Here is a 45439-nt window from a genome sequence, read left to right as displayed (position 1 = left end):
CGCTTGAAGTTGTTGGCTCGCTACTTGTTGTAGTTGAACTTGATTCCTCACTTGAAGTACTTGGTTTACTACTTGTGGTAGTTGAACTTGATTCCTCACTTGTAGTACTTGATTAACTACTTGTGGTAGTTGAACTTGATTCTTCACTTGAAGTACTTGGTTCGCTACTTGTGGTAGTTGAACTTGATTCCTCACTTGAAGTACTTGGTTTACTACTTGTGGTAGTTGAACTTGACTCTTCACTTGAAGTACTTGGTTCGCTACTTGTGGTAGTTGAACTTGACTCTTCATTTGTGGTACTTGATGAACTACTTGTTGTAGTTGAACTCGATGACTCGCTTGAAGTTGTTGGCTCGCTACTTGTGGTAGTTGAACTTGATTCCTCACTAGCACTACTTGGTTCAATACTTGTAGTAGTGGTAGGAGTTATAGGAGGAGTTGGATTGTGAGAGTTTGTTATTACCCAAACACCGTCACTAACTTCTTTTGCTGATGAAGTATATCCTTCTTTTACAGAAACTTCTTCAACTTCATATTTTATTTTAATTCCATTGTCATTTTCTGGCAAATCATTCCATTCAGTGGATTTACTTAATGTAACAGGTTTACCGACAGTTACTTTTTCACCATCAGCACCGATCTTATAAAGTTGAAATTGAACATTCTCTGGACGAATACCATCTTTATCATCTTCATCTTTCCAGACCTTCTCTGCTGTAACTCTTACAGTCGCTGTTTTATGTGTATTAGTAATAGTAGCGCCACTTATTTTACTCTCGTAGCCTTTTGGAACTATTTCCTCAAAACTATAATTGATTGCAGAACCACCACTATTCTTATCTAAGTTATCAAAACTTATTGACCAATTTCCAGCAACATCTGGAGTAATTGTTTTAATTATGCCGGTATCTTTCTCATCAGCCAAAAGTTTAACTTGAATTGATAGTGGACGAACATGATCCTGGTTATCACCGTCATCCCAGATTTTATTAACTGTAATTGAAGTTTTTTCAGGAATATGTGAATTAGTAACAATTATATTTGTTTTATCAGAATCATCAACTTCTTTTGTATATCCACTAGGAATATTTACCTCATCAACAGAGTATTTAACTTCGTTTCCATCTTTAAATTTAGGTAAATTTTCAAATTCATAAGTCCAAGTATCTGATTTACTATCACTCTCGGGCGCAGATAATTTCTGAGTAATTTGTTTTCCATCTTTATCAAGAGCTGGTTGACCATTGGCTAATAGATTGACAGTGATATTTTCTGGACGTTTACCATCTTTATTTGATTCATCATTCCATATTTTAGTTACTTTTAATGAGGTTAGTTTCTCTGTGTTAGTTATATTGTTTCCATTAACAGATGAAGAATATCCTTGAACATCATCTTCTGAGATACTATAATTTATATTTTCGCCAACAGGGAGATTTTCAAACTTATATTTCCAATCATCTTTTGCAGATACTTCTGTGGTAGCCACAACCTCATTACCATTTTTCACATTAACCTTTATAGTATTTGGACGATTGTTATTAATATTATTATTATCTATCCAAATCTTCTGCCCAGAAATTGTAATCGTATTTAAAGTATTTGTAAATCCAATTATTTTATCTCCATCTTTTATCGGTTCAGATACGTATCCATCAACTGGAACCTCTTTTATCGTATAAGAATATTGATAATTTTCTTTATCATAAGCAGGTAATTCAGAATCAATAAACTTCCATTTATTCGAATTTTCTTTATCAACATCTTTTGATGAAAGGGTCTCAGTTTTAAACAATTTCCCATTTTGATATATTTCAACTTGAATACTATCAGGTCTAGTTTTTAATTTATCGTTTGAATCATTCCAAACTTTCTCAATTGATATATTTGTAAGATTATCATCAATGTAAGTAGTTGTCTTATTAGATTCAAGCATAGTTCCATTTTGAACAATACCAAATGAATTTACTGCTTTTTGACCTACTTTCGCATCATTCTGAACATCTGTTTCATAATTTACTTGTAATTTCTCATTAGCACCTAAATTTATTCCAACAATTTTAAATGTTGTTACTTCACTATAGTCATTTACTGTTTCTGTCCAATTATTTTCATTATCTAAGAAGGCTTGTAAATCTTTTTGATTATTTGGAATTGGGTTTGTAGTATATAAAACTTTCGCATTTTTATTATTCGTTACTGGACCCTTTAACTCCATTCTATATTCAGAACCTCTAGATTTTAATACTCCATCTCCCGTATAATCAGTATCACCTATAAAAGGCAATGTATCAAATACGACTAAATCTTTTTGCTGTGCAGTTGTTGTATTAACAATTTGAAATTGATAAACCGAACCTTTTTCTTTACTTGTATACGAGGGTACAGGATCTAAAGTAAAACCTGTATCATATTCACCCTTTGTCTTCTTTTGACCAGCAATTAACTTTGGTATTAAATAATCTAATTTTTGTTTTTGATAGCTTATTTTATCAGTGGTAATACCATTATTATTTATATCATATTTATCATTTTGAGCAGAACTTATAGTATAGTTTGCCTTATCATCCAAATTTTTAGCTGAGAAAAACTGTTCAACATATGACACTTTTGGTGTAAAGATAGTTGGTTTTAATATATTTTCATTATTTATTTGAACAATAGTTGCATCATCTTTATTAAGCTTAATTTTATCAGCAGTATAAACAAATGCGGGTCTACCTGTACCTTTATAATTTAAATCTAGCTGAATGTCAGGATTAGTTACTATTGAATCGTTTGTAAAACCTTTGTTATCTAATTCTTTTGTCTTTTCATAATATGCATATATTTCATCCATTGATAAGTTTTCCGGTAATAGGACTGCATAATGAATATCACTATATTCTCCTCCTCTTACTCCATAAATTTTTGCCTGTGCATTTAATGGGCTATTTTTATTAAATTCAATGGTGCTATCTGAATACTTAATAACATTTTGTGAAGTATCTTTTCTTGAGATTGGATAACTATCTCTATCATTTCTAGTTATCTCACTTTTCCCAGTTTCTTTTGCATCTAACTGTGCCGAGTTATAAGCTAAGTCTATTTTTTCTTCCGTTATAAGAGGGTTTTCAGTATCTCGAGCTTTTGTCCTAACAGATAGTACAATGTAAGATCCAGCTGTTGTTCCTGCAAATCCGTCAGTAGCTTCAATCCAAATACTTTCAAGTTTAAGGCCTTGCTCCCTTCCAATATCATAGGTACTACTAGTTAAATTTTTTTTCAAAAGTACAACTGTTCCGTCAACGTTCTTCCCATAAACGTCAAAATTTCCTGTACCAGCCTTAGTTGTCAAACTAAGACCTGAGTAATAGAATCTATCGTCTAAATTAAAATCAGTGAGTTTGAATTTCTCCCAATTAGGAATATCAATACTAGAAGCAGTTATATTCCACCTCATTTCACTAGTTTCACGCGAAGACTCAGTATCATAATATTTTGTAGAATTTGCCTTTTTAGTAACTGAATACTTTCCTGAACCTGATGAACTGGCATCCAAAACCTGAGTTTTAATATCTTTAATACTTTCAGCAGTTAAATTTTTATTATCATCATAAGGATTATACGTCACACCTTTATCTGATGAGACAGTAAATTTTGTTCCTGGCTGATTTATGCTTATATCACTAGTATTAGATTTAACTACACCTTCCTTTGTGTTAGGAAACTCAACATATAAGGTATTTTTATTTACATAGTTTGTAGACGTACTTGAATATCTTGCATTGAAATCCACACTATTTTCATTTAAAAATCCAATTTTATCTTTTTTATTGCCAACATAGGTTGCAACTCTTGTTGTTTCATTGTATTCCCAATTAGGATTTAAATCTGCTCTAAAAACTGCCCCTTCTGGCAAAGTATCTTGTATTTTATAATCATTAAATACTGCTCCAGTGGATTTGCTATCATAATTTGTCGAATTAAAATATGGATAAAAATCATACATAACTACATTTGTAGTATTTTCATCTGTCGTTTTATTACCAGGCTGTGATTCGGTTCCAATAACATTTCCCGTTACTGTTGATCCAAAATCATATATTCTAGTACCGTCAGATTTTAATGCATTTACTCCTTTTCTTAATTTTAATTCTGGGGTAGTATAGGTAACTTGTTTTGATTTAGTTTCACCAACTACTTCATTAGTCAAAGGATTGATCACTTCTATTTTAAAATCCTTGGTATACTCTTGTGGCATAACTTTACCACTTTCCAATCCTGGCAGAGTTAGTGAATAAGGAATTTCAACTGAATCCACCTGACTGCTAACAGGTCTTAAATAATCAACATAGTAGTACATTCTGCCGTCAATTATCTTACTTCCTAATGTTTTACTAATCGAGCCTGGAATATCTGGAAACTTTGATACATCATTTGGTACTAGGTTACCTTCTGAAAAATCAGAAGACATATAATATCTAACTATTGCTGTTCCAGTAGTATTCCCACTAATACCTATTTTGAAGTTCAAACTTCCAGTTTGCCAATATTCAAGAGTATCAGGAGTATTAACGAAATCTAATGATTCAACTTTAATATTGCCATCAACAGCAGCTACAATTGCTGCTTTTTCACCATCACTATCATCTTTTACAGCTGATGCATCAGGTTTCTTCTCTTCACTCTTTTTAGGTGTTTCATCCACCGATGTTGAAGGAGTTGTATCTTCATCTTTTGAAGATTCACTTGCTGGAACTGATTCTTCTGTTTTCTCAGTAACTGCAAGTGCTTTTTGGATTAAAAGTGTTTTTGTACTTTCATTATCCTTGCTTGCTAATTTAAGTTGTAAGTCTGAATCTCCAGAGGTTTTTAACTTCACCTTTGAAGTATTACTTCCAACTTTTACCCATGAAAGATCATAGGTTGTTTGGTCAATTGGGGTGATTGTTAGGCCTGTATCAACTGTTGAGAGTTCGACTGGTTGGTTGCTCATTAGTCTCAAAGTGTCGCCATTGGTCACTCCAGCATAGAAGTCCACTACTCCATTTTTATCGGTAGTTACTTCCTTAGCCTCTTCCTTGTTCTCATCCAAGAGAACCACGTCATTCTTATTACTCTGATCTACTGTTAAGGCTACAACTTCTCCAATAGAAGCAAAAGGTAGCATTAAAAGTAACATCAAGAGAGTAATAGGTTTTTGGATTTTGTTAATCATCATCTTTCCCCTTGATATTTGTTATAGCAAGCAATCATCTCATGTATACAGTTCACCCACTATAAATAGCATTATATCATATAACAATACAAAAAAACGCATTCTTTTTTATAGAATACGTATTATATTTTAAAAAATATTTTATATTATGCTTTTCAAGCTTGAATATGCTCATATTTATAAAGAAGTGTCACTCTACTAAGAATTTTAATATCGTTATTAAAGTTTAATAACTAAAACTAGTACAGCTTAGTTAAAGTAAAATATTAAACCATTATAAATTTGTTATGCAATCAACAGTGGAAACTATTACCCACTTCTAATTTATTTATTCTAGATTTTTGAAAAACATTTTTCAAGGCTTTTAATTACTTAAACCTGCATCCAATATTTCTACTCTACAATCTGCATCATAACGAAGATCTAATTGGTTTGGATTTGAATTAATCATAAGTATTATTTGACTTATTTTCCCAACATAATCCACTGGTAATTCAAACTCTTTCATTCCTTTTTCATAGTCAGAATAACTTACTTGTCCTATTTCTTGTTCATTCCCATAAATATCTTTAACTTTTACTGTTAATGCTAAAATATTTCCTTCAATAAAGTTTAATTTCATACGATATTTTTTAGGATTTGTTACTTGATTACTTAACTTTCCAGTTAGATAAGCCCATTGATCTTTACGATTATGTCGATAAACTGTTGTTGCTGAATTATCTTTTTCTAAAAGATATTGATCCCAAGCGGCATCTGTCTCCCAATTAATATATCCACTTGTTTGTTGAGAAGTAGAGGCTGATTTTTTAAAACTCATATAGTCATATTGTGCTGTTATTGGGGTTTTACCATCAAAAGGTTTTAACCAATCATCAACACCCGTTCCAGGCCATACGTTTAGCATAATCTTACCAGCATGTGTTGGGATATCTTTTGTTGCTGTATAAACTGGATTACCATCTACATACCAAGTAATGTGGTCTTTTTGCCAATCAAAACCATATGTATGAGAGGTATTTGATGCATCAAAACCTAAATCATATACGTACTCATGGTCTCCTTCACCATTTGTAAAATAATTAAATTGAACTTTAGAGGTATCACGACCAAGAAATTCTATATCGATTTCATCCCACGGTGTACCGTCAGTTGGCCCTGTATAGGTAAAGAATGAGCTTACAACTCCATCATTTTTGATAGGTTTCATCTTAACCTCATACATTCCATATTGGAAATATTGTTGCGTACGAACTTCCGCTCCTGAATATCTAGTTAAACTTCCTGAAACATCGTTATTAATAAATAAGTTCATGCTCCCATTAGTAAATCTTACATTACTATTTCTCCATGTACAGTTAAACATACTTCCATTAGACCAACCATCTGCTATCTCCATTGTATCTGGATCATAATAATCAAATCTTTGAGAAAAGCTTTCACCTTCAAAAATATTTGTTGCTTCTACTCTGACTATGTTGACTTTCCCAGTGATAACGACAGTAATTACAAGCAATATGCATTTGACAATTTTTGATTTTGATTTTTCCATATATATTCTCCTTTTACTCCACAATACTATTTTAATTGAAAACCACTTATTATAAGTACAAAAAATACGTACTCAAAGTGCTAGAATACGTATCTTTGCCTAAAAATATAACTTATTTTACCTCTTCAAATTGGAAGTCTCCCCAAGGTTTGAGGTAATCTAGGAGGAATAGTTCATCATCAGAAATGCGACCAACAACATTAATACTTCCAGAGTTAGACATCTCTTGTAAAGCTATCTGAGTTTCACCCTTGTATTGTCCAAAATTCACATTACCAATTAGGATGTCTCCACGCTTGATATCATTTGTATCATGAGCTGGGAACTCTCTATCTTTATACCAAACACGAGTCATTGTGCTTCGTAGAATATAGTCACTTTTATCTCCACGATATGAGTGTTGACTTTCAAATAGACAAACTTTTTCATTATCTGTAATGTTTTCCCCAGTTACAACCTTAAGAGTTGGTTTAGTTGAGAAGAAAGCTTCAGACATTGCTTTTAATTCTGCTTCACTTGCATAAGCATTACCAATTGAAATATCATCAATACCACCTAATAGTTTCATATGTTTAACTTGAGTTGCAAGTTCTAAATCACGATGGATTTCAAGGCTAGCAAGTCCATCATTATGTGGCCATGGTCCAAATGTTGCATCATGAGAGTTAACGAAGGCCATAGTATTTAAATTATATTTGTTGAATTTCTTAGTACAGTATATAAAGTGGTCAAGTCCTAATCCTGAATAACGCATTGGATAGAAATTATGACTACCAAGTAAGTTGTCAGTATTTGGAGAAAATGACATGATATTATCAACATAGTTAGTACCTGTACTCATGTTGATTTCAATCTTGATACCATATGGATTACGAGTCATCTTAGCTTCCTCAGCACCTGTAAATCCAAGGTCAAGGCGAACACCATACGCTCCCATTTCATCAAAGAATGAAAGATCATCATAAGAAACTCCCAGTTGTTCAAAAAGAGCTGGATTAATATCAACCATAACTTCCATACCTAAACTATTTGCATAATCAATAGGTTTTCTGAAGTTAGCAAGTACACTATCTTTATCTCCTTCAATTTCAAGAAGAGATGTAAATACTCTTTTGAATCCGTACTTATGTGCTAAATCTAAATATGCTTTATCAGCTTCAAAGTTTGAACGTTCTGGATATATTGAAATACCTAATTTTCCCATTTTAAGACCTCTTTTTTTATTTAATTAATAAGTAAACTTCGACTTTTTGTAAGCCTTTACAGTCATTATATCAAAATAGATTGGTCTATGCCAATTTATTTTGATATTTTTTAAAATACAGTAAAAAAGAACATTAAAAAACATGACGTTTTAATAAACCTCATGTTCATAAAATAATTTAAATTACTTTCTTTTAGATACTTAAAATTTTCTCTTAATATATTTAACCAATAAAAGAATGATAGAAAGTAATAAAAATATAAAAGCTATTTTCATTAATATCGGAGTATCTGTCATAGAAAATATAAACAAAACAGCTAAAATAAATAATAATATTAGCAAGATAGCAAGCAAATAAAATGGTAATTCCAAAAGATACAAAGCTATAATAATAAATATTAAAGCACCTATCATTAAAGAAAGCCAGTTTTGTTCAAAAGGTTTCCCGACTTGAGTTGCAAAAATACCAGTTAATAAACCTATAACTAGTAATATATAAGCTGTAATTTTCATTTATTTGATAGCCTCTCTATTATTTCAAAATTAAACTCAGTAACGCAGTAAACATATTTTTTAACAATTTTTGATAATTGGATGTTTGTATTTCATTTTGATGTAGATCTAAAATTGAAATGGCACTAAACATTTCTATTGCTTCTTCTTTTCCTACATTTTCATTTAACAATCGTTTCTCATCCCAGTAATCAACTAATTCCTTAAAACTCTTAAATACAACCGATTCTTTAAAAATTAAATCAGATTCAGATTGTAACTTTTGCCTTAAGTATTTTGAAGTTGACCACTCATTTAATAATTTGTTTTTACTAGTTTCTTCAAAAATCTTTGAAATAATTGAAGAAATCAATTCTATTGGAGTCTCATCAAAATTTATGGTTGATAATATTTTTTCTTTTACTTTCTCATTTTCTTTTTTATAAGAGTCAAAGTATATTTCTTCTTTAGAGGAATAATACTTGTAAAATGACCCAGTTGCGATATCAGCATCTTTGCAAATTTGCTGTATGTTTGTTTGTTTATACTCATTAACCTTAAATTTCTCAATTGCACTATTCAGTATTTTTTCTTTTATGTTTTCCATGAATGAATAATATAATTATTCATTCATTTTGTCAAGAAAAAAGAGAGGAAAATTAAAATCCCCCTACACAAATCTTCTATTCTTTATCAATTGGATGAAATTCAAAATTTTCTCCTTTTTTGATTAAATTACCAATTGAAGGAACTGAAAAATGAGTCCCAGCAACAATATATTTTTCATTAGAGAACTTATCTGCAAATTCTCTCCTTGTCTTTACCCCTACTTCAGCATTATTATCAGCTTTCATAGACCAGTGTAAATTAGCAAATTGGCAAGGATGATGGATACAATCTCCAGTTATTATAAAATCTTCTGCTCCGGTTTCAAATATAATACTGTTGTGTCCTGGTGTATGACCTGGTGTTGAAATAACTTTTATACCATCTCCTAAATCAGCATTTTCATCTAAAAAATTTACAAGACCAGCATCTAAAATAGGAAGTACTGAGTCTTTCACTGCCTCCTCTTGGCCTTCGCCAATAGATCCTATCCCTTCCTCGCTAGTCCAAAATTCATACTCCTTATGTCCAAAATGATATTTTGCATTCGGAAAAGTAGGAAGCCAGCCTTCTGATGTCTTCATTGTATTCCAGCCAACATGATCTAAATGTAAATGAGTACATAAGACGTCAGTAACTTTATACCTATCAATACTATTTTCTTCAAGAGTACTTAAAAAATCTAGGTGTAATTCATTCCAATGTGGGAAGTCGATTCGTTTTTTATCATTTCCAATACAGGTATCTACTACTATTAGTCTATCATTTTTTTCAATGATAAATGCTTGGGATACACCATTTAAAGTTCCATCTTCATTGATATAAGGATAGTCCAACCATTTAATTTTTTTTATTTCTTCTGGCGTTGCTTGACTAATGAAATGTTGAATTGTTTCTCCAATCTCAAGTTCGATAATTTGGGTTATATTTATATCTCCAATTTTTGTTTTTACCACATCTAAAGTCATTTTAATCTCCTTTATCTTTTTTATTATATTAATTATAACAAAAAAAAGAAGAGATAAAACTCTTCTTGATGTAAGTCTATTAGAACAAACCAGAGATATTACCCTTTGAGTCCACATCCATATTCATTGCGGCTGGAACTTTGGGAAGCCCTGGCATTGTCATGATTGCTCCTGTCAAAGCTACAATAAATCCTGCTCCTAATTTTGGAATCAATTCACGGATTGTAATATCAAATCCAGTCGGTGCACCAATTAATGTTGGGTCATCACTCAATGAGTTTTGAGTTTTGGCCATACATACTGGAAGTTTATCCCAACCATTCTTTTCAAATTCTTTAATTTGATTAAGTGCTTTTTTATCAAAGTTAACTGAATCAGCACCATAAATATTTTTGGCGATAACTTCAATTTTTTCCTTAATTGGCAAATCTAAATCATATAAATATGTGAAATCTGATTCTTTTGAAGCTGCTTCTACTACTTTGTTTGCAAGTTCGATTCCACCTGCTCCACCATCAGCCCAGACACTTGTAAGTGCCACTGGGATATTGATTTCATTTAGTAGCTCAGTTAAGGCATCAATCTCAGCTTGCGTATCAGTTATGAATTCATTAATTGCAACTACAACTGGTAGTCCATAAGAAGACATATTATCGATATGCTTTTTAAGATTTTCAAAACCTTTAACAAGTGCTTCAACATTTTCACTAGTCAGCTCTGATTTTGGAACTCCTCCATGCATCTTAAGGGCACGGATAGTTGCCACAATTACCACTACATCAGGATGCTTAGGTAATTCGCGGCTTGTAATATCAAGGAATTTTTCTCCTCCAAGGTCTGCACCGAATCCTGCTTCTGTTACTACATAGTCAGCAGATTTTAAGGCAAGTTTAGTGGCTAAAACTGAGTTACATCCATGAGCGATATTTGCAAAAGGTCCACCGTGAATTAAGGCTGGATTTTTTTCAATCGTTTGAACTAAGTTTGGTTTGATGGCATCTTTTAGAAGGACAGTGATTGCCCCCTCAATTTGTAAGTCACCAACTGTTACCGGCTTTCTATCATAGGTATAGGCAACAACGATTCGAGATAAACGTTCCTTAAGATCATCAATAGAAACTGCAAGACAGAAAACTGCCATTATTTCACTAGCAACTGTGATGTCAAAACCATCTTCACGAGGTACACCATTGATTGGTCCCCCTAAGCCGTCTGTAATATGGCGGAGTTGACGGTCATTGAGATCAACCACGCGCTTCCAAATAATGCGACGTGGATCAATATTAAGGGCATTACCTTGATGAATATGATTATCAAGAAGGGCAGCAATAGCATTATTTGCAGTTGTAATTGCATGAATATCACCAGTGAAGTGAAGATTGATATCTTCCATTGGTAATACTTGGGCAAATCCCCCGCCTGCTGCTCCACCCTTTACTCCCATTACAGGGCCAAGTGAAGGTTCGCGCAAAGCTATCATAGTATTATAGCCCTCTTTATTTAAAGCATCACCTAAACCAATGGTAACGGTAGATTTACCTTCACCAGCTGGAGTTGGATTAATAGCTGTGACAAGGATTAACTTCCCATCTTCCTTATCTGCAAGTCTATCAAATGCATCTAAAGAAATTTTAGCCTTATATTTTCCATACTGCTCAATTTCATCATCCAAGAATCCTGCTTTTTCAGCAATATCAACAATCGGCGTGAGCGTTTGCTCTTGAGCAATCTCTATATCTGTTTTTACCATTAAAATCTCCTTAAGCTTTTTTCCTATTTTAGCAAAAAAATAAGTTTTTAGCCTCTTTTTTGAACTAAAAAGACTTAAATAATTCACAAACGTTCGTTAATTACGAACTATTTCTCCATAACCTTGTTTAATATCCATGATAAGGCAAACCAAATTGCTACACTAATTGCAATTGTTATTATCCAACCCATAGGATTATTCTCGAGAGGGAGAGGCATATTCATACCAAAAAAACCTGTAATGATAGTAGGAATGGTTAATAGAATTGAAAGTACTGTCAGTATCTTCATAGTATCATTTAGATTATTATTCAGTACATTATTATAAGTTGCAGAAAGTTGACTTAAAATTTCTGAGGTAATATTAGTCATTTCAACTAATTGCTTAGCTTCGATTGAAGCATCCTCAAGTTGCTCTCTTTCAACATCATCCAGTGCTCTAAAGATAGAATGTGCTTTTAGTTGCTCAAGTAATACTGCGTTTTGTTTTGAAGCTGAAAGCATATAGACAATACCTGTTTCAAGGTCAGAAAGTGCAAAAAGATTTTGTTTAGTTGTTTTATCTCTTATTCTATCATTTAATAATTTTCGTTCAGTGTCCATCTCTTCAATTAATGGAAAAAATGCATCTGAAACCATAAACAGTGATGCAAATAGAAACTTAAAAGCACTTACTTCTTCATGATCAAATATATAATCATTCATCCGTTCAGCAATATAATTATTTTTCCTATTTGTTAAAGTAACTAGGCTATTGTTTTTGGCAAGAAAAGCCATTGGCACTGTTTCGTAGTGATTATCAGTTTTATTTATATTAGCGACATTATAAATCAAAACAAGGGTATTACTTTTATCATTATATTCAATATGCGCTCTTTCATTTTTATCTAGTGAATACATAAGTATCTCATCATCGATGTCATACTCTTTGTATAATTTTGACATTGCTGCTGCATCTAAATCATCAGTTTGAATATTTATCCAGCTCGCTTTTCCATCATTAAACAATGTTTTTTTAATCATTTAACTATCTCCTTTGAACTTCTCTTAATCATTATACATATTTTTTGGATATTTTGTTTATTGAACAATAAAAAAACAGCTTTATAGCTGGTTTTTCTTATATCTACTGTAAAACTCATTAAAAATTTCAAATACTTCTTCATTTTCCATTGAATGAAAAATTCCATTTTCATTATATTGTCCAACTAAAGTTTGCTTTCTAAAATGAGGTAAGTCTACAACCCGAATCTTAACTCTTCCGTCCCTATCAGGAGGTAGAATAAGTTGAATTCCATCACCATACATCTCAAGTCCTTGAACAGATGACCAAGGAATTGGTTTTTTAATAAATGAAATAAAACTAGAAGATTCATAAACAGTTGTTTTTGTTACACGAGCAATGACCTCTCCACCATTGAATAAAGCCATTAATTTACGTACAATATTTGGAACAAAGATAACTATACAGAATAATGCGAATGCACCCCAAACTATCTTCCCAGTTCCTTCCGTGTTAAAGAAAGCTACTATTGGAATAATAGGTAGTACAACAGCTAAAATTATATCAAAAGTTGTACTTATTTTTTTCTTATATAAAATAAATTCTTTCATTTCAATCTTTCTCTTATATCAAAAAGTAAAAAGTAGGAAGTTAAATAAATAGCTCCCTACCAAACTTACCATCTATTCTGCAATTAGAGTTTCAAGTCCAACAGTCATCATATTAGTGAATGTAGTTTCTCTTTCTTCTGCAGTAGTGTCTGGTTCATCATTAACAAGACTATCAGAAATTGTCATGATTCCTAAAGTCTGTACACCAAATTTTGCGCCAAGATAATAAAGTGCGGCTGCTTCCATCTCAACTGCCTTAACTCCCATAGTACCAAGTTTAACGTTCTTTTCATAAAAATCACTGTAGAAAATATCAGTTGATAGAACAGATCCAACATGAGTAGTGATATCCAAGTCTTTTGCAATATGGTATGCCTTATCTAAAAGGTCGAAGTCAGCGATTTGTGGGAAATCATATTCAGGCCAATCATTTCTTACAAAACTAGACATTGTTGCAGCTGCTTGTGCTAAAACCATTTCACGAACGTGGACATCTTTAGCAAGAGCACCAGCTGTACCAACACGAATCAACTTCTTAACATCATATTCAGTAATAAGTTCATGTGCATAAATTGAGATACTTGGGATACCCATTCCAGTACCCATAACACTTACTCTGTGTCCTTTATATGTACCTGTGTAACCAAGCATTCCACGGACATTATTAAATAATTTAGCATCTTCTAAATAATTCTCAGCAATAAATTTTGCACGAAGGGGATCTCCTGGTAAAAGAATTTTATCAGCGATTTCACCTTTTTTTGCTTCAATATGTGTTGACATTTTTTTCCTCTTTAATAAATTATTTTTTATAATGCAGCAAGAATTGACTTAACAAGTTCTTGGAAGTCAGCTTTGATGCGTGTTGTTACTTCTACTACTTCAGCATGATTAAGTTCAGCTTGTTGCCCTGCTGCGTGATTAGTGATAGCAGAGATACCAAGAACCTTCATGCCAGAATGGTTGGCAACAATTACTTCTGGAACTGTAGACATACCTACAGCATCAGCACCGATTGTTTTTGCAAAACGGATTTCAGCTGGTGTTTCGTATGTAGGACCAGAGAACCCCATATAAACACCTTCTTCAGTTTTGATTCCATTATCAGCAGCTACTTTTTGAGCAATCTCACGATAGTTCTTGTTGTAAGCTTCAGACATATCAGGGAATCGTGGACCGAATTCATCCAAATTTTCTCCAATTAATGGATTATCAAAAGTATAGTTAATGTGGTCATTGATTAACATAAGAGTACCAGGGCCAAAATTAATTCCACCTGCTGCATTCGTTACGATTAAACTATCTGCACCAAAAGATTTCATTACACGAACTGGCAAAGTTACAGTTTGCATAGAATGACCTTCATAATAGTGGAAGCGTCCTTGCATAGCTATTACTTTCTTACCAGCTAAGTCACCATAAACTAATTTACCAGCATGACCAGCAACTTTTGATGACGGGAAGTTAGGGATATCAGCATAGTCAGCAACAACTGGGTTTTCAATTTCATTGGCTAAGTCACCAAGACCAGAACCAAGAATTAGCCCAAAGTCTGCCTGACCAAACCCAACTGATTTTAAATATTCAACTGTTTCTTTAATTTGATTTGATACGATATTCGTCACTTTCTCTTACCTTTCTTAAACTAATTCCTTAAGGAAACTCTTACCATTTTCAGTTTGTGGAACACCAAAGTTGTCAGCAACTGTAGCAGAAATATCAGCATAGTGTCCTACTGGAAGAACTCCACCATGTTTAAATGATTTACTATAAGCAAGTAAAGGTACATACTCACGAGTATGGTCAGTACCTACATATGATGGATCATTACCATGGTCGGCAGTGATAAGCAATAAATCATCTTCTTCCATAGCATCCATTATTTCAGGTAAACGAGCATCGAATTCATTGATAGCATTTCCGTAACCTTCGATATCGCGACGGTGACCAAAGAGAGCATCAAAATCTACAAGGTTAGTAAATGAGAAACCTTCCTTAAATTCTGGATCCTTAATTGTTTCCAAAAGTCTATCCACACCAGCCATATTATGAGCAGTATGTCCCATATCATGATTGATACCAGCCCCGTTGAAGATATCGTTAATCTTACCAACTGAATAAGTACCAACTTCATTCTTATCAAGAATATCAAGCACAGTTTCCCCAAAAGGACTAAGCGCATAGTCGTGACGACCAGCAGTACGTGTGAAGTTACCTGGAGTTCCTACATAAGGACGAGCAATAATACGTCCAATCATGTATGGATCGTCAAGAGTAATTGAGCGTACATATTCACAAATCTTATAAAGTTCATCCAAAGGAATGACATCTTCATGGGCTGCAATCTGAAGAACTGGGTCAGCACTTGTATAAATGATTAATTCACCAGTTTCCATTTGACGAGGTCCAAAATCTTCAATTACTTGAGTTCCTGAATATGGTAAATTTGCTTCGCGAATTACTTTTCTTCCAGAAAATTCTTCAATTTTTTCAAGTAAATCTTCAGGATATCCTTCTGGGAATACTCTAAACGGTGTTTGAATATTTAAGCCCATAATTTCCCAGTGACCTGTCATTGTATCTTTACCACGAGAGATTTCTTCTAATTTAGTGGCATAACCAATCGGATTTTCAACTTTTTCTACACCTTTAAGTGGTGTAGGACGTTCAATATTTCCAAGTCCAATTTTTTCCATATTTGGAACTTTAAGATCATAGTTATCTGCAATATGACCTAATGTATCACTTTCAGTATCATTTTTATCAACGTTAAAGAATTGATCTGAATCTGGTGCAGCACCGATTCCAACAGAGTCCATAACAACTAAATGAATACGATTAAATTTCATAATATTTTACCTCACTATTTATTTCATTCTCTTATATTTTACCACATTTGCACCTTAATTAATAATTGCTTGACGCAAGTTTGTTAATATTTTTCTATACAAAAAAATCGAAGTTCTAGACTTCGATTAAATTTCAAGAATTAGTTATTTTTTCAAGTTATAGCTGTATGTAGAAACGATGACGTTATCTTTAAAACCGAGATAATAACGAATACGAATACTCATTTGGTTGTGTAGGATATTTTGCCAACGTTTATTGGGAACGAATTGAGGAACGATGACTGTGACAGTCTTACCTTTCTTCTGTGCAGCTTTACTAACAAGATCAACGAATCTAACAACTGGTCTTACAACGTCCCGATAGCTTGATTCAACGATTGAAAAACGAATGTCAGGAAAGTACTCTTTAAACTCAGCTTCAACTTTAGCATTTTTATGCTTAGTTTCTTTTGTTGAAACATGCATTGCAACTACTTCATCTCCAATGCTCTCAGCATAAGAAATTGCTCCAACAGCAACTCTTGTAACGTTTCCTACTAAAACTATGACTGTATTACCAGTATATTCAGTAGCATGAACATCCTCAGTAAGTCTTAATTGCTCAGCAACTTGTACATAATGTTTCTTTATACGATAAAACATATAAATAAGTGCTGGCAAAATTAAGAAGAATGGCCAAACATCCTTAAATCTTAAAGCTATTAAAATCAAAACGATGGCATACGAGATAAAAGCTCCAATGATATTTGATATTGAATGTTTCAAAAAATTCTTACCATATTCTTTATGCCACTTAACTACCATTCCAGTTTGCGATAGAGCAAAAGGAACAAATACACCGATTGAATACAATGGTATCAATCTTTCAGTATTACCGTCAAAAACAAATAGAAGAACAATTGCGCCTAAAGCTAAACTAATAATACCATTTGAATACCCAAGACGGTCACCTTTTTCCATATACATGTGTGGCATATATTTATTCTTTGCTAAATTAAATGCCAGCATAGGGAAAGCTGAGAATCCTGTATTTGCAGCTACTGCTAAAATCATAGCTGTGGCAATTTGGAAAATATAATATAGTGCTCCCCCACCAGGGAAAGAAAATACATTGTGTGCTACTTGAGATAAGACTGTTGAACCAGCTTTTGGGATAATTCCTAACCAATAATTAAGAAAAGTAATTCCAGAGAAGAATACCCCCAAAATCAGAGCCATGATTGCCAGTGTTGCTGCCGCATTTTTAGCTTTTGGCTTTTTAAAGAACGGTACGGCATTACTAATCGCTTCAACACCTGTAAGAGAAGCAGAACCACTTGAGAATGCTTTAAGTAACAGAACCATAGAAACTCCTGGTACAAATGTTCCGATACTAGCCGTAGCATTAAAAGGAAGACTACCAGTCGCAATTCTAAATAGACCAACACCTATAAGAATAACAGTTGCAGTAATAAAAGTATAAACTGGCACTAGTAAAAATCCTGCTGATTCTCTAAGCCCTCTTAAATTCATGACCATTAGAAGTAGGACAAGTACCATGGATATTTCTAAATTATATGAATGTAGAAAAGGAATTGTTGCTGTAATTGCATCAGCACCAGCAGATACCGATACGGCTACTGTTAACATGTAGTCTACCAATAAGCTTCCACCAGCAATAAGACCTGCATTATCTCCTAAATTCTCTGATGAAACCACATATGCCCCACCTCCCTGGGGATATGCTTTAATAATCTGTCTATAAGATAAGGTTAAACTTGCTAATAGAATCAATACCAATATGGCGATTGGAATACTGTACCAAATTGCAGCTGTAGACAAAGTGAGTAAAACTAATACTATTTGCTCTGTACCATATGCAATTGATGAAAGGGCATCACTTGATAACATTGCCAAAGCTTGCAGTTTTGTAAGTAAGTGGCTATCATCATCTGTCGATTTTAGTGGCTGACCAACCAAAATTTTCTTTATATTTTTCATTATTTCCAAAAACTCTCCTGTGTTATTGATACCGCTATAATATACTCCTTTTATTAGCAAAATACTAGTATAAATTCATTACATTTTCAGTAAATTTCTAGAAAAAATACAAACATTATTGTTTATAACTTACCTATTAATATAGATAAAGAAAAATCCTATTATAAACAAACATATGTCGTAAATTGTATGGTGAAAATTTGATTATAATATTAAAAAAGCAACACGCATTTGCGTGTTGCTTTACTTATTAATCTAAATTAATTTATTTCTATTAAACGTGGATGAATCCAATAACTGATGAACGTGGAATATTTCTTGTAGTACGTGCACCAGTAGCCATACCGTCACCATTTGTTTCACTAATTGTAACAGTATCTCCACTAACTCCAATAACTACAGATACGTGTCCATATCCAGCATCCCAAGCAGGGTTACTAGTTACTGCAATTGTACTATTAGGAACTGGATTACCATCAACTAAATGACCGCGTGCTGCTGCACTACCAGTCCAGTTGATTGCATTACCCCAATAATTACCTACACGAGTACCAAAGAATTCTTTAACTCCCCAAGTACATTGTCCATAAGGATAAGTATTCGCTGCTTCATAAGAACCAAAGCTTGGTGCTGGTGTCGGAGTAGATGGTGTAGCTGGTTTTTCAGTTACAGTTGGTGTTGGAGCAGGTGTATTATTACCAGTATTATCAGTTACAGTTGGTGTATTAACAACTTCTTCTGCTTTCTTAGCTGCTGCAGCTTCTGCTTCTTTTTGAGCTTGTACTGCTGCTGCATCTGCTTCTTTTTGAGCTTGTGCTGCTGCTTCTTGAGCTGCTTGTTTAGCTGATGCATCTGCCGCGTCAGCTGCTGCTTGTGCTGCTTTATCAGCTTCTGCTTGTTTAGCTGCCGCTGCTGCTTGAGCCGCTTGTTCCGCTGCTGCTTGTTTAGCTGCTTTTTCTTCAGCTGCTTTAGCAATCGCTGCTTGTTTAGCCGCTTCTTCAAGACGAGCTTTCTCTGCTGCCGCTGCCGCTGCTGCCGCTCTTTCAGCTTCTGCTTTTTCTGCAACTAATTTATTTTTATCATCTTCTGCAGTAGCACGTTCAGCTGCTAAGTTGATTTGTGCAACTTTCAGTTGTGCAGTTTGAGTATCTAGAGCTTTCGCAGTATTTTCTAATTCAGCTTTATTTTCTTGAGCTTTTTTAGCTTTCGCAGTATTTTCAGCTAATTTTTCTTCAACTGCTTCTTTGTCAGCTTTTTGTTGTTTCATCATATCATCATTTGCATTCATAACTTGACGCATAGAAGTAATACGTGTTACTGCATCACCTAATGATTTAGAGCTTACAAGTGCTGAAATATAGTTAGTTGCACCACTATCAGTTTGAGCGCTACGTGCTTGCTCTTGTAAAGCTGTTTCACGTTCTGCAATATCTTTTTGTAGTTGTGCAATTTCTTTGTTTAATTTTTGAGATTGAGCTAATAAAGCATCATTTTCTTTTTGAAGAGCATCTCTTTTTTCATTAATTGCAGCAATTTTGTTTTCAATTGATGTAATTTCAGAAGAAGCTGCTGCCTCTTGAGATTTAATGTTTTCTATTTTTGAATTTTTATCATTAATTTTCGAGTCAATATCGTCCGCAGATACTTGAGCTTGTGCTGCTCCTAAAGTAATTGTACTTGCTAATACGATTGATAAGATTGTTTTTTTCATATGTTGATGGATATCCTCCCTTTATTAACCTACCAGTAAAGTATACAAAATTTAGTAAACAATTTCTATTACGGAATGGTTACATAAAGTTTCATTTTGTAATTTAAGTTACTTACTTTTATAAATCTTATATTTAAGTTACCAATTATCCACAGAAATAAAGGTTTTATCCACAGGTAAATATTTCATGAAATATTTTAACTTTTTTTTTATCCTATGAAGAAAAATCCCAGTTAAAATCATTTACAAATTAAAAAGAGAGAATCTCTATGATTTTCTCTCAATAAATATTTTCTCTAATGGAATTTGCAGCAATAGCCATAATACAATATTTAAGGCTAAGGTTGGTGCTAGAGTCTTACTGATAAATGGGACAAACTCAATACTACCAAGTCCCATTATTTGAACAATTGTAACTTTCATTACTTCAAATATAGTAATTATGATTACCAAAGTGTAAAAACGCGTCACCCTACTTGTATGAACAATTGTCCGAATATGATAAATGAAAAGAGCAATAAGCGGATAAATCAATGCTGCTATTCCAATTATACCTGTAAAATAACTATCATATATAAATCCTAATATCAAACTAATTAAAACATTATATAAATAACTATTTCTTAGGACAACATACATTAGGAAGATTAAAAAAATATTCGAGGTTGCATAAACTGTTCCTTTTGATAAAACAAAGAGGAAATTAGAAAATTGCCCATCAAATAAAATAGTTACAAAAAGTAGAAAGAATTCAATTATAGGAAACCATTTTATTTTACTCATTCGCAGTTTCCTCTTCTTTATGTTCGCCATCAATTCTATCAACAACTGTTACTGTTCTCAAATCGTAGAAATTACCTGATGCGGCTACATAAATTTCTTGTGTCATACTTCCTGAGCCATTTTTCTTATCAATTACTTTTCCTACTGGAAGATCTTGTGGCGAATCACCACCTAGTCCACTTGTAACTACTAAATCATCTTTTTTAATTTCGTTTTTACTTGTTATTTGGGTAATGACAAAAGCATCTTTATCAGAGTCATATGACGAAAGCAAACCGTAAGAAGGATTATCAGTGGTCCCAATTCGAACTGGAATTTTATCTTCTAGTCCATGTTGCCCAACTAGGAGTGAAATTTTTGAAGATTTCTTATTCACTTGACTAACGCGACCAATAATGCCTTTACCTGCCATAACAATCATGTTAGATTTGATTCCTTCATCACTACCAGCATCTATGATAACAATATCTTCCCAAGAAGAAGGATTACGGCTAATTACATTTGCGGTAATTTTTTTATAGCCTACCAAAGTATTTTCAAGATCTAGCGCTTCTCTCAAAGACTTATTTTCAGCTTGAAGCCCCTCATTATTTGTCGCTCTTTCACTTAGTTCATATATTTCTTTTTTCAAACTCTTGTTTTCATCATAAGTATTTAATAAAGTTTGAATTTGGGTATATTTATCCCTGAGAAATTTCCCAGGACTTGATAATAATTTATCTGCTCCCCCCGTTGTATCATTGACAACTTGTGTCATCTTACTTGGGCTTTCGCCATTTTTAAATCCTTTAGCTGATATAATTATTGAACCCATGGCAAGAATAATTATTAATAGCGATATTATTATTAGTTTACTTACATTTAATTTTTTCATTCTCATCCACTCTTTCAAATCTGTGCATTTATTTTATCAAAAATAAGGGTATTTGTCAGAAATTTTTGGTAAAATAGTTACTATAAAATATCAAAGTATAAATATTACAGGAGAAAATTATGAATCCAACTTATGGTCAAAAGTTATCTGACAAGAAATATCAAACACGTCTTGGAGTTTATGCTGTAGTAACAAAAAATAATGACCAAGAAATTTGTCTTGTTCAAGCACCTAATGGAGCATTCTTTTTACCTGGTGGTGAAATTGAAGAAGGTGAAGATCATAAAGAAGCTCTCTTGCGCGAATTACACGAGGAGCTAGGTGCGAAAGCTGATTTAGGTGATTTTTTAGGTCAAGCAGATGAATATTTTTACTCAAGTCATCGAGATACCTATTACTATAATCCAGCTTACATATACGATATTTCAAACTTTGAAATAATTAGTGCTCCTTTGGAAGACTTCAATAATATTTTCTGGTTTCCAGTTGATGAAGCTATAAAAAGATTAAAACGGGGAAGCCATAAATGGGGAATTGAAGAGTGGCTTAGGCGCAAAGAAAAATGATAAAATAATACAATCCTTTGAAGAAGATGAACCCATTTATCTTCTTTTTTTATTTTACTTGATTGTAAAAACAAAAAAACTCTTTCTACTATTATATATAATAGTAGAAAGAGTTACTTATTAATGTTTCTTATATGCAATACTGAATAGAAGTGATACTAAACCTACACCACCAACTACATTTCCAAGGAATACTGGAATAAAGTTTCCAACAAATTGCCCCCATGTAGCAGCGCCTTCAAAGATTGCAAAAGGAATTACAAATGAGTTTGCAATACTATGCTGGAATCCTAAAACAACAAAAATTGTAATGATAAACCAAATAGCTAGTATCTTTCCTGCTGCGTCTTTTGCACCATAGGCAACCCAAGCAGCCATACCAACAAGCCAGTTACATCCAATACCAGATAGAAAAGCTGTCAGAAATGCAACATCAATCTTATGATGAGCAACATTTATTGCAAAATCAAGATAAGGCTTACCAGTCAATACTTGCGCTCCAATTCCAAGAACACCTGCAACAAAAATTGCTCCTACAATATTCATTGAAGTTACAGTCAACCAGTTTAGAAGGACATCTTTCAATGTCACTCTTTTACGTAAATAACCAAGGCCAACTACCATCATATTACTAGTTGCAAGTTCTGCTCCTCCAAGCATTATTGCCACAAGACCAGTTGGGAAAAGTGCTGCTCCTACAAGCACACCTGCTCCTCCAGGGATAGCTGCCGCAACTCTCAAATAAGTCATATAGCCCATTGATACCATTGCACCACCAATAAAAGCTAAAATTAATTTTGAGAGAAGGGGTTTTTTAACCTTTGCAACGGATAAATCCGAGGTATACTCTAAAATTTCTTCAGGGGACTTCATAAATAAAAAAACCTTTCAATTTGTTATATCTTATTAAAGATACCATATAATATATATTTTTGTAAATGCTTCCATGTACTATTAGTGTTCTTAAAAAGAAAAATAAACTTTTAAAATTACACAAGAAAATGGAAATTCAACTTGAATATACATTAATCTAAATATTATTTTTCGAGAATTTCGACACCAGTCTCACGCGCAACAATTACTTTTGAAATCATATCATTAAACAATCCGTGCTCTACAACTCCAACAGTATTATCAAGTTCATCAGCTAAAGCGTATGAGTCCTCAATCTTTTCAAGATGAAGGTCAATAATATAATGCCCCATATCAGTAACTAAGTAATCATCAGCACCACTAAGACGCATCTGTGGATTGTAACCTTTATCCTCAAATTTTGCCAATAAACGACGTGCACCATAAGGTACAACCTCAACAGGAAGTGGGAATTTCCCCAACGTTTCTACAGTCTTGCTTCCATCCACAATCCAAATACAATCGTTAGAATATGTGGCAACAATTTTCTCCATTAGTAAGGCTGCCCCACCACCTTTGATACCATTAAATTTAGGATCAACTTCATCAGCACCATCAACAGTCAAATCTACATATTCGACTTCATCAATTGATTTAAGAGGAATATTCAAACTTTGAGCTAAATCAAAAGTAACATTTGAAGTTGTAACTCCAACAATATTTAAACCTTCTTCAGCGACACGACGACCAATCTCTTCTACAAAATACTTTGCTGTACTGCCAGTTCCCAGCCCAACAATCATTCCATCATTAACGAATTTTGCAGCTTCAATACCTACTTGTTTTTTTAAATTTTCCATATTTTTATTTTAGCATAATTAAAAAAGTTGGGATGTTTTTTTTTATAATTATTATTGTTTTTGAATTGATTATGATATAATTTTTTAAAAAAACAGTCAGAATATTCAGTACATAAATAGAAAGTAGACAGATCATGATTAAACAATAAAAATTAGCTTTATACATCATAAGCATTAGCTCTTTTATTTGGTTTTTAGTTGGTCTAATTAATAATCTTTACCACCTTATTTATGATCAAGAATATGAAGTTATATACGAACATTTAATTATTTTCATTATCATGGGAATAGTCCCAACAATTTTATTTGCAGTACTTTCCTTCGGCTCCCTCTACTTTGCTATTAAAGTTTATAAAGAATACAAATAAGGTACTAGATATTTTCTAGTACCTTTATTATGCACAAAATATTTTTCATATTATCTCTTAAATCTTTTTGTGACAGTAGTTTTCACATCATCTGTTAATCTTATATATTGCTCTGTGACAAATTGTGAAAGTATATAACCAAGAGCAATTGCGCCAGCATACATAGTAACAACAAACAACTTATCAATGGCATTAATAGTCTGACCTGATATTTGATACATTAAAGCCTGATAAGCTGTCGCGCCAGGTACTAATGGAATCAATGCAGGAATTGTAAAAATGACAGAAGAAACATTTTTCTTTCTCGACAAGATTAAACCCATTATTCCTACAACTAAACCTCCCGTGAAATTTGCCAATATACCATTAGCAAAAATCTGTTTAACAAACCAATAAGAAGTCCAGCCAATAAGTCCCGTGATGGCAGTCAAATTAAGCATTTTTCGCGGAACATTAAGAACAAATGCCGCAGCAAATGTTCCTACATAAGAAAAAACTATTTGAACAATTATCATTTCTAAATTCATAATATCTCCCTAAAATGTAACATACTGCAGGACAAGCGCTAAAGCCGAAACAATAGCAAATATTGTCAAAGTAGCTTCAAAACCACGTTCTATGCCTGAAACCAGATTACCCTCAATCAAATCACGAATTGAGTTTGTTATGGCAACTCCTGGAACTAGAGGCATAACTGCTCCAATTATCACATAATTGATATTATCAGCAAATCCCATTCGAACACCAAATAATGCGGCCGCTCCAAGAGCTAATGATCCCAAAAATTCTCGGATAAAAGGAATTTTTGTATATTTTAAAAGATAGGTAGCAAGTGCGTAGCCAATAGCTCCAACTACTCCAGTCCACAGCATGTCATTAAAAGCCAAGGATTGAGTGAAAATAACCATTAAAAAGGCACTTTCCACAGCTGCGGCTGCAACTTTAGTAAAAAACGAAAAATCAATGATATTTTTCTCAAGATATTTAAGCCTAGCATACAGTTCTTCCAAGGATAATTCATCATTTATATATTGTTTGACTAAAATGTCAACCTGATATATTTTTTCTAGATTAATACCTCGTCCTTCGACTTGTTCAAACATCATTGTTGATGAATCTTGAACACCAACCATGATAGCAGTTAAACTGGTAAAGACTTGACTATCTTTATCTGATGCCTTATTTACAATTTCTTTTATTGTCTTATTGATTCGCTCCATCTCAGAACCTCCTTCAATAAGAATCCTCCCAGCAATCAAACCTGTGTTGACTGCAAGTGTATCTTTTTTATTCATAGCATTCCTCCAAACACATAAAATAAATATAGCATATTAAGTGTAACTTTAGTCATTAATTTTTTTTATAACTAAGCAATCAATAAGAATAGTATTCTATACTATAGAATATAAACTATAATCACATACTAATGTAGCTCTGGCATTCTAAATTATATTCACTAGCTACTAGTATCATGCTTTCATATACAATTATGCTTGCAACTTATAGTGTACTTTATTTTATTGACATCGATTATATTTTTTTATATAGTTGTGCATATCAAATATATAAACTAAGGAATTATACTATGGACGAAGACATTAAAAACGAACAGATAAGCTTACTATCATTACACTGCCAAATAATAACTTTTCTAGGATGTGTATCAGCCACCTTAATTTCAGTTTTAAATGGATATTTCCTCAATATTGCTTATCCACTTCTCATTGCCTTATTTACGTTAGTACCAGTAATCTTAAATGTAAATTTTTCAAAAAAATACGGAGTGGATTTAATTTATAAGGGAATAGCATTGAATATTTTTTGGAAAATCTTGCTTTTCGCCGTTTTACTAATCTTTATTATTTATACAAACCAATATTTTTATATAAATAATAACTCAAGTATAGATCTCAAATATTTATCATCACAAGTATCAGAAAATGGTATTCTTTGGGTTTTATTTGATAATCTACTTAAAATATTTCGCTGCTTTCTTATATATTTTATCACTATCATTGAAGCTGTTGCTTTGTATGGTGTAACATTAATGATGGTAATCCCAATAAGAGCCCAAAAAATATTAGAAAAAAAAGAGACTACGATCAATGAATGAAGATAAAAATGAATTAAATAAAAAAATACTTTTAAAACTGATCCCTTAGAAGAATATCACTGCATGCTAATAATCGTTGTAGCTAGTTTTCTTATGTCAATTGCAACAGTCTTATTCAAAAATCATATTGATATGACAGTTCCATTTTTTATTGCTAGCATTGGATTAATACCAATAATTTTAAAAATAGAGAAATTGGAAGATTATAGCAATACATGGATCAAAGAGTTCAGCTTCAAACAAAGATTTCTACTATATATTTTTCTAACATTGTTATACTTTATAATCTATAAAACTCAATTTTTAGATATAAATGTACCAGCCCCTTTTAATATGGATGCGAATATGACTGGAATTCTTTTTCAAATATTAGTATATCTCTTTTCAATGTTTATGATTTTAGGCATGTATGCAGCATACTCAGTTATCATATGGGGCATAGGAATCGCCTTTATAGCATTCTTTGCACCTAAATTTGCTAAAAAAATAATTAAAAAGGAAAAAAGAGACTCTGAATAATAAAAAGAGTCTTTTATTTTCTCATAAAATACACTTCCATTGACAAAATTTTTTAATTTGAGAAAATTAGTTAATACAAATAGTGAAATAGAAAGTTTTATTATATATAGAGGAAAATAATGATTACAAAGGAATTTGATACCATTGCTGCCATCTCAACACCACTTGGTGAGGGAGCAATTGGAATCGTAAGAATGTCTGGAACTAATGCAGTTGAAATTGCAAATAAAGTCTTCAAAGGAAAAGACCTAAATAAGGTTGAAAGTCATACCCTTAACTATGGTCATATTGAAGAAGACGGACGTATTTTAGACGAAGTTATGATTGGAGTGATGAAAGCTCCTAAAACTTTTACCCGTGAAGATATCATCGAAATCAATACCCACGGTGGAATCGCCGTTATGAACGAGATACTACAACTGCTTTTGCGCAAAGGTGCCCGAATGGCGGAGCCAGGAGAATTTACCAAGAGAGCATTCCTGAATGGCCGTGTCGACCTATCACAGGCTGAAGCCGTTATGGATATAATCCGTGCGAAAACTGACCAAGCTATGAATATAGCAGTAGCGCAGCTTGACGGAAGTCTATCAAACCTCATCAACAACACTCGCCAAGAAATCCTTGAGACATTGGCACAGGTTGAAGTTAATATCGACTACCCCGAGTATGACGACGTAGAAGAAATGACTACAAAAATGCTGCGTGAAAAGACTGCTGCTTTCCAAAAGCTATTGGACAACCTGCTAAAGACTGCCAAACGAGGAAAAATATTACGCGAAGGACTAAAAACTGCAATCATTGGCCGTCCAAACGTTGGTAAATCAAGCCTCTTAAATCATCTTCTTCGTGAAGACAAGGCAATTGTCACTGATATAGAAGGAACAACCCGTGATGTTATCGAAGAGTTTGTCAACATCAATGGAGTACCCTTAAAACTTATTGATACCGCAGGAATTCGAGAAACAGATGATGTTGTAGAAAAAATTGGAGTTGAACGTTCAAGAAAAGCTCTGAGCGAAGCTGACTTGGTACTACTTGTCTTAAACTCTGGCGAGAAATTAACTGACCAAGATTTGAGCCTTTTAGAGTTAAGTCAAAATTCTAACCGAATCATTGTTTTAAATAAAACTGATTTGCCCCAAGAAATTGAAACAGAAAAAATAGCTGAATTTGACCCTAACTATATTGAAATTTCTGTCTTAAAAGATGAAAATGTCGATAAAATTGAAGAACAAATCAACGAAATGTTCTTTGAAAATGCAGGTATCGTAGAACAAGATGCTACATACCTTTCAAACACTCGACACATTGCTCTAATTGAACAAGCATTAGATTCTCTAAAAGCAGTTAATGATGGACTTGACATGGGACTACCAGTAGACCTTGTTCAAGTAGATATGACAAGAACCTGGGAAATTCTTGGAGAAATTACAGGTGATAGTGCACCAGATGAGTTAATCACTCAACTATTTAGTCAGTTCTGCTTAGGAAAATAGCCTATTACACAAAAACTCTCAGACTTATCAATCAGTCTGAGAGCTTTTTGTATTCAATTTCAGTTTCTTTTACTTGTTGTTTTGGTTGGACATGAACATTTACAATCTTCACATGCTCCCTTTGACTTAATAACTTTTCTTACGGCAAAACCAAAGGCAAGTAATATCACTGCTAATAAAATTAAAGTAGATATATTCATTATAAAGCCTCCACTGCTTTTAAATTTTCGCTCCTATATGGCTTACGTACAAGTAAGTAGATAAATAACACTAGAACGATAGCTGCGATGATAGTCCAAAAAGTGATGTGGTGAGTTAGTATCGCTTCACCAAATTGATAAATAACCAAACTAGTTAGGTAGGCAAGACCAGTTTGATATCCGATAGCACGAAGGGTCCAAGATGTTTCGCCCATTTCTCTACGGATTGCCCCTATAGCTGCAAAACATGGTGCACAGAGAAGGTTAAAGGCGAGGAAAGAATAGGCAGCAAGTGGTGTAAATTGACCACGCATTGCTTGCCAATATTCATGACCATTCTCACTAGTTTCTTTAGCACCAGTATAAAGAACGCCAAGAGTACCAACAACCGTTTCTTTTGCGACCAAACCTGTAACCGTCGCGACTGTCGCCTGCCAATTTCCCCAACCAAGTGGTGCAAAAATTGGTGCAAAAGCATTACCGATACTTGCAAGAATTGATTTATTTTCCTCTGTTGCTTGGAACTGCCAATTGTAACTTTTAGTAAACCAAATAATGATATTCATGACAAAAATTATTGTTCCAGCTCTTTTTACAAAGCTCATAGAACGTTCAAAGCTGTACTGAATGACTGATTTGATACGCGGAAAATGATAATTCGGTAATTCCATAATAAAGGGAGCTGATTTACCTGAAAGCATCTTTGTCTTTTTAAGGATGATACCAGATAAAATAATCATGAGCATTCCTAGAAAATATGCTGATGGTGCAACCCATGATTGATTAGGGAAGAATGCTCCTGCAATCAAAGCAATAATCGGAAGTTTAGCCGAACAAGGCATAAACGTTGTAACCATGATAGTGATTTTTCGATCGCTTTCACTTTCGATAGTTCTACTTGCCATAATCCCAGGAACTCCACATCCCGTTGAAATCAACATAGGAATAAATGACTTACCTGACAAACCAAAACGTCTAAAAATACGATCCATAACAAAGGCAACACGTGACATATAACCACAGTCTTCAAGAATTCCAAGACAGATGAAGAGTACTGCAATTTGAGGTAAGAATCCAAGAACGGCACCGATACCTGCCACAATACCATTTAATACCAAATCTTGAAGCCAATCTGCTATTTGTAATGACTGCATCAGATTTGTCAAATGTTCTGGAACAATCTCACCGAAAAGTACATCATTTATCCAGTCAGTACCCATAGTTCCAACAGTTTTTATAGATAAATAATAAACAGCCCACATCACAAGAGCAAAAATAGGTAGTCCAAGGAATCTATTAGTTACAATTCTATCTATTTTATCAGACATGTTAAATCTAATATCACTGCCATTTGAATCCTTAACAGCAAGATGAACAAGTTGCCCAATCAAAGCATAGCGCTCATTAATAATAATACTTTCAGCATCTTCTTGGAAAATTTTCTCGGTGATAGAAATAATTTCTTTGATTTCTTTTTCCTGCGAATCGGAAAGCTTAAGGCTTTCCCAGATTTCCTTATCTCCTTCAAAAACCTTTATCGAGTACCATTTTCGTGCTCTAAGAGGAATTGCATCGCCAAGAATTTCATCTATTTCAGCAAGAGATGTTTCAAGTCTGGCATCATAAGTTAATTTGTCCTCAGACTGCTTTTCTTTTTTGGCAAGCTCTAGAGCCTGAAAGACACCTTTACCTTTTGTAGCTGTCATCGGTGCAACTTTGACACCAAGACCGTATGATAATTTTTCAATATCAATATCACGATTCTCGCGCTTAAGAGCATCCATCATATTAAGACCAATAACAACTGGTACATCTGTCTCCAAAATTTGCAGAGTCAGGTAGAGGTTACGCTCCAAATTTGTCGCATCAACTATATTAAGAACTGCATCAGGATTGTCGTTAATGAGATAATCACGTGACACTATTTCTTCGGGTGTATAAGGACTAAGCGAATAAATACCAGGTAAATCCTGAATTGTAGTCACCTTATCTTTTTTATAGGTTCCACTTTTTCTATCAACAGTAACCCCCGGCCAGTTTCCCACGCGCTGGCTAGATCCTGTAAGTATATTGAAAACTGTGGTCTTCCCGCTATTGGGATTCCCCGCTAATGCAATAGTTGCCATTATTCATCCCCCTTTTCTTGGCCGTCTTCTTCAAGTACTCGAACCTTAACTTGCGAGGCCTCAGCTTTTCTTAAACTAAGAGCATATCCTCGTAAGTGAATTTCGATTGGATCTCCAAGAGGAGCAACTTTTCTTACATATATCTTCACACCACGGGTTATTCCCATATCCATAAGACGACGACGAATAGCCCCCATTGACTCTACGCCTTCTACTATACCAATCATACCAGGAATCAATTCATCTAAATTTGCAACTTCATAATCCTGATTCAAATCGTCAACTACAAAAATCTGACTTAACAGCTTTTTATCAAGGGCCAAACGGTGATGTTGAAGAAGGACAATAGCATTTTCACCATCAAAGCTTGATACCATAATCTGCCTTCCCTTTATAACACCAAGATTTTGCAGCTGCTTCTGCTCTATACTTGGTTTCAAATGATCAACATAGTAGGTTTGACCCACAATACAATTATCTAAAGTTTTCATATATCCCCACATATCTTTTACTATACCAATAAGTAAAGCATATTTGACAAGTAATGTAAATGTTATTTTACATTTTTTGAAATTTTACATATTCAAATTATTTATTCTTGAAATTTCCTTTAGTTTCTCATCATCAAAAATAAGCTCATATAGGTCTGGTTTACTCGATTTTTTAAGACTTTCAAAGCCATATGACTTATCAAAATAATTACAAAGGCTCATAATCAGAAAACCATGCGAACATAATACAATATTTTGATTCTGATAATCATCTAGCAAAGTGTATAAAATCTTGAATGCTCTTGATTGACATTGGCTGAAGGACTCAGCACCATCTTGCGAAAAATTCTCATCAGCAAACATTTTTTCAACCAAAGGATATACTTCAGAATCAGATAAGATTTGATTATCTGCCACAAACTTACACTCTCGTAAATCATCAATAATTTCAATATTTAAATTCAATTTTTTTGCCAAAGGTTCGACAGTTTGTTCTGCTCTTGTATAAGGACTGGATATTACCTGTTTAATATTCTTATCAAGAAAATAATGGACTAATTTCTTAGAAGCAATGACTCCTTCATTACTTAGAGGACGTGTTGATTCACTACCTTGATCTTTCACCGATTGCGCGTGACGAACGATATATACTGTTGTTGACATGAATTACTCCTTATATATTTATGAGTTAATTGTAGCAAAAAAAAGACCTGCATCAGCAGGTCTTAAACAATATTATTTATTATTTTTTAAGGTTGTAGAAAGATTTCAAACCTTTGTATTCAGCAACATCACCAAGTTGGTCTTCAATACGAAGTAATTGGTTGTATTTAGCGATACGGTCTGTACGGCTAAGTGAACCAGTCTTGATTTGTCCAGCGTTAGTAGCTACTGCGATATCAGAGATTGTAGAATCTTCTGTTTCACCTGAACGGTGAGATACTACTGCAGTGTAACCAGCTTCTTTAGCCATCTCGATAGCTTCAAAAGTTTCAGTTAATGTACCGATTTGGTTAACTTTGATAAGGATTGAGTTAGCAGCACCTTCTTCAATACCACGAGATAGGTAATCAGTGTTTGTAACGAAGAAATCATCACCAACTAATTGAACACGTTTACCTAGACGTTCAGTAAGAGCTTTCCATCCATCCCAGTCGTTTTCGTCCATACCATCTTCGATTGAAAGAATTGGATATTTGTTAACTAATTCTTCAAGGTAATCAATTTGTTCAGCAGCTGTACGTTTAGCTCCTGTTGGTCCTTCGAATTTAGAATAGTCGTAAATTCCGTTTTCTTTATCATAGAATTCAGATGATGCACAGTCAAATCCGATGAAGATATCTTCACCTGGAACATATCCAGCAGCTTCGATAGCTTTGATGATAGTTTCAACACCGTCTTCAGTTCCTTCGAACTTAGGAGCGAATCCACCTTCGTCACCAACAGCTGTTTCTAAACCACGATCTTTAAGGATTTTCTTAAGAGCATGGAATACTTCAGCACCATAACGTAGAGCTTCTTTAAATGTTGGAGCTCCAACTGGTAAGATCATGAACTCTTGGAATGCGATTGGAGCATCTGAGTGAGATCCACCGTTGATGATGTTCATCATTGGAGTTGGTAATACTTTAGCGTTGAATCCGCCAAGGTAGTTGTAAAGAGGAACTTCTAAGAAGTCTGCAGCAGCGCGAGCAGCAGCGATAGAAACACCAAGAATAGCGTTTGCTCCTAATTTACCTTTATTTGGAGTACCGTCAAGAGCGATCATAGTCTTATCGATTCCAAGTTGGTCACGAACATCCATACCAATGATTGCATCAGCGATAATGTTGTTTACGTTATCAACTGCTTTTTGAGTTCCTAATCCGCCGTAACGAGATTTGTCACCATCACGAAGTTCAACTGCTTCGTGTTCACCAGTTGAAGCTCCTGAAGGAACCATACCACGACCGAAAGCACCTGATTCAGTATAAACTTCTACTTCAAGAGTTGGGTTACCGCGTGAGTCTAAGACTTCGCGAGCGTAAACATCAGTAATAATTGACATTTGAGAATTCTCCTTTTTATTTAAAGTGCAAAGCACTCTTTGTGATAAGTTAATCATAACGCAATTCAATTACATTTTCAAGAAAGAATATCCATTTTATAGCATGAAAACGTATCCAAGATTACTTAGTTTCAATCAAGCCGTAGTTGCCATCTTCGCGAAGATATACAATACTTGTAGAGTCAGTATCAGCATCTGTAAAGATAAAGAAATCGTGCCCTGACATTTCCATTTGAAGTACTGCTTCCTCAGCATCCATAGGTTTTAAATCAATTTCTTTAGTACGAACAATCTTAGCACCTTCATCGACTTCTTCTGTTACTTCAAAATCAACAAGCTCTTCAACTGGGTAATCTTTAACACCTTTAACATTTTTTCTGCGGTTAGTTTTAGTTTTATATTTTCTAATTTGACGTTCTAGTTTATCAACTACAAGGTCAATAGAACCGTACATATCTTGTGAAGTATCCTCTGCTCTTAAAGTTAACTGTTTCATAGGAATTGTAACCTCAACCTTAGCATTCTTATTTTGATATACCTTTAGGTTAACGTGAGCATTAATATCACGATCATCATTGAAGTATCTTTCAATCTTAGAAACTTTATTTTGCACGTAGTCACGAATTGCAGGAGTAACCTCGATGTTTTCGCCACGAATGTTAAATCTAATCATAGTATATACCTCTTTTCTTTTAATACCTATATTATACCTTGAATTCGCTTTCTTTTCAAAGTAAAACTATTAACAAAAAATCGCTCATCTTTAATCAAGATAAGCAATAACTTCAACTTCAACAAGAGCATCTTTAGGCAAACGTGCAACTTCAACAGCGCTACGTGCTGGAAAATCACTCTTGAAAGCAGTGGCATATACATTATTAAAAGCCACAAAATCTTCAATATTATCTAAAAAACATGTAGCCTTTACAACATGATCAAAATCAGTTCCAGCCTCTGCTAAAATAGCACCAATATTTTTCAATACTTGCTCTGTTTGCTCCTCAATAGTAGTGCCAGCCATTTCTCCTGTTTTAGGATCTAAAGGAATCTGACCAGATGCAAAAAGTAAATTACCTACAACTTTTCCTTGTACATATGGGCCGATGGCTTGTGGGGCATTTTCAGTAGCTATTATCTTCATATATATTTTCCTCCTTCATATTTATCACCATTTTAAAAGAATATAATATATTTTACAAGTTAGTTTTCAAACTAATTAGAATAATCTGTATATTAATAAAAGAATAATTGTAACAAAAAGAAGAAAAAGATATATCTTTCTCTTCTCACAAGTTTTATTAATCAAAATTCACTCTCTTAAAGAGTAAAATTATGGTTTTATTCTATGTAACATACGTGGGAACGGTATTGCTTCACGGATATGAGCTGTTCCTGCAACGAATGTAACCATACGTTCTAGTCCAAGTCCAAATCCTGCATGTGGTACTGAACCATATTTACGAAGGTCTAAGTACCAGTCATAATCTTTTGGATCTAAACCAAAATCAATGATTTTTTGAGTCAATACATCATAGTCAGTTTCACGTTCAGATCCACCAACGATTTCACCATATCCTTCAGGTGCCAATAAATCTGCACATAGCACGCGCTCAGGATTTCCTGGAACAGGCTTCATGTAGAACGCTTTGAAGCTTGATGGATAGTTCATAATGAATGTTGGAACTCCATAATAGTTAGAAATCCAAGTTTCGTGTGGTGAACCAAAATCATCACCATGTTCAAGATGTTCATAATCTGTATCATCATCAGATTCATGCTCTTGCAATAGGTCAATTGCATCATCATAAGAAACACGCTTAAATGGTTCATTTACATATTTTTCAAGTAAGCTTGTATCACGTTCTAAAGTTTCTAAAGCATATGATGCATTGTCTAATACATACTTAATTAAATGTTTGATATATGCTTCTTGTAAATCAAGAGACTCATCATGTGTGAAGAAAGTATACTCAGCATCCATCATCCAAAATTCAGTTAAGTGACGACGAGTCTTAGATTTTTCAGCACGGAATACTGGTCCAAAGTCAAATACTCGACCGAAAGCCATAGCTCCAGCTTCTAGATAAAGTTGTCCAGATTGTGAAAGATAAGCAGGGTTTCCAAAATAGTCTGTTTCAAACAAATCAGTTGTATTTTCTGCAGCATTTCCTGAAAGGATAGGAGAATCAAACTTAATGAAACCATTTTGTTGGAAGAATTCATAAGTTGCGTAAGTAAGGGCATTACGAACTTGCATGATAGCTTGTTGTTTAGAAGAACGTAACCATAAATGACGGTTATCCATTAAGAAGTCTGTCCCGTGTTCTTTTGGAGTAATAGGATATTCATTAGACTCACCCACAACCTCAATATCAGTTAGATCAAGCTCATAACCAAATTTTGAACGTTCATCTTCTTTGACAGTACCAGTCACAATTACAGAAGTTTCTTGAGTTAAATGTTTGATAATATCAAATTTCTCAAGTCCTTCTTCTTCTCCAAATTTTTCAATAAAGTTTGGTTTAAAAGCTACAGCTTGGAAAAATGCTGTACCATCACGAAGTTGTAAGAAGGCAATTTTCCCCTTCCCAGACTTGTTAGCTACCCAAGCTCCAATTTTTACAGTTTCACCAACGTGCTTAGGCACATCAATTATAGAAATTAATTCTTTCATTTTCTACCTTTCATTATTTCGTATTATTTTCAATAAATCTCTTAATTCTATCAAGAGCTTCCAAAATCGTATACATATCAGTTGCATAACTTAAACGCACATTTTCAGGAGCACCGAATCCATCACCAGTTACGAGAGCAACCCCTTCTTTTTCCAAGAGAGCATCTGTAAAGTCAGTAACATTATCATATCCTGTCATTTCCATCGCCCCTTTAACATTAGGGAATAAATAGAAAGCACCTTGTGGTTTAACTACCTCAATACCTGGAATTTCATTTAGAATTGGATAAATTGTATTTAAACGTTCTTCAAAACGACCTCTCATTGCATCAACTACAGATTGATCTCCATTGATCGCCTCAATAGCTGCATATTGAGCAACAGCTGTTGGATTACTTGTTGTTTGACTAGCAATTTTAGCCATTGCTGCAATGATTTCTGGATTACCAGTAGCAAAACCAATACGCCAACCTGTCATTGAATATGACTTACTTAAACCATTTATAACAATTGTTTGTTTACGAATTTCATCAGAAATTGTTGAAATCATTGTAGTTTTACTTCCGTTATAAACAAGTCGATGGTAAATATCATCTGATAAAATCAAAATATTATGTTCAACAGCCCAGTTACCAAGTTCACGTAACTCCTCTTCAGTATATATCATACCAGAAGGATTTGATGGTGAATTGATTAAAAGAACTTTTGTTTTATCAGTTCTAGCAGCTTCTACCTGCTCAAGAGTCACCTTAAAATCATTTTCTTGGCGACCTTCAACAAATACTGGAACTCCAGATGCCATTTTAACTTGATCTGAATAACTTACCCAGTATGGAGTTGGAATAATAACTTCATCACCCTTATTTAATACACTCATGAAAAAAGCATAGATTGCAAATTTTGCTCCTGAAGTAACTATTACTTCTTTAGGAGAAACCGAATATCCATAGAAATCTTCAAAATATTTATTAACAGCTTTTTTTAATTCTGGCAAACCAGAGGCAGGTGTATAAAAACTTGTTTTACCGGTATCAATCGCTTTTTTAGCAGCAGTATTAATATTTGTTGGCGTTGGAAAATCAGGTTCTCCCACTGTTAAAATCAATACATCATGACCTGCAGCCTTTAATTCTTTTGCTTTGGCAGCAGCAGCAAGCGTTACACTCTCTTCAATTCCATTGACAAAATCCGATAAAATCATAATAGCTCTTCTCCTGTTTTAAAATCATACAGTTTGTAATTGTCAGAGGAATCTCTAACTTCCCAAACTTCTCCATTTTTATATAAACCCAGTCTAATATAATTTGCTGACTTAGCAGCTGGTAAACTATCTGGGGCAACTCCCTCTGTTAAATCAACCACACGTACTTCTGGTTCTTTTTTCCCAGAATCACTGGGTTGAGAAATAAGAACAGCTATATCCTTTTTATCCTTTGACTTACCACGAACAGAGTAAACTGTCTGATCAGTATTAACGATGTCAAAGACTGAGGCGCTTTCCAAATTCGCCTTATTTTTAGCAATTTCAATAGAACGACTTCTCGAAATAGAGTAAGGCTTCTTTGCAACATTTGTCGTTATAATTACAACAAGCATAATAGCAACTACGATAGATAAGAACCCAATAATCAGTTGGGTACTTAATGACATTTTTTTATTTTTCATAATTTCCCCCCAAAAATATACCTCAAAAGTTCAGTATTACTTAAAATTATACCAAAAAATTCACGATTTGGCGTTTAATTCCATTAATTTCATCAAAAATAATCGGTGCAGCCTCGACTAGACTAGCAGTCATCTTCTTACCATAATTTTTACCAGCAATTCTTTTGTCTAAAATAACTATTGCTGACTTCTGTTCAGGACGTCTATTCACCCTACCCAATGCTTGTCTTAATCTAAGAGTCGTCATCGGAACATTGAAATCGTAGAAAGGATTATCAAATCGTTCAGCATATTTTTTAATCAAGATATCATCTGGTGTTGAAAAAGGTAATCTTGGAATCACTACAATAATTTCATCTTGTTTATCAAAATCCACACCTTCCCAGAAACTATTAAGCCCGAGCAAGATTTGTGATTTACCGTCATCAAAACGTTTCTTTATCTGACTTGGTGTTCCATGAATACCTTGGGCGAGATGATTAACACCATTTTGCATTAGAAGCTCAGAAGTTTTCTTAAGTAAATCTTTTGCTGTTAATAAGACAAGGATTGGCATATCAAACTCTGCAAGATCAAGTAAGTTATCCTTAATATATTCAGCAAATGTTGTATTGGACATATTCCCAATATTAGGACCATCAGTAGCAATCAGAATCTCTTGATTGTGTGCTTGACTACTAGGAAGTTCATCGAAGGTATAATCTTCAAATCCTAATAATTCTGGAATTCGACGATCTGAATCACTCATACTCAAAGTAGCACCAATTAGAAAAGTTTTCAAATATTGGGGGTTAAGATGAGCAAAATCAAGAAAGTCTTTGGGACTTTTATGAAGAATATTATCTGTTTTCCACAAGAAGGACTCATCCGTATTAGAAAGAAAATCAACTAGGTCTTTAAGCCCCAGCTCTTCAGCATCAAGCAATACTTTACTCTTACTATCAGGTAAGTAATTAATATGGTAATTAAGACTTTCTTTTAGCCTTTTCTTCAAATTTGATTCTGGCTGAGATGATGTAAAAGAATCAATTAACGCTAACTCATCATTTAAAAACTCTAGATCAATGGTCTCTTCCTGTACACTTTCTAGTACCCCAAAAAGTTGTTGGGTTTCATCTACCACTAAAACTCTCTCTGCAAAAAATTCTGGTTCATTTTTCATCTTCTCAACCATTAATGCATGATTAATTACTACTGCTGATGAATGCTGTAGTTTCTGATGAGCAAGTCTCAAAAAGTCTTGTTCAAAAAACATAGAAAGCTGATTATAGTTACCATCATGAGCAATCTCATTCAAATAATCTTGACTTGTCATTATTGGACTTAATTCACTCAATTCCCCAGTTTCTGTCTGACATAGCCAAACCAAAACTTTCATTTTGAAAATTTCTTGATTTATGCCTGACTGGGTATTTGGAAGAGTTTTTACAAATTCTTCTATTTTTATATAATTTTTAAAACCTAAAAATTTAGATATATTAATACCAAATTCCTCCCTAAATTCTTTAGCATGATTAACCATAATCTGCTCTTGGAGGACCTTAGTGGATGTTGAAATAACAATCTTCTTATCTTGCTCAAGCAATCCTAAAAGATAAGCATAGGTTTTCCCAACACCAGTTTGTGCCTGAATAAATGATACCTTAGGATTATCAAGTTTATCCTCAAAAATGGATACGACTTTAGCCTGTTTTTCTCTAACGGATAAATTGATACGCTCCATATTTTCTTCAAAAGTCTTTGAAAGATTTCGATTTTCTTCTTCAAATGATACCTTTTTTGTGGCAATGTTTTGCCTAATGATATAGCCATTAATATTTTCATCCATTTGATCGAAGATTTCTTTAATTACTAATTGAGTTTCATAAATAAGGTTTCCTGCATGACGAAGAATTTCACCTACAACAACTCTTGGAAGTGATTTAATTTTATTTTGAATCTGGATTAAAAGTTTTGCGGTTGCATATGCATCACTAAAAGCCTCATGAGGATTGTCATGTGTTAGGTCTAATTTCTCACTTAGATACTCCAAAGAATATTTTTCAAAGTCAGGGAAAAATACCCTACTTAACTCAACTGTATCAATGCTAGGTAGATCGAAATCAATTCCACATTCATTAAGTGATTTCTTTAAAAGATTATAGTCGAACTTCACATTGTGAGCTACAAATACTGTACCCTCAAGCATCAGTGAAATTTCTTCAGCAATCTCTGAAAAATCTGGAGCAACAGATAGAACTTCATCCGTCAAACCTGTCAATTCAGAAATAATTGGCGCTAATTCTTCATGAGGATTTACATTTGAAGAATATTTTTGAATTACTTTTTCTCCGTCGAGGATGACTATCCCGACTTGTATAATTTTATTTTGTGAAAGATGGGCGTCAGTTGCTTCGAGGTCCACCACTGCAAATTTAGTCACTTGCTTTCTCCGTAACGTTATTAAATAGTTAATAACAATTATATCATAAATTAGCAATTTAATTTGTTGGGACTATTAAGCTTTTTTGCTAAAATAAAGATATGAAAATCGAAAAAATTATTAATAAGGTTATGAACGAAAACACTTATTTCTTATCAAATGACACTAATCTTATAGTAGTTGACCCAGGTAGTGACACTAAAAAAATTATGGATAAAATTGAAGAAATTAATCTTCCGCTAACTGCTATACTACTAACACATGCACACTATGATCATATCATCAGCATTCCTGCCATCAAGGAAAAATATCCTGATGTACCTGTATATGTTGCGACTCCTGAAGTTACTTGGCTCTACACACCAGAATATAATCAGTCACATCAATTTGGTCACCAAGATGGGCTTGAAGATGTTATTGTGGATCCAGCTGACTATGAGTATGAAATGTATAGCGACTATGATATGGATGGATTCAAATTCAAGGTCGTCCCAACTCCAGGTCATTCAATTGGTGGTGTAAGCTTCATCTTTGATGACGATGAACTTGTATTGACCGGCGATGCGCTATTTAAAGGTACTGTTGGAATCACCAACCTCTACACTGGCGACTATAATCAACTTCTAAATGGTATTCGTACTGAGCTATTTACTTTACCAAAGAATTACGAAGTATACCCTGGACACGGTCCAAAAACTGATATCGGTACAGAGAAAATGTATAACCCACATTTTAATCGCTAATTATAGAACTTATATTAAAAATGTACATTATAGAACATATTTATAAATATGTTCTATAATGTACATATCAAGTTCTAATAGAGTAATAATAATAGATACAATGAACACTTCTCTTTTCAAAGAGAGAATATTTTGATATTTGAAAGGATAAATTACTATGAAAATGGTTCATACATGCGTACGTGTAGTAAACATTGATAAATCAATTAAATTCTATCAAGACGCTTTTGGCTTCGAAGTAGCACGTAAATTAGATTTCCCTGAGCATTCATTCAGCTTAATCTACTTAACTTTACCAGGGGATGATTATGAATTAGAATTGACTCATAATTATGGTGCAGAAGTTTATGATATTGGAAATGGATATGGTCATATTGCAATTTCAGTTGATGATATCAAGGCACAACATGCTAAACACAAAGAAGCTGGATTTAATATCACTGAAATTAAAGGACTACCTGGAACAGATACTTTTTTCTACTTTGTAACAGACCCGGACGGCTATAAAATTGAAGTAATCCGTTAATAATAACCAAAAAAAAGGATTGGAAATATTTCCAGTCCTTTTGATTATTTATCAAAAAAATTCAAAATCAAGTCATAAACTCTCTCATTATCAAGTTCATTTATTACTTCATGCTTCATATTTGGAAGATCTATTATTTCGATATTTTTATAACCAATATTTTCTAAAGTCTTTCTTGTATCCTCTAATCCCTTTTTACCACCTGTAACAATATCCTGTGCTCCAGTAATGCTTAAAATTGGAAGGTTTTCATTTGTCAGTTTATATTTTTCATCAGCTTTTAAATCAAGATTACTTTTCCAAATTGTTGCAATTCCTGAATTATCATAAGTAGACATCCAAAGTGGGTCTTTTTCAATATCCTTTAATACTTTCTCATCATTGGTAATCCAATCATCACCTTCACCTCCAACTTGTGCTAACTTTTGAATAATCCAAGATGATTTATCAGAACCAACAAGCTTATCAGCGATATTTGCTAGGGCACATCCAATTTTAGACATTTTGAAATGTGCCACAGTTCCTGTTAGCAATAATTTATCAATAAGAAAATCATTGTCTTGTAAATACATTCTAGCAAGAAGTGAGCCAAATGAATGACCATACAAGTATAAAGGAAGTCCTGGATTTTTATCTTTTATATAGTTGCTTATAGCAACTTGATCTTCAACCAAGCGTTGATAACTATCTATATGACCATGAGGATTAGTTGAATCAATAGAAAAACCATGACCTCGGTTATCACTCGTAACAACCAAGTAACCATTTTTAGCTAAAAAATTTGCCAAATCTTGATAACGTCTAGCATGTTCGTTCATCCCATGTATTATCTGCACGATTCCTTTTATATCTTCATTCTTTGGACTTGTAGTAGAAATATAAAGACTCAATCCATCATCTACAGGTAAAAATTCTTCATGAAAGTCGACAGTAATATCATTATTATCATTTGCAACTTCTGCATCATACAGATTAATATTAGCCGATTCTTTAGTATCATGGAAAAGCAAGTATGTTGTAGCTGCAATTCCTCCAACAATTCCAAGACCCAAAATAGTAATATTTTTCTTACTCATCTTCTACTCCTTTACTTCAATCGTTTTCTTCTCATTTTTTACATATTCTCTCATAAAAGTAATAATTTCCTCTGAATTAGGAGAATTATAAATTTCAAGTTTTCCATCAATGATTTTTAAGTTGTCTTCTAATTCCTTAATTTTAGCCAATACACTTTCACGGTGAGCAGTCAAAAGTTCTGAACGTTCATCAATCGAAGCTGTGCCCTCCATACAGCATTCAATATAGTTTCTAATATCTTTTAAAGCCATACCAGTATTCTTTAGACAGCAAATTGTCTGAATCTGATTAATATCACTCTCGGTAAATACTCTTATACCAGCATCATTCCTAGCAACAAAAGGCAAAAGACCTTCCTTGTCGTAATATCTAATAGTATAAATAGAAAGTCCTGTGATTTCAGCAACCTCTTTTATGGAATAAATCATCTTTTCTCCAATCAAATCTCTTGACCTAGAGTATACTCTAGCCTTTACACTAATTATATTAAAAAATTAAAAATAAGCAAATTTAGGAGATAAAAAATGACAAATAAAGTATTAGTGACTGGTGGAACTGGATTTCTTGCTACAAATATCATTATACAGCTGCTCGAAAAGGGTTATGATGTAAAGACTACTGTTCGTAATCTTTCAAGCAAAGATAAAATAATTACTACACTTAAAAGTAATAATGTAGCTAACATCGATATGCTAAGTTTTGCTGAGGCTGACCTTTCATCTGATGAAAACTGGCTTAAGATAATGAAAGATAGGGACTATGTTCTAAGTGTTGCATCCCCTGTATTCTTTGAAATACCAAAATATGAGAACGAAGTAATGAAGCCTGCCATTGAAGGAATTATAAGAATATTGCGCAACGCTCGTGACGCAGGCGTTAAAAGAGTTGTCATGACTTCAAACTTTGGGGCAGTTGGTTTCTCTCAGAAAAATCAACTGGTTCCAACAACGGAAAATGATTGGACAAATCCTGAGGAAGCTGGACTTTCAGCATATGAAAAATCAAAACTACTTGCTGAAAAAGCAGCTTGGGATTTTATAAAAAACGAAGGAAATGGAATGGAATTTACTACCGTTAATCCTGTTGCAATCTTTGGTCCAGCTTTAAGCAACCATCTCTCAGGAAGCTTTGACCTTTTTAATATGTTGCTAGATGGGAAAACTAAAGCTTATCCAAATTTACCATTAAACATTGTGGATGTTCGAGATGTGGCTGATATTCATATTCGTGCAATGGAAAATTCTCAAGCTAGTGGACAAAGATTTATTGCAAGTGCTGATGGACAAATTTCAATGGAAGAAATTGCCAAAATAATTAGAGAAAAAAGGCCACAACTTTATAATAATGTTACCAAAAGAAAAATTCCAAATTGGATTATAACCATCGGTGCATTATTTAATAAGCAAGCCAAAGAAGGAAAATTAATGCTTTCAATAAGCCGAAACGTATCAAATGACAAGGTAAAATCTATATTAGATTGGAATTCGACTAGAACAAACGAAGAAATTATATTATCTTCCATAGATAGTATGTTGGACTATAATCTTATATAAAGAGAGTATGATAGAATCATACTCTTTTTATATAAAAAAACCCACCTAATGAAAGGTAGGAAATATTTTATAAAATTAAGAAAAGTAATTTCAATTAATTTGATGTTATTCTCTTTTCAGTTTGTAAGTCGAAGAAGTGTCCTTTACTTACGTTAATTGTTAACTCTACTTTATCACCAGGATTGTGGAAATCACGAGCACCAACACGAGCTGCGAATTCAGTATCTCCAACTTTAGAATAAAGCATTGTTTCATTACCGAGAAGCTCAGATACAACAACTGTCGCATCAACTTTAGAATTAGGGAAAACTCCTTGAACCACATTAGAAGCTGAAATATCTTCTGGACGAATACCAAATATTAATTTCTTACCTTCGTAGCCTTTTTCACGTAAAAGTTTAGCTTGACCTTCAGTAATATCTATATTAAACCCTTTTCCATCATCTATATTAGTTCCGTTAAATGTCACTTCAAAGAAGTTCATAGCAGGACTACCAATAAAGCTCGCAACAAATTTATTTTCAGGAGTGTTATAAAGCTCTTGAGGACTACCAATTTGTTCGATACGACCAATAGTTCCATCACCAGTTTCATTCTTAGTAGAACTCATTATTACTATTCTATCAGCTAAAGTCATAGCTTCAGTTTGGTCATGCGTTACATATATAGTAGTAGCACCAATTCTTTGGTGAATTTTAGCAATTTCAGCACGCATTGATACACGGAGTTTTGCATCCAAGTTAGATAAAGGTTCGTCCATTAAGAACACTTTAGCATCACGGACAATAGCACGACCCATAGCAACACGTTGTCTTTGTCCACCAGACATATCAGCTGGTTTTCTATCTAGTAACTCAGTTAGACCAAGAATATCAGCAGCTTCCTCAACACGTTTTTTAATTTCATCTTTTGGATATTTACGTAATTTCAAACCAAAAGCCATGTTGTCAAAAACAGTCATGTGAGGATAAAGTGCATAGTTTTGGAATACCATGGCAATATCACGATCCTTTGGAGCCACATCGTTCATCAACTCATCGCCGATATAAAATTCACCTTCGGAAATATCTTCAAGACCAGCAATCATACGTAAAGTAGTAGATTTACCACATCCAGAAGGTCCAACAAATACAATAAATTCTTTATCAGCTACGTCTAAATTGAAATCTTCAACTGCATAGTGACTACTTTTTGGATATTTTTTGTAAATATGATTTAATTTTAATTCTACCATTGTTTCTCCGTTCGTTTATTCAATTATTTAATAAATATATGATATCACGAAAACGTTTGCAAAAAAACAACATAATGCACAAAACAATTATCATTTTGCACAAAAAAAAGTACTTCAGAAGAAGTACAAGATAATATTACTCCGGCAGTAGGACTCGAACCTACGACATCATGATTAACAGTCATGCGCTACTACCAACTGAGCTATGCCGGAATACTATTGAATATAATAAAAAATTCTCAATTGCTCAAGAAAGTCTTATCAAATATTCGCTTGGCACCTACCATATCTCACAGGGGGCAACCCCCAACTACTTCCGGCGTTA

At 33.6% G+C, this 45439-nt stretch carries 41 protein-coding genes and 1 tRNA gene; 7 read left to right on the top strand and 35 right to left on the bottom strand.

Going from position 1 to position 45439, the window contains the following annotated elements:
* Window positions 1-112: 112 nt before the first annotated feature.
* The 16 genes from BG262_RS02270 to mreC form a co-directional block, all read right to left on the bottom strand.
* Window positions 113-5200 carry a Cna B-type domain-containing protein gene (locus tag BG262_RS02270; protein ID WP_070787277.1) on the bottom strand — a complete coding sequence of 1696 codons (5088 nt, stop codon included), beginning with the start codon at window positions 5198-5200 and terminating at the stop codon, window positions 113-115.
* Window positions 5201-5564: 364 nt separating this feature from the next.
* Window positions 5565-6752: a beta-glucanase gene (gene bglS, locus BG262_RS02265; RefSeq protein WP_070787276.1), complete on the bottom strand. Its 1188-nt coding sequence runs from the start codon at window positions 6750-6752 to the stop codon at window positions 5565-5567.
* Between the two features lie 112 nt (window positions 6753-6864).
* Window positions 6865-7956, bottom strand: a complete 1092-nt coding sequence (locus tag BG262_RS02260; protein ID WP_070787275.1) for a DUF871 domain-containing protein — start codon at window positions 7954-7956, stop codon at window positions 6865-6867.
* A 201-nt stretch (window positions 7957-8157) separates the two neighbouring features.
* A complete protein-coding gene (locus BG262_RS02255) occupies window positions 8158-8469 on the bottom strand; it encodes a hypothetical protein (protein ID WP_070787274.1) in 312 nt (103 codons plus the stop codon).
* Window positions 8470-8488: 19 nt separating this feature from the next.
* Window positions 8489-9055 (bottom strand): TetR/AcrR family transcriptional regulator, encoded by a 567-nt coding sequence (locus BG262_RS02250; protein WP_070787273.1) that lies wholly within the window; start codon window positions 9053-9055, stop codon window positions 8489-8491.
* 76 nt (window positions 9056-9131) lie between these two features.
* Complete coding sequence (locus tag BG262_RS02245; protein WP_070787272.1) at window positions 9132-10022, bottom strand: MBL fold metallo-hydrolase; 891 nt, start codon at window positions 10020-10022, stop codon at window positions 9132-9134.
* A gap of 79 nt (window positions 10023-10101) precedes the next feature.
* Window positions 10102-11772 (bottom strand): formate--tetrahydrofolate ligase, encoded by a 1671-nt coding sequence (locus BG262_RS02240; RefSeq protein WP_070787271.1) that lies wholly within the window; start codon window positions 11770-11772, stop codon window positions 10102-10104.
* A 107-nt stretch (window positions 11773-11879) separates the two neighbouring features.
* Window positions 11880-12794, bottom strand: a complete 915-nt coding sequence (locus BG262_RS02235; protein ID WP_070787270.1) for a magnesium transporter CorA family protein — start codon at window positions 12792-12794, stop codon at window positions 11880-11882.
* Between the two features lie 81 nt (window positions 12795-12875).
* Entirely contained in the window at window positions 12876-13385 is a 510-nt protein-coding gene (locus BG262_RS02230) for a hypothetical protein (protein WP_070787269.1), read from the bottom strand.
* A gap of 72 nt (window positions 13386-13457) precedes the next feature.
* Window positions 13458-14168 carry a purine-nucleoside phosphorylase gene (gene deoD / locus BG262_RS02225; RefSeq protein WP_070787268.1) on the bottom strand — a complete coding sequence of 237 codons (711 nt, stop codon included), beginning with the start codon at window positions 14166-14168 and terminating at the stop codon, window positions 13458-13460.
* A gap of 26 nt (window positions 14169-14194) precedes the next feature.
* On the bottom strand, window positions 14195-15001 hold the full coding sequence (locus BG262_RS02220; protein WP_070787280.1) for a purine-nucleoside phosphorylase: 807 nt from the start codon (window positions 14999-15001) through the stop codon (window positions 14195-14197).
* Between the two features lie 24 nt (window positions 15002-15025).
* On the bottom strand, window positions 15026-16237 hold the full coding sequence (locus BG262_RS02215) for a phosphopentomutase (protein WP_070787267.1): 1212 nt from the start codon (window positions 16235-16237) through the stop codon (window positions 15026-15028).
* A gap of 141 nt (window positions 16238-16378) precedes the next feature.
* Entirely contained in the window at window positions 16379-18214 is a 1836-nt protein-coding gene (locus BG262_RS02210) for a potassium transporter KimA (protein WP_070787279.1), read from the bottom strand.
* A gap of 274 nt (window positions 18215-18488) precedes the next feature.
* Window positions 18489-19925, bottom strand: coding sequence for a CHAP domain-containing protein (locus BG262_RS02205; RefSeq protein ID WP_070787266.1), 1437 nt, complete (start codon window positions 19923-19925; stop codon window positions 18489-18491).
* A 267-nt stretch (window positions 19926-20192) separates the two neighbouring features.
* The gene (gene mreD, locus BG262_RS02200) at window positions 20193-20708 is read right to left on the bottom strand and encodes a rod shape-determining protein MreD (RefSeq protein WP_070787265.1); all 516 of its coding nucleotides are present in this window, start codon (window positions 20706-20708) and stop codon (window positions 20193-20195) included.
* On the bottom strand, window positions 20701-21582 hold the full coding sequence (gene mreC, locus BG262_RS02195) for a rod shape-determining protein MreC (RefSeq protein WP_070787264.1): 882 nt from the start codon (window positions 21580-21582) through the stop codon (window positions 20701-20703). Before mreC ends, mreD begins: the two co-directional genes overlap by 8 nt.
* A 119-nt stretch (window positions 21583-21701) precedes the next feature.
* Here mreC and BG262_RS02190 point away from each other — a divergent pair, with 119 nt between their 5' ends.
* Complete coding sequence (locus BG262_RS02190; protein ID WP_070787263.1) at window positions 21702-22148, top strand: NUDIX hydrolase; 447 nt, start codon at window positions 21702-21704, stop codon at window positions 22146-22148.
* 120 nt (window positions 22149-22268) lie between these two features.
* On the opposite strand, the gene BG262_RS02185 is transcribed toward BG262_RS02190, so the two are convergent.
* From BG262_RS02185 to BG262_RS02170, 4 genes are all read right to left on the bottom strand, one after another.
* Window positions 22269-23021 (bottom strand): formate/nitrite transporter family protein, encoded by a 753-nt coding sequence (locus tag BG262_RS02185; RefSeq protein ID WP_070787262.1) that lies wholly within the window; start codon window positions 23019-23021, stop codon window positions 22269-22271.
* Window positions 23022-23185: 164 nt separating this feature from the next.
* A complete protein-coding gene (gene rpiA, locus BG262_RS02180) occupies window positions 23186-23860 on the bottom strand; it encodes a ribose-5-phosphate isomerase RpiA (RefSeq protein WP_070787261.1) in 675 nt (224 codons plus the stop codon).
* A gap of 418 nt (window positions 23861-24278) precedes the next feature.
* Window positions 24279-24755: a threonine/serine exporter family protein gene (locus BG262_RS02175; protein ID WP_070787260.1), complete on the bottom strand. Its 477-nt coding sequence runs from the start codon at window positions 24753-24755 to the stop codon at window positions 24279-24281.
* Between the two features lie 9 nt (window positions 24756-24764).
* On the bottom strand, window positions 24765-25523 hold the full coding sequence (locus tag BG262_RS02170) for a threonine/serine exporter family protein (protein WP_070787259.1): 759 nt from the start codon (window positions 25521-25523) through the stop codon (window positions 24765-24767).
* A 290-nt stretch (window positions 25524-25813) separates the two neighbouring features.
* Between BG262_RS02170 and BG262_RS02165 the strand changes: the two genes are divergently transcribed.
* The 3 genes from BG262_RS02165 to mnmE all read left to right on the top strand — a co-directional run bounded on the left by BG262_RS02165 (window position 25814) and on the right by mnmE (window position 28356).
* On the top strand, window positions 25814-26341 hold the full coding sequence (locus tag BG262_RS02165; protein ID WP_070787258.1) for a hypothetical protein: 528 nt from the start codon (window positions 25814-25816) through the stop codon (window positions 26339-26341).
* Between the two features lie 63 nt (window positions 26342-26404).
* The gene (locus BG262_RS02160) at window positions 26405-26860 is read left to right on the top strand and encodes a hypothetical protein (RefSeq protein WP_070787257.1); all 456 of its coding nucleotides are present in this window, start codon (window positions 26405-26407) and stop codon (window positions 26858-26860) included.
* A gap of 119 nt (window positions 26861-26979) precedes the next feature.
* Entirely contained in the window at window positions 26980-28356 is a 1377-nt protein-coding gene (gene mnmE / locus BG262_RS02155) for a tRNA uridine-5-carboxymethylaminomethyl(34) synthesis GTPase MnmE (RefSeq protein ID WP_070787256.1), read from the top strand.
* Window positions 28357-28415: 59 nt separating this feature from the next.
* Here the strand turns inward: mnmE and BG262_RS10330 are convergent, their stop codons facing one another.
* The 11 genes from BG262_RS10330 to BG262_RS02105 all read right to left on the bottom strand — a co-directional run bounded on the left by BG262_RS10330 (window position 28416) and on the right by BG262_RS02105 (window position 39981).
* Complete coding sequence (locus BG262_RS10330) at window positions 28416-28556, bottom strand: FeoB-associated Cys-rich membrane protein (protein ID WP_083312870.1); 141 nt, start codon at window positions 28554-28556, stop codon at window positions 28416-28418.
* The gene (feoB, locus tag BG262_RS02150; RefSeq protein ID WP_070787255.1) at window positions 28556-30682 is read right to left on the bottom strand and encodes a ferrous iron transport protein B; all 2127 of its coding nucleotides are present in this window, start codon (window positions 30680-30682) and stop codon (window positions 28556-28558) included. Before feoB ends, BG262_RS10330 begins: the two co-directional genes overlap by 1 nt.
* A complete protein-coding gene (locus tag BG262_RS02145; RefSeq protein WP_070787254.1) occupies window positions 30682-31173 on the bottom strand; it encodes a ferrous iron transport protein A in 492 nt (163 codons plus the stop codon). The genes feoB and BG262_RS02145 overlap by 1 nt, the downstream gene beginning before the upstream one ends.
* A gap of 84 nt (window positions 31174-31257) precedes the next feature.
* Window positions 31258-31836 carry a histidine phosphatase family protein gene (locus tag BG262_RS02140; protein WP_070787253.1) on the bottom strand — a complete coding sequence of 193 codons (579 nt, stop codon included), beginning with the start codon at window positions 31834-31836 and terminating at the stop codon, window positions 31258-31260.
* 79 nt (window positions 31837-31915) lie between these two features.
* Window positions 31916-33220, bottom strand: a complete 1305-nt coding sequence (eno, locus tag BG262_RS02135; RefSeq protein WP_070787252.1) for a surface-displayed alpha-enolase — start codon at window positions 33218-33220, stop codon at window positions 31916-31918.
* Window positions 33221-33341: 121 nt separating this feature from the next.
* Window positions 33342-33893 carry a ribosome hibernation-promoting factor, HPF/YfiA family gene (gene hpf / locus BG262_RS02130; protein WP_070787251.1) on the bottom strand — a complete coding sequence of 184 codons (552 nt, stop codon included), beginning with the start codon at window positions 33891-33893 and terminating at the stop codon, window positions 33342-33344.
* A gap of 90 nt (window positions 33894-33983) precedes the next feature.
* Window positions 33984-34361: a RidA family protein gene (locus BG262_RS02125; protein WP_070787250.1), complete on the bottom strand. Its 378-nt coding sequence runs from the start codon at window positions 34359-34361 to the stop codon at window positions 33984-33986.
* Window positions 34362-34550: 189 nt separating this feature from the next.
* Complete coding sequence (gene asnS, locus BG262_RS02120) at window positions 34551-35894, bottom strand: asparagine--tRNA ligase (protein WP_070787249.1); 1344 nt, start codon at window positions 35892-35894, stop codon at window positions 34551-34553.
* 13 nt (window positions 35895-35907) lie between these two features.
* Complete coding sequence (locus BG262_RS02115; protein WP_070787248.1) at window positions 35908-37095, bottom strand: pyridoxal phosphate-dependent aminotransferase; 1188 nt, start codon at window positions 37093-37095, stop codon at window positions 35908-35910.
* Window positions 37092-37544, bottom strand: coding sequence for a cell wall elongation regulator TseB-like domain-containing protein (locus BG262_RS02110; protein ID WP_143602632.1), 453 nt, complete (start codon window positions 37542-37544; stop codon window positions 37092-37094). The genes BG262_RS02115 and BG262_RS02110 overlap by 4 nt, the downstream gene beginning before the upstream one ends.
* 61 nt (window positions 37545-37605) lie before the next feature.
* The gene (locus BG262_RS02105) at window positions 37606-39981 is read right to left on the bottom strand and encodes a helicase C-terminal domain-containing protein (RefSeq protein ID WP_070787246.1); all 2376 of its coding nucleotides are present in this window, start codon (window positions 39979-39981) and stop codon (window positions 37606-37608) included.
* A 101-nt stretch (window positions 39982-40082) separates the two neighbouring features.
* Between BG262_RS02105 and BG262_RS02100 the strand changes: the two genes are divergently transcribed.
* Window positions 40083-40724 carry an MBL fold metallo-hydrolase gene (locus BG262_RS02100; RefSeq protein ID WP_070787245.1) on the top strand — a complete coding sequence of 214 codons (642 nt, stop codon included), beginning with the start codon at window positions 40083-40085 and terminating at the stop codon, window positions 40722-40724.
* A 157-nt stretch (window positions 40725-40881) separates the two neighbouring features.
* The gene (gloA, locus tag BG262_RS02095; RefSeq protein WP_070787244.1) at window positions 40882-41250 is read left to right on the top strand and encodes a lactoylglutathione lyase; all 369 of its coding nucleotides are present in this window, start codon (window positions 40882-40884) and stop codon (window positions 41248-41250) included.
* 44 nt (window positions 41251-41294) lie between these two features.
* Here the strand turns inward: gloA and BG262_RS02090 are convergent, their stop codons facing one another.
* Together BG262_RS02090 and BG262_RS02085 are read right to left on the bottom strand one after the other, a co-directional pair.
* Window positions 41295-42326 (bottom strand): alpha/beta hydrolase, encoded by a 1032-nt coding sequence (locus tag BG262_RS02090; RefSeq protein WP_083312868.1) that lies wholly within the window; start codon window positions 42324-42326, stop codon window positions 41295-41297.
* A 3-nt stretch (window positions 42327-42329) separates the two neighbouring features.
* Window positions 42330-42755, bottom strand: coding sequence for a MerR family transcriptional regulator (locus BG262_RS02085; protein WP_070787243.1), 426 nt, complete (start codon window positions 42753-42755; stop codon window positions 42330-42332).
* A 96-nt stretch (window positions 42756-42851) separates the two neighbouring features.
* Between BG262_RS02085 and BG262_RS02080 the strand changes: the two genes are divergently transcribed.
* Window positions 42852-43880 (top strand): SDR family oxidoreductase, encoded by a 1029-nt coding sequence (locus tag BG262_RS02080; protein WP_070787242.1) that lies wholly within the window; start codon window positions 42852-42854, stop codon window positions 43878-43880.
* Window positions 43881-43974: 94 nt separating this feature from the next.
* Here the strand turns inward: BG262_RS02080 and BG262_RS02075 are convergent, their stop codons facing one another.
* The gene (locus tag BG262_RS02075; protein WP_070787241.1) at window positions 43975-45114 is read right to left on the bottom strand and encodes an ABC transporter ATP-binding protein; all 1140 of its coding nucleotides are present in this window, start codon (window positions 45112-45114) and stop codon (window positions 43975-43977) included.
* Window positions 45115-45253: 139 nt separating this feature from the next.
* Window positions 45254-45327: transfer RNA gene (locus BG262_RS02070), tRNA-Asn, on the bottom strand.
* Window positions 45328-45439 lie beyond the last annotated feature (112 nt).

This window comes from Floricoccus penangensis (genome assembly GCF_001832885.1).
GTDB lineage: Bacteria > Bacillota > Bacilli > Lactobacillales > Streptococcaceae > Floricoccus > Floricoccus penangensis.
This window is presented reverse-complemented; position numbering and strand designations above follow the sequence as displayed.

Coding starts and splice junctions, on each gene's coding strand:
- BG262_RS02270 (WP_070787277.1), bottom strand. CDS start 5,200: ATGATTAACAAAATCCAAAAACCTATTACTCTCTTGATGTTACTTTTA.
- bglS (WP_070787276.1), bottom strand. CDS start 6,752: ATGGAAAAATCAAAATCAAAAATTGTCAAATGCATATTGCTTGTAATT.
- BG262_RS02260 (WP_070787275.1), bottom strand. CDS start 7,956: ATGGGAAAATTAGGTATTTCAATATATCCAGAACGTTCAAACTTTGAA.
- BG262_RS02255 (WP_070787274.1), bottom strand. CDS start 8,469: ATGAAAATTACAGCTTATATATTACTAGTTATAGGTTTATTAACTGGT.
- BG262_RS02250 (WP_070787273.1), bottom strand. CDS start 9,055: ATGGAAAACATAAAAGAAAAAATACTGAATAGTGCAATTGAGAAATTT.
- BG262_RS02245 (WP_070787272.1), bottom strand. CDS start 10,022: ATGACTTTAGATGTGGTAAAAACAAAAATTGGAGATATAAATATAACC.
- BG262_RS02240 (WP_070787271.1), bottom strand. CDS start 11,772: ATGGTAAAAACAGATATAGAGATTGCTCAAGAGCAAACGCTCACGCCG.
- BG262_RS02235 (WP_070787270.1), bottom strand. CDS start 12,794: ATGATTAAAAAAACATTGTTTAATGATGGAAAAGCGAGCTGGATAAAT.
- BG262_RS02230 (WP_070787269.1), bottom strand. CDS start 13,385: ATGAAAGAATTTATTTTATATAAGAAAAAAATAAGTACAACTTTTGAT.
- deoD (WP_070787268.1), bottom strand. CDS start 14,168: ATGTCAACACATATTGAAGCAAAAAAAGGTGAAATCGCTGATAAAATT.
- BG262_RS02210 (WP_070787279.1), bottom strand. CDS start 18,214: ATGAAAAATATAAAGAAAATTTTGGTTGGTCAGCCACTAAAATCGACA.
- BG262_RS02205 (WP_070787266.1), bottom strand. CDS start 19,925: ATGAAAAAAACAATCTTATCAATCGTATTAGCAAGTACAATTACTTTA.
- mreD (WP_070787265.1), bottom strand. CDS start 20,708: ATGAGTAAAATAAAATGGTTTCCTATAATTGAATTCTTTCTACTTTTT.
- mreC (WP_070787264.1), bottom strand. CDS start 21,582: ATGAAAAAATTAAATGTAAGTAAACTAATAATAATATCGCTATTAATA.
- BG262_RS02190 (WP_070787263.1), top strand. CDS start 21,702: ATGAATCCAACTTATGGTCAAAAGTTATCTGACAAGAAATATCAAACA.
- BG262_RS02185 (WP_070787262.1), bottom strand. CDS start 23,021: ATGAAGTCCCCTGAAGAAATTTTAGAGTATACCTCGGATTTATCCGTT.
- rpiA (WP_070787261.1), bottom strand. CDS start 23,860: ATGGAAAATTTAAAAAAACAAGTAGGTATTGAAGCTGCAAAATTCGTT.
- BG262_RS02175 (WP_070787260.1), bottom strand. CDS start 24,755: ATGAATTTAGAAATGATAATTGTTCAAATAGTTTTTTCTTATGTAGGA.
- BG262_RS02170 (WP_070787259.1), bottom strand. CDS start 25,523: ATGAATAAAAAAGATACACTTGCAGTCAACACAGGTTTGATTGCTGGG.
- BG262_RS02165 (WP_070787258.1), top strand. CDS start 25,814: ATGGACGAAGACATTAAAAACGAACAGATAAGCTTACTATCATTACAC.
- BG262_RS02160 (WP_070787257.1), top strand. CDS start 26,405: ATGCTAATAATCGTTGTAGCTAGTTTTCTTATGTCAATTGCAACAGTC.
- mnmE (WP_070787256.1), top strand. CDS start 26,980: ATGATTACAAAGGAATTTGATACCATTGCTGCCATCTCAACACCACTT.
- BG262_RS10330 (WP_083312870.1), bottom strand. CDS start 28,556: ATGAATATATCTACTTTAATTTTATTAGCAGTGATATTACTTGCCTTT.
- feoB (WP_070787255.1), bottom strand. CDS start 30,682: ATGGCAACTATTGCATTAGCGGGGAATCCCAATAGCGGGAAGACCACA.
- BG262_RS02145 (WP_070787254.1), bottom strand. CDS start 31,173: ATGAAAACTTTAGATAATTGTATTGTGGGTCAAACCTACTATGTTGAT.
- BG262_RS02140 (WP_070787253.1), bottom strand. CDS start 31,836: ATGTCAACAACAGTATATATCGTTCGTCACGCGCAATCGGTGAAAGAT.
- eno (WP_070787252.1), bottom strand. CDS start 33,220: ATGTCAATTATTACTGATGTTTACGCTCGCGAAGTCTTAGACTCACGC.
- hpf (WP_070787251.1), bottom strand. CDS start 33,893: ATGATTAGATTTAACATTCGTGGCGAAAACATCGAGGTTACTCCTGCA.
- BG262_RS02125 (WP_070787250.1), bottom strand. CDS start 34,361: ATGAAGATAATAGCTACTGAAAATGCCCCACAAGCCATCGGCCCATAT.
- asnS (WP_070787249.1), bottom strand. CDS start 35,894: ATGAAAGAATTAATTTCTATAATTGATGTGCCTAAGCACGTTGGTGAA.
- BG262_RS02115 (WP_070787248.1), bottom strand. CDS start 37,095: ATGATTTTATCGGATTTTGTCAATGGAATTGAAGAGAGTGTAACGCTT.
- BG262_RS02110 (WP_143602632.1), bottom strand. CDS start 37,544: ATGTCATTAAGTACCCAACTGATTATTGGGTTCTTATCTATCGTAGTT.
- BG262_RS02100 (WP_070787245.1), top strand. CDS start 40,083: ATGAAAATCGAAAAAATTATTAATAAGGTTATGAACGAAAACACTTAT.
- gloA (WP_070787244.1), top strand. CDS start 40,882: ATGAAAATGGTTCATACATGCGTACGTGTAGTAAACATTGATAAATCA.
- BG262_RS02090 (WP_083312868.1), bottom strand. CDS start 42,326: ATGAGTAAGAAAAATATTACTATTTTGGGTCTTGGAATTGTTGGAGGA.
- BG262_RS02085 (WP_070787243.1), bottom strand. CDS start 42,755: ATGATTTATTCCATAAAAGAGGTTGCTGAAATCACAGGACTTTCTATT.
- BG262_RS02080 (WP_070787242.1), top strand. CDS start 42,852: ATGACAAATAAAGTATTAGTGACTGGTGGAACTGGATTTCTTGCTACA.
- BG262_RS02075 (WP_070787241.1), bottom strand. CDS start 45,114: ATGGTAGAATTAAAATTAAATCATATTTACAAAAAATATCCAAAAAGT.